This window comes from Streptomyces sp. NPDC043726, assembly GCF_056436565.1.
On the sequence record NZ_JBWKCI010000001.1, the window covers coordinates 961,274 to 1,011,192 of the forward strand.

At 71.0% G+C, this 49,919-nt stretch carries 47 protein-coding genes and 1 rRNA gene (1 of these 48 cut by a window edge); 15 read left to right on the forward strand and 33 right to left on the reverse strand.

Annotated elements, in window-relative coordinates; all coding sequences use genetic code 11:
- From AC068Z_RS04475 to AC068Z_RS04490, 4 genes are all read right to left on the reverse strand, one after another.
- Positions 1–805 carry the 5' portion of a flotillin family protein gene (locus tag AC068Z_RS04475; protein WP_478552145.1) on the reverse strand. It extends 719 nt beyond the left edge of the window, so only the first 805 of its 1,524 coding nucleotides appear in the window; it begins with the start codon at positions 803–805; the stop codon falls past the left edge of the window.
- 59 nt (positions 806–864) lie between these two features.
- Positions 865–1,350 carry a hypothetical protein gene (locus AC068Z_RS04480; RefSeq protein WP_478552146.1) on the reverse strand — a complete coding sequence of 162 codons (486 nt, stop codon included), beginning with the start codon at positions 1,348–1,350 and terminating at the stop codon, positions 865–867.
- A gap of 214 nt (positions 1,351–1,564) precedes the next feature.
- On the reverse strand, positions 1,565–2,185 hold the full coding sequence (locus AC068Z_RS04485; RefSeq protein WP_478552147.1) for a sigma-70 family RNA polymerase sigma factor: 621 nt from the start codon (positions 2,183–2,185) through the stop codon (positions 1,565–1,567).
- Between the two features lie 110 nt (positions 2,186–2,295).
- Complete coding sequence (locus tag AC068Z_RS04490; protein WP_478552149.1) at positions 2,296–2,955, reverse strand: hypothetical protein; 660 nt, start codon at positions 2,953–2,955, stop codon at positions 2,296–2,298.
- A 217-nt stretch (positions 2,956–3,172) separates the two neighbouring features.
- On the opposite strand from AC068Z_RS04490, the gene AC068Z_RS04495 reads away from it, so the two are divergent.
- Positions 3,173–4,744 carry a carbohydrate-binding protein gene (locus AC068Z_RS04495; protein ID WP_478552150.1) on the forward strand — a complete coding sequence of 524 codons (1,572 nt, stop codon included), beginning with the start codon at positions 3,173–3,175 and terminating at the stop codon, positions 4,742–4,744.
- 43 nt (positions 4,745–4,787) lie between these two features.
- Here AC068Z_RS04495 and AC068Z_RS04500 read toward each other — a convergent pair whose 3' ends face one another.
- The 6 genes from AC068Z_RS04500 to AC068Z_RS04525 all read right to left on the reverse strand — a co-directional run bounded on the left by AC068Z_RS04500 (position 4,788) and on the right by AC068Z_RS04525 (position 10,660).
- Positions 4,788–6,050: an ArgE/DapE family deacylase gene (locus AC068Z_RS04500; protein ID WP_478552152.1), complete on the reverse strand. Its 1,263-nt coding sequence runs from the start codon at positions 6,048–6,050 to the stop codon at positions 4,788–4,790.
- An 11-nt stretch (positions 6,051–6,061) separates the two neighbouring features.
- Positions 6,062–7,489 carry a HAMP domain-containing sensor histidine kinase gene (locus AC068Z_RS04505; RefSeq protein WP_478552154.1) on the reverse strand — a complete coding sequence of 476 codons (1,428 nt, stop codon included), beginning with the start codon at positions 7,487–7,489 and terminating at the stop codon, positions 6,062–6,064.
- Complete coding sequence (locus AC068Z_RS04510) at positions 7,490–8,218, reverse strand: response regulator transcription factor (RefSeq protein ID WP_478552156.1); 729 nt, start codon at positions 8,216–8,218, stop codon at positions 7,490–7,492.
- A 73-nt stretch (positions 8,219–8,291) separates the two neighbouring features.
- Positions 8,292–8,876 carry an FMN reductase gene (locus AC068Z_RS04515; RefSeq protein ID WP_478552158.1) on the reverse strand — a complete coding sequence of 195 codons (585 nt, stop codon included), beginning with the start codon at positions 8,874–8,876 and terminating at the stop codon, positions 8,292–8,294.
- Positions 8,876–9,994, reverse strand: a complete 1,119-nt coding sequence (locus AC068Z_RS04520) for an LLM class flavin-dependent oxidoreductase (protein WP_478552160.1) — start codon at positions 9,992–9,994, stop codon at positions 8,876–8,878. The genes AC068Z_RS04515 and AC068Z_RS04520 overlap by 1 nt, the downstream gene beginning before the upstream one ends.
- Positions 9,995–10,057: 63 nt before the next feature.
- Positions 10,058–10,660 (reverse strand): TIGR03086 family metal-binding protein, encoded by a 603-nt coding sequence (locus AC068Z_RS04525; protein ID WP_478552162.1) that lies wholly within the window; start codon positions 10,658–10,660, stop codon positions 10,058–10,060.
- Positions 10,661–10,722: 62 nt separating this feature from the next.
- Between AC068Z_RS04525 and AC068Z_RS04530 the strand changes: the two genes are divergently transcribed.
- Entirely contained in the window at positions 10,723–11,535 is an 813-nt protein-coding gene (locus AC068Z_RS04530) for a DUF6597 domain-containing transcriptional factor (RefSeq protein ID WP_478552164.1), read from the forward strand.
- Positions 11,536–11,898: 363 nt separating this feature from the next.
- Here AC068Z_RS04530 and AC068Z_RS04535 read toward each other — a convergent pair whose 3' ends face one another.
- Positions 11,899–12,786 carry an NADP-dependent oxidoreductase gene (locus tag AC068Z_RS04535; RefSeq protein ID WP_478552166.1) on the reverse strand — a complete coding sequence of 296 codons (888 nt, stop codon included), beginning with the start codon at positions 12,784–12,786 and terminating at the stop codon, positions 11,899–11,901.
- Positions 12,787–12,913: 127 nt separating this feature from the next.
- Between AC068Z_RS04535 and AC068Z_RS04540 the strand changes: the two genes are divergently transcribed.
- Positions 12,914–13,351, forward strand: a complete 438-nt coding sequence (locus AC068Z_RS04540; RefSeq protein ID WP_478552168.1) for a winged helix-turn-helix transcriptional regulator — start codon at positions 12,914–12,916, stop codon at positions 13,349–13,351.
- Here the strand turns inward: AC068Z_RS04540 and AC068Z_RS04545 are convergent.
- A complete protein-coding gene (locus AC068Z_RS04545; protein WP_478552170.1) occupies positions 13,342–13,812 on the reverse strand; it encodes a hypothetical protein in 471 nt (156 codons plus the stop codon). The two genes, AC068Z_RS04540 and AC068Z_RS04545, sit on opposite strands and share 10 nt — an antisense overlap.
- A 462-nt stretch (positions 13,813–14,274) precedes the next feature.
- On the opposite strand from AC068Z_RS04545, the gene AC068Z_RS04550 reads away from it, so the two are divergent.
- Positions 14,275–14,610: a YnfA family protein gene (locus AC068Z_RS04550; protein WP_478552172.1), complete on the forward strand. Its 336-nt coding sequence runs from the start codon at positions 14,275–14,277 to the stop codon at positions 14,608–14,610.
- A 26-nt stretch (positions 14,611–14,636) separates the two neighbouring features.
- Here the strand turns inward: AC068Z_RS04550 and AC068Z_RS04555 are convergent, their stop codons facing one another.
- A complete protein-coding gene (locus AC068Z_RS04555; RefSeq protein WP_478552174.1) occupies positions 14,637–15,065 on the reverse strand; it encodes an ester cyclase in 429 nt (142 codons plus the stop codon).
- A 240-nt stretch (positions 15,066–15,305) separates the two neighbouring features.
- Here AC068Z_RS04555 and AC068Z_RS04560 point away from each other — a divergent pair, with 240 nt between their 5' ends.
- Together AC068Z_RS04560 and AC068Z_RS04565 are read left to right on the forward strand one after the other, a co-directional pair.
- Positions 15,306–16,082, forward strand: a complete 777-nt coding sequence (locus AC068Z_RS04560; protein ID WP_478552176.1) for an SDR family NAD(P)-dependent oxidoreductase — start codon at positions 15,306–15,308, stop codon at positions 16,080–16,082.
- Between the two features lie 84 nt (positions 16,083–16,166).
- Positions 16,167–17,432 carry a GNAT family N-acetyltransferase gene (locus AC068Z_RS04565; RefSeq protein WP_478552178.1) on the forward strand — a complete coding sequence of 422 codons (1,266 nt, stop codon included), beginning with the start codon at positions 16,167–16,169 and terminating at the stop codon, positions 17,430–17,432.
- A 51-nt stretch (positions 17,433–17,483) separates the two neighbouring features.
- Here AC068Z_RS04565 and AC068Z_RS04570 read toward each other — a convergent pair whose 3' ends face one another.
- Positions 17,484–18,677, reverse strand: a complete 1,194-nt coding sequence (locus tag AC068Z_RS04570) for an RtcB family protein (protein WP_478552180.1) — start codon at positions 18,675–18,677, stop codon at positions 17,484–17,486.
- 170 nt (positions 18,678–18,847) lie between these two features.
- Between AC068Z_RS04570 and AC068Z_RS04575 the strand changes: the two genes are divergently transcribed.
- The 3 genes from AC068Z_RS04575 (at position 18,848) to AC068Z_RS04585 (ending at position 21,999) form a co-directional block, all read left to right on the forward strand.
- The gene (locus tag AC068Z_RS04575) at positions 18,848–19,717 is read left to right on the forward strand and encodes a DUF3558 domain-containing protein (RefSeq protein WP_478552296.1); all 870 of its coding nucleotides are present in this window, start codon (positions 18,848–18,850) and stop codon (positions 19,715–19,717) included.
- 109 nt (positions 19,718–19,826) lie between these two features.
- A complete protein-coding gene (locus AC068Z_RS04580; RefSeq protein ID WP_478552182.1) occupies positions 19,827–20,684 on the forward strand; it encodes a DUF3558 family protein in 858 nt (285 codons plus the stop codon).
- Between the two features lie 76 nt (positions 20,685–20,760).
- Positions 20,761–21,999, forward strand: a complete 1,239-nt coding sequence (locus AC068Z_RS04585) for a DUF2637 domain-containing protein (RefSeq protein WP_478552183.1) — start codon at positions 20,761–20,763, stop codon at positions 21,997–21,999.
- Positions 22,000–22,060: 61 nt separating this feature from the next.
- On the opposite strand, the gene lysS is transcribed toward AC068Z_RS04585, so the two are convergent.
- A complete protein-coding gene (lysS, locus tag AC068Z_RS04590) occupies positions 22,061–23,803 on the reverse strand; it encodes a lysine--tRNA ligase (RefSeq protein WP_478552185.1) in 1,743 nt (580 codons plus the stop codon).
- A 207-nt stretch (positions 23,804–24,010) separates the two neighbouring features.
- Here lysS and argS point away from each other — a divergent pair, with 207 nt between their 5' ends.
- A complete protein-coding gene (argS, locus tag AC068Z_RS04595; protein ID WP_478552187.1) occupies positions 24,011–25,768 on the forward strand; it encodes an arginine--tRNA ligase in 1,758 nt (585 codons plus the stop codon).
- Positions 25,769–25,839: 71 nt separating this feature from the next.
- Here the strand turns inward: argS and AC068Z_RS04600 are convergent, their stop codons facing one another.
- The 3 genes from AC068Z_RS04600 to AC068Z_RS04610 all read right to left on the reverse strand — a co-directional run bounded on the left by AC068Z_RS04600 (position 25,840) and on the right by AC068Z_RS04610 (position 29,392).
- The gene (locus tag AC068Z_RS04600) at positions 25,840–26,640 is read right to left on the reverse strand and encodes an arylamine N-acetyltransferase family protein (protein WP_478552189.1); all 801 of its coding nucleotides are present in this window, start codon (positions 26,638–26,640) and stop codon (positions 25,840–25,842) included.
- Between the two features lie 71 nt (positions 26,641–26,711).
- A complete protein-coding gene (locus AC068Z_RS04605) occupies positions 26,712–27,932 on the reverse strand; it encodes an aminotransferase-like domain-containing protein (RefSeq protein WP_478552191.1) in 1,221 nt (406 codons plus the stop codon).
- Between the two features lie 101 nt (positions 27,933–28,033).
- The gene (locus AC068Z_RS04610) at positions 28,034–29,392 is read right to left on the reverse strand and encodes a helix-turn-helix domain-containing protein (protein WP_478552193.1); all 1,359 of its coding nucleotides are present in this window, start codon (positions 29,390–29,392) and stop codon (positions 28,034–28,036) included.
- A 182-nt stretch (positions 29,393–29,574) separates the two neighbouring features.
- Between AC068Z_RS04610 and AC068Z_RS04615 the strand changes: the two genes are divergently transcribed.
- On the forward strand, positions 29,575–30,264 hold the full coding sequence (locus tag AC068Z_RS04615; protein WP_478552195.1) for a DUF4232 domain-containing protein: 690 nt from the start codon (positions 29,575–29,577) through the stop codon (positions 30,262–30,264).
- Between the two features lie 12 nt (positions 30,265–30,276).
- Here AC068Z_RS04615 and hemB read toward each other — a convergent pair whose 3' ends face one another.
- Positions 30,277–31,269, reverse strand: a complete 993-nt coding sequence (gene hemB / locus AC068Z_RS04620; protein WP_478552196.1) for a porphobilinogen synthase — start codon at positions 31,267–31,269, stop codon at positions 30,277–30,279.
- A gap of 328 nt (positions 31,270–31,597) precedes the next feature.
- Here hemB and AC068Z_RS04625 point away from each other — a divergent pair, with 328 nt between their 5' ends.
- The gene (locus AC068Z_RS04625) at positions 31,598–32,983 is read left to right on the forward strand and encodes an FAD-binding oxidoreductase (RefSeq protein ID WP_478552198.1); all 1,386 of its coding nucleotides are present in this window, start codon (positions 31,598–31,600) and stop codon (positions 32,981–32,983) included.
- A 51-nt stretch (positions 32,984–33,034) separates the two neighbouring features.
- Here AC068Z_RS04625 and AC068Z_RS04630 read toward each other — a convergent pair whose 3' ends face one another.
- The 5 genes from AC068Z_RS04630 to AC068Z_RS04650 form a co-directional block, all read right to left on the reverse strand.
- Complete coding sequence (locus AC068Z_RS04630) at positions 33,035–34,741, reverse strand: bifunctional uroporphyrinogen-III C-methyltransferase/uroporphyrinogen-III synthase (RefSeq protein ID WP_478552199.1); 1,707 nt, start codon at positions 34,739–34,741, stop codon at positions 33,035–33,037.
- A complete protein-coding gene (gene hemC / locus AC068Z_RS04635) occupies positions 34,738–35,697 on the reverse strand; it encodes a hydroxymethylbilane synthase (RefSeq protein WP_478552201.1) in 960 nt (319 codons plus the stop codon). The genes AC068Z_RS04630 and hemC overlap by 4 nt, the downstream gene beginning before the upstream one ends.
- On the reverse strand, positions 35,694–37,463 hold the full coding sequence (locus tag AC068Z_RS04640; RefSeq protein WP_478552203.1) for a glutamyl-tRNA reductase: 1,770 nt from the start codon (positions 37,461–37,463) through the stop codon (positions 35,694–35,696). Before AC068Z_RS04640 ends, hemC begins: the two co-directional genes overlap by 4 nt.
- A complete protein-coding gene (locus AC068Z_RS04645) occupies positions 37,460–38,224 on the reverse strand; it encodes a redox-sensing transcriptional repressor Rex (protein ID WP_478552205.1) in 765 nt (254 codons plus the stop codon). The genes AC068Z_RS04640 and AC068Z_RS04645 overlap by 4 nt, the downstream gene beginning before the upstream one ends.
- Positions 38,225–38,476: 252 nt before the next feature.
- Complete coding sequence (locus AC068Z_RS04650; RefSeq protein WP_478552206.1) at positions 38,477–38,770, reverse strand: glutaredoxin family protein; 294 nt, start codon at positions 38,768–38,770, stop codon at positions 38,477–38,479.
- Between the two features lie 106 nt (positions 38,771–38,876).
- Between AC068Z_RS04650 and AC068Z_RS04655 the strand changes: the two genes are divergently transcribed.
- The 3 genes from AC068Z_RS04655 to AC068Z_RS04665 all read left to right on the forward strand — a co-directional run bounded on the left by AC068Z_RS04655 (position 38,877) and on the right by AC068Z_RS04665 (position 42,481).
- Complete coding sequence (locus tag AC068Z_RS04655; protein WP_478552208.1) at positions 38,877–39,791, forward strand: HAD family hydrolase; 915 nt, start codon at positions 38,877–38,879, stop codon at positions 39,789–39,791.
- A 444-nt stretch (positions 39,792–40,235) separates the two neighbouring features.
- A complete protein-coding gene (locus tag AC068Z_RS04660; RefSeq protein WP_478552210.1) occupies positions 40,236–41,009 on the forward strand; it encodes an ECF subfamily RNA polymerase sigma factor, BldN family in 774 nt (257 codons plus the stop codon).
- 233 nt (positions 41,010–41,242) lie between these two features.
- Positions 41,243–42,481 (forward strand): DUF5667 domain-containing protein, encoded by a 1,239-nt coding sequence (locus tag AC068Z_RS04665; RefSeq protein WP_478552212.1) that lies wholly within the window; start codon positions 41,243–41,245, stop codon positions 42,479–42,481.
- A gap of 95 nt (positions 42,482–42,576) precedes the next feature.
- Here the strand turns inward: AC068Z_RS04665 and AC068Z_RS04670 are convergent, their stop codons facing one another.
- From AC068Z_RS04670 to rrf, 9 genes are all read right to left on the reverse strand, one after another.
- On the reverse strand, positions 42,577–43,620 hold the full coding sequence (locus tag AC068Z_RS04670) for a lysophospholipid acyltransferase family protein (protein WP_478552214.1): 1,044 nt from the start codon (positions 43,618–43,620) through the stop codon (positions 42,577–42,579).
- Positions 43,621–43,633: 13 nt separating this feature from the next.
- Entirely contained in the window at positions 43,634–44,695 is a 1,062-nt protein-coding gene (locus tag AC068Z_RS04675) for an NAD-dependent epimerase/dehydratase family protein (RefSeq protein WP_478552216.1), read from the reverse strand.
- Positions 44,696–44,989: 294 nt separating this feature from the next.
- Positions 44,990–45,088 (reverse strand): 30S ribosomal protein bS22, encoded by a 99-nt coding sequence (locus AC068Z_RS04680; RefSeq protein WP_003948845.1) that lies wholly within the window; start codon positions 45,086–45,088, stop codon positions 44,990–44,992.
- A 157-nt stretch (positions 45,089–45,245) separates the two neighbouring features.
- Positions 45,246–45,458 carry a helix-turn-helix domain-containing protein gene (locus AC068Z_RS04685; protein ID WP_004984898.1) on the reverse strand — a complete coding sequence of 71 codons (213 nt, stop codon included), beginning with the start codon at positions 45,456–45,458 and terminating at the stop codon, positions 45,246–45,248.
- 129 nt (positions 45,459–45,587) lie between these two features.
- Complete coding sequence (locus AC068Z_RS04690) at positions 45,588–46,403, reverse strand: phosphatase (protein WP_478552217.1); 816 nt, start codon at positions 46,401–46,403, stop codon at positions 45,588–45,590.
- Between the two features lie 294 nt (positions 46,404–46,697).
- Positions 46,698–47,873, reverse strand: a complete 1,176-nt coding sequence (locus AC068Z_RS04695) for an acetoin utilization protein AcuC (protein ID WP_478552219.1) — start codon at positions 47,871–47,873, stop codon at positions 46,698–46,700.
- Positions 47,824–49,047 (reverse strand): MFS transporter, encoded by a 1,224-nt coding sequence (locus AC068Z_RS04700; protein ID WP_478552221.1) that lies wholly within the window; start codon positions 49,045–49,047, stop codon positions 47,824–47,826. Before AC068Z_RS04700 ends, AC068Z_RS04695 begins: the two co-directional genes overlap by 50 nt.
- Before the next feature lie 70 nt (positions 49,048–49,117).
- A complete protein-coding gene (locus tag AC068Z_RS04705; RefSeq protein ID WP_478552223.1) occupies positions 49,118–49,762 on the reverse strand; it encodes an HAD family hydrolase in 645 nt (214 codons plus the stop codon).
- A gap of 62 nt (positions 49,763–49,824) precedes the next feature.
- Positions 49,825–49,919: ribosomal RNA gene (rrf, locus tag AC068Z_RS04710) — 5S ribosomal RNA — on the reverse strand; the annotation flags it as partial.

Sequence of the window (49,919 nt, forward strand, 5' to 3'; positions counted from 1 at the left end):
CCTCGGCGAGCGGTCCCGCGGCCGCCGCCCGGGCCGCCGCCTCGTCCGTCTCCGCCTTGATCTCGGCCTGCTTGAGCGCGAACGTGCGCTGCGCGACGGCGATCTCCTCCTCCGCCTTCAGCCGCGCCTGCTCGGCCGCCCGCCGGGCCACGGCCTCGGCGATGTCGGCCTCCTGCCTGGCGCGCGCGGCCTCCGGACGCCCCAGGTCCTCCAGGTAGGAGCCCTCGGTGGTGATGTCCTGGATCTGGAATGCGTCCAGCACCAGGCCCTGCCCGGACAGGCTCGCCTCAGCCTCCTCGGCGACCTGCCCGGCGAAGGCGGCGCGGTCGCGGATGACGTCCTCCACGGACATCCGGCCCACGATGGCGCGCAGCGCGCCCGACAGCACCTCCTGGGTGAAGCCGACGATGCCGTCCTGCTGCATCAGGAACCGCTGGGCGGCCGCCCGGATCGAGTCCTCCGTGCCGCCGACCTTGACGATCGCGACGCCGTCCAGGTTCGCCTTCACCCCGCGCAGGGTGACCGCGCCGCGCACCGCGACCGGGATGTGCCGGGAGGACAGGTCGAGCGTGAACTTCTGCTGCACGAAGGGCACGACGAACACTCCGCCGCCGACCACGACCTTCTGGCCGCTGTTGTCGGTGAAGACCCGCCCGGTCTCCGGATCGGTGGACTTCTTGCCCCTCCTGCCCGTGACGATGAACGCCTCGCTCGGCCCGGCCACCTTGTAGCGGGTGACGACGACGAGCGCCAGCAGCACGAGGAGTACGACGACTCCTATGACGGCGAAGACGACAGGACTCATGGCAGTGCCCCCGAATCACGTACGAAAGTGAAGAAAGAGAAGAGAGAAAGAGAGACGCGTCAGTGGTCCACCGGGCGGACCACGACCGACGTCGCGGACGGTGCCGCCTCGACCCACACCTCGGCGCCGCGGGCCACCGGCCGCGCGCTGCGGGCGGCGAACTTCACGCGCTGGCCCGCGAGACGCAACAGCACCTCGCCGTAGCCGTCCACGGGGATGGCCGTCACCACACTGCCGGACGTGCCCACCAGATCGTCCCCGTTCGGGGTGGCGGCCGTCTGATCACGCATCAGGACCCGGCTGAAGCGGTACGTCAGCCAGGCCGTCCCCGCTCCGCACACGGCACCCGCCGTGGTGGCGACCGCGGGACCGGCACCGGCGGCACCGGTGGCGATGGCCCCGCCGAAGCCGGTCATCGCCAGGAACCCGGCGACGACCGGCAACGACATCCATCCGTCCAGGGCACCCTCCAGTACCCCGTCGAAGACCAGCGACAGAGCGAGCAGCGCGACCCCCGTGATGCCCAGTCCGAGAAACCAGACCATCGCGCCGTCCCCCGCTCACCCGTCGCCGACCTCCGACGTGACGGGATCGTGACACGTGAGCGGGGATCCTTTCATTGCCGGAACCCGGCAATCTTTACGCGCTTTTAATGCCGGGCCGGGGGGCCATTCCCCGGTCGACGGGCCACCGCCGTCGGCCTGCTCGCCGCTTCCCGTCCGCCCGGACCCTTTCCCAACTGCCGCTGCCGCTGAGCGACTACGCGGCCTGCAGCGGGCGCTCCTCGGTCTCGTCCAGCAGATCCAGCAGCGTCGCCCGGGCTCGCGCCACGCGCGAACGCACGGTGCCGACCGGGCAGTCGCTCACCTGTGCCGCCTCGGCGTAGGGCAGTCCGAGCAACTGCGTGAGCACGAACGCCTCGCGGCGCTCGTCGGGCAGCGAGGCCAGCAGATCGAGCAGGACGACACCGTCGTCGAAGCCGGGCACGCCCCGCGGTTGCGCCTTCTCCGCGGCCAGTTGCCAGTCCGCCACGTCCGCCGGGCGCGGGCGCGCGGAGGCGCACCGGTAGCTGTCGACCACCGCGCGGCGGGCGATGGCCAGCAGCCAGGAGCGGGCCGAGGAGCGGCCCTCGAACCGGTGCAGACTGCCGAGCGCGCGCAGGAAGGTGTCCTGGGCGAGGTCGTCCACAGCCTGGGGATCGGCGCACAGATGCGCCACGTAGCGCAGCACGTCACGGTGCAGGGCGCGTACGAAGTGGTCCACGGCGGCGGGGTCTCCGGCCCGGGCGGCCAGCGCCCAGGCCGTGGCCGAGTCGTCGAGAGCGGCGGATGCGGCCGCTTTCGCCGACACCGCCCGTTTCCGCGTGACAGGAGCGATCACCTGATGTCCTTCGGGTCGTCCGGAATCCGGACCGCGGGCGTGCGGGCACGCTCCGCGCCCCGGTGAGTGAGGGGGAGTTACGGCCCTACGGCCGTCAGCGCCGGCTGTCGTCAGGCGACAGCGAGCCCCACTGGCGGACCCCGGGAGGTGATCGCGTGGACGAGGAGAAGGCTCGGTGCCCGGTCCGAGCGGCGGCCGCGCAGGCGGAGGCGGGGCCGGTCCGGCGGTACGGGGAGGGCGAGCAGGAGGCGGAGCGGTGCCGCAAGCCGGCCGGCCGCCGCCCGCAGAATCCGGAACGCGGCCTTCTCGCCGTACGCCAGCCACAGACCGCACAGCAGGGCGGCCAGCAGGTGCGCGGCGAACATGCCGGCGGAGGACGACGAGCCGGCCGTGGCGACGCCCATGTCCATGCCGCCCATGGCGTCCATGCCGCCCATGCCCCTCGTGTGAGGCATGTGATGCATCGCCATGGCGTCCATGCCGTGCATGTGCGCCGAGCCCACATCCGCCGTCGGCGCCGACTGCGCGCGCGAGAACGCCGAGTGCAGCCCCGTCTGGGCGGCCACCACGACCGTCACGATCAGCGGCAGCCCGCGTTCACGTCCCGCCAGGCACCAGCCGACGGCTCCGGTGGCGGCCACGCCCGCCGCCAGCGCCCACGCGGGGACGTGGCTGCCGGACATCAGGACGTGCCCCAGGGCGGCGAGCAGCACGCAGACGGCCGCGAACACCGCGGCCCGAATCGTGCGAGTACACCACCCTGCTGTCATGGCGCCTCATCCTCGCATCCGGGCATCGACCCTCAGGTACGGCTTCCACCTCTGATGAGTTCAATGTTCATGTCTGTGAATAAGAATCAAGTACGCGGATATTGACGCGCACACAACACCACTCCCAAGCTTCCGAGAGAAAGCGCTTACCACCAAGCCCCTGTATCTACCGAGCCCCATTCACTCCCGAGCCCCTTTCACTCCCGGAGGCACCCTGATGCACCTGAGACCCGCACTCGCCTGCGCCGGCCTCCTGGCCGGCGCGCTCGTCGCGCTGTCCGGCAACCCGGCGCAGGCCGCGACCACCCGCTACGAGGCCGAGACCTCGCCCGCGGTCTGCGCCGGCACCATCGACTCCGACTGGGCCGGGTTCTCCGGCACCGGATTCTGCAACGGCACCAACGCCACCAGCGGCTATGCCCAGTTCACGGTGACCGCGGCCACCGCGGGCACGGCCACCCTGAACCTCCGCTTCGCCAACGGCACCACCGCCGCCCGCCCCGCGAGCCTGATCGTCAACGGCACCACCGTGCAGACCCCGTCCTTCGAGGGCACCGGCGCCTGGTCGACCTGGGTCACCAAGACGCTCACGGTGACCCTGAACGCGGGCAGCAACACCATCCGGCTCACCCCGACCACCGCGAGCGGCCTGCCCAACCTCGACCACGCCGACGTCGTCACCGCCGACACACCCCCGCCGACCGGCACCGCGCTCTACGTCGCCCCGAACGGCACCGACGGCGCCGCCGGCACCCAGTCCGCGCCGACCACACTGACCTCGGCGATCAGCCGGATCTCCGCGGGCGGCACGATCTACCTGCGCGGAGGGACGTACCACCAGGCCGCCACGGTCACCGTCCCGGCGGGCAACAACGGCACCTCCGGCGCCCGCACCACGCTCGCCGCCTACCCCGGCGAGACCCCGGTGCTCAACTTCTCGGCACAGAGCGAGAGTTCGGCGAACCGCGGGCTTCAGCTCAACGGCTCGTACTGGCACGTCAAGGGGCTGATCGTCGAACGGGCCGGGGACAACGGCATCTTCGTCGGCGGCAGCAACAACGTCATCGAGCGCACGGTGACCCGCTTCAACCGCGACACGGGACTTCAGCTCGGCCGGATGTCGTCCACGACGCCGACCGCGCAGTGGCCCTCCAACAACCTGATCCTCAGCGCCGAGTCGCACGACAACGCCGACTCCGACGGCGAGGACGCCGACGGCTTCGCCGCGAAGCTCACCACGGGCACCGGCAACGTCTTCCGGTACGCCGTCGCGCACCACAACATCGACGACGGCTGGGACCTGTACACCTACGCCGACGAGGACCCCATCGGCCCGGTGACCATCGAGGACTCCCTCTCCTACGACAACGGCACCCTCAGCGACGGCTCCCAGGCCGGCAACGGCGACCGCAACGGCTACAAGCTGGGCGGCGAGGACGTGCCGATCAACCACGTCGTACGGCGCAGCTTCGCCGTCGGCAACGGCAAGCACGGGTTCACGTACAACAGCAACCCGGGCTCGATGACGATCTCGGACAACGTCAGCGTCGACAACACCGAGCGCAACTTCAACTTCGACGCGGGCACCTCGGTGTTCCGGAACAACACCTCCTGCCGCAGCGGCAGCGGCACGAACGACCGGATCATCGGGAACTCCGACAGCTCCAACCAGTTCTGGTCCGGCACGAACGGCTCCCGCTGCTCCTCCTACGACGGCGCCCTCGGCTGGTCCTTCGCCTCGGACGGCCGCCTGGTGGTGACGTTCGGCGGCTCGGTGGTCACGCCGTAGCCCGGGTTTCGGGGCCCTTGGAACGCCCAAGGGCGCCGAAACCTCACCGGGTCCCCACGCTCCGCAGGATCACCGGCACCAACGTCCTTGCCGCGTCGACGACTTCGCGCACCGAGACCCGCTCCCGGGCGCTGTGGGCGAAGAGGATGTCGCCGGGCCCGTACTGCAGCGTGGGTATCCCGGCACCGGCGTAGAGCCGCAGGTCACTGCCGTACGTCGCCCCGCGCACCCCCGGCTTCCCGTCGCCGACGGCGTCGGCCCGCGCCTCCCGCACCACGTCCACCAGCGGATGCCCCTCGGGCAGCGCCCCGCTCGCGAACTGCCCGCCCGGCCAGGTCACCGTCGCCGGATGCTCCCGCAGCCACGGGTCCCCGGCGCAGGCCTCGGCCACGCAGGTCTCGAACTCGGCGCGCGCGTCGGCCGGTTCCTCCCCCAGCCGTACGCCCAGGCGTCCCTCGGCCACCAGCAGGTCGGGCACGCTGCTCGCCCAGTCGCCGGCGCGCAGGGTGCCGACGGAGAGGCCGTACGGGATCGGGTGCTCGGCCATCAGCGGCACCGGGTTCCTGTTGCGCTCGGCCTCCAGGCGGGCCAGCGCCCGGTGCAGCGGCAGATAGGCGTCGATCGCGCTCACGCCCTGCTCGCGCGAGCTGCCGTGCGCCGACTTGCCCGGCACCGTGATCCGGAAGGTCAGCGCGCCGGCGTTGGCGGTGATGACACGTCCGCCGGTCGGTTCGGCGATGACACAGGCGTCCCCGCGGTAGCCGCGCCGCAGGGTGCCGAAGGCGCCCAGCCCGCCGTCCTCCTCCCCGACGACGAAGTGCACGGCGACCCGCCCGCGCAGCCGGACCCCGGCCGTGCGTATCGCGGCGAGGGCGGCGAGGTGCGCGACGAGTCCGGCCTTCATGTCGCAGGCGCCGCGCCCGTGCACGACGTCGCCGGTGACACGGGGGACGAAGGGGTCGCCGTCCCAGGCGGCGAGGTCTCCGGGGGGTACGACGTCGACGTGGCCCTGGAGGACGAGCGTCGGGCCGTCCTCGCCTCCCGTCGTGCCGACCAGGCCCCAGGCCTCGTCGCGGGGGGCTTCGGAGCCGGGGAAGGCGGGGTCGGCGCGCAGGGCGTCGAGGTCCATGGACCACAGGTCGACGTCCAGGCCGAGGAGTTCCAGACGCCGGGCGAGGCGGTGCTGGAGCTCGGACTCGGCGGGACTGCCGGTCACGGAGGGGATGGCGATGAGTTCGAGGAGCGTGCGGGCGGCATCAGCTTCGTCGATGGAGGCAACGGAAGCGGCCTCTTGTGGACTCAACATATCGCCGGAGCCTACTGGCGGGCCTCGGACCCCACCCCCACCGTGAACCCGATCACCGCCCCACCGCCCGGCCGCCGCGCGGCGAACGTCGCACCCCCGTGAGCCAGCGCGACCTCCCGCACGATCGACAACCCGAGCCCGGACCCGGGCAACGACCTCGCATCCGCAGCCCGATAGAAGCGATCGAACACATGCATGAGATCGTCGTCAGTGATCCCAGGCCCACGGTCCAGCACCTCCACCCGGACCGTCCCGTGCACAGCCGGCCCCGCCACCTTGATCTCGATGGGAGCCGTTCCGCCCCGGTCGAACTTCGCCGCGTTCTCCACCAGGTTGGACACGGCCCGCTGCAGCATCCCCGGCCGCCCGTCGGTCGTCGTGTCCCCACTGGCCCGTACGACGATCCGCCGCCCGGTGCGCCGCTGGGCGAGGCCCGCCACGTCCTCCGCGATCTCCGCGAGATCCACCCGCTGCGGTGGCTCGCTGTCGGACTGCCCCGCCGCCAGATCCACCAGCTCGTTGACCAGATCGGTCAGTTCAAGGGCCTCTTGCGCGAGATCGGCGACCAGTTCGTCCCGGGTCTGCTGAGGGAACTCGTCGATGCGGCGCAGCAGCGAGATGTTCGTCCGCAGGGACGTCAGCGGCGTCCGCAGCTCGTGCCCCGCGTCCTGCACGAGCCGCCGCTGGTCCTCCTCGGACTGGGCGAGCCTGCCCAGCATGCGGTCGAAGGCCCGGCCGAGGCGGCCCACCTCGTCGTAGCCGGTGACGGGCACCTGCACCCCGAGCCGCCGCGTCCGCGCGACGTCCTCGGCGGCCGAGGTGAGGACGATCAGCCGCCGGGTGATCCGCCGGGCCAGCCACCAGCCGAAGAGGCCGGCGCCCACCACGACCGCGGCCATCAGGACCAACGTCCGCTGCTGAAGTGCCCGCAGCAGATCCTCGGTGTCGCTGAACTCCTGCGCGATCTGCACCGCGCCCCGCCCTCCGCCGAGCGAGACCGTGGCGATCCGGTACACGTCGTTGCCGACGTCGACGTCCGCGTGCACGACCGTGCGCCCGGAGAGCCGCTGGACGGCGATCCGCCGGTCGGAGTCGGTGACGGGCAGGCCGGGCCGGCCGGGGTCGTAGACGGACCCGTCCGGTCCCAGCACCTGCACGTCCGTCCGCGCGGGGCGCACCAGATCGTGCCCGGGGGCGGTGGAGGAGAAGTCCTCGGGGTCCATCGTCCGGGCGCCGACCTCGTCCCGTACGTCCTGCACGACCTCGTCGAACACGGTCTGCTGGTCCACCCGCACCAGCCGGGCGGCGGCGCTGTAGGACAGGATGCCGACGAGGACGGTGACCGCGGCGGTGACGGCGGCGAAGGACACCGCGAAGGTGGTCCGCAGGGAGACCAGACGCGGACGCCGGTCGCGCAGCAGCCGCCCGACGCGGCCCACTCAGTCCTCCCGGAGCACGTAACCCACGCCGCGCACCGTGTGGATCAGCGGCGGGGCCCCGGGCTCGTCGAGCTTGCGGCGCAGATAGCCGACGTAGACGGCGAGGTTCTTGGAGCCGGGGCCGAAGTCGTAGCCCCAGATGCGGTCGTAGATCGTGGCGTGGTCGAGCACGATCCCGGCGTTGCGCACCAGCAGTTCCAGCAGCTCGAACTCGGTCCGGGTCAGCTCCAGCTCCCGCGCCCCGCGCCAGGCCCGGCGCGCCTGCGGGTCCATCCGCAGCCCGGCCGCCTCCAGGGCCCGCTCGGGCGCCGGCTCGGGAGCCTGCTTCGGTACGCCGACGGCGGCGCCGCCGATCTCGCCCTGGCCGGTGCGGCGGAGCAGGGCGCGCAGCCGGGCGAAGACCTCCTCGACGTCGAAGGGCTTCACGACATAGTCGTCGGCGCCCGCGTCCAGGCCCGCGATGCGGTCCTGGGTCTCCACGAGCGCCGTCAGCATCAGGATGGGCGTCCGGTCGCCCTCGGCGCGCAGCACCCGGCAGACCTGGAGGCCGTCGATGCCCGGCATCATCACGTCGAGGACGAGCACGTCCGGCGGCGAGGTGTGGGCCTGCGCCAGCGCCTCCACACCGTCGGCGACCGCGGTGACCCGATAGCCCTCCAGGGTCAGGGCACGCTCCAGGGCATGCCGGATGGCGCGGTCGTCTTCGGCGAGGAGAACGGTCTGGGGCACGTCGCCAGTGTCTCAAGGGAGCCACTCGTCCGCCGTGACGAGCGGCTCACCCAGGGTCGTTCTTACTGGCCTCTCACCCTGTGGGCCGCAGCGCCGCCAACTGGTCCTCGAAGGGCACGAAGCGCGCCTCCTCGGCCTTCTTCGGCGCGAGGCCCGTCATCAGCCCCGCCAGTTCCCCGGCCGCCCGCTCGACGCGCGCGTCCAGGCCCTCGGCGCCCCAGTCCTCCGAGGCGGCGTACACCCCGGTGGGGACGACCACGGCGTGCAGGTAGGCGAAGAGGGGGCGCAGGGCGTGCTCCAGGACCAGCGAGTGCCGGGCGGTGCCGCCGGTCGCGGCGATCAGGACCGGCTTGCCCGCCAGCGCGTCCTGCTCCAGCACGTCGAAGAACGACTTGAACAGTCCGCTGTACGACGCCGAGAACACCGGCGTGACCACGATCAGCCCGTCCGCCTCCGTGACCGCCTGCTGCGCGGCGGCCAGCTTCCGGCCGGGGAAGCCGTTGGTGAAGTTGTGGGCGATCTCCACGGCGAGGTCGCGCAGCTCCACGACCTCGACCTCGGCCGGGGTCCGACCGGTCACCGCGGCGGCCAGCCGGTCGCCGAGCAGCCGGGTGGAGGACGGGACGCTGAGCCCCGCCGAGACGACGACGAGCTTCATCAGACGGTCACCTCCTGGGCGGTGCTGTTGTCCTGAGCGGAGTTGTTGTCGTGGGCGGTCTTGAGGGAGGCGTGGGTGGGGGCGTCGGGGACGTCCGCCGGACGGTTCTTCGCGAACTCCTCGCGCAGGACCGGTACGACCTCCTCGCCGAGCAGGTCGAGCTGCTCCAGCACGGTCTTCAGGGGCAGCCCGGCGTGGTCCATCAGGAACAGCTGGCGCTGGTAGTCACCGGCGTACTCGCGGAAGGACAGGGTCTTCTCGATCACCTGCTGCGGCGAGCCGACGGTCAGCGGGGTCTGCTCGGTGAAGTCCTCGAGGGACGGGCCGTGGCCGTAGACCGGGGCGTTGTCGAAGTACGGGCGGAACTCGCGCACCGCGTCCTGCGAGTTGCGGCGCATGAACACCTGCCCGCCCAGACCCACGATCGCCTGCTCCGCGGTCCCGTGTCCGTAGTGGGCGTACCGCTCCCGGTACAGCTCGACCATCCGCTTGGTGTGGTCGGCCGGCCAGAAGATGTTGTTGTGGAAGAACCCGTCGCCGTAGTACGCGGCCTGTTCGGCGATCTCCGGCGAGCGGATGGAGCCGTGCCAGACGAACGGCGGCACGTTGTCCAGCGGGCGGGGCGTGGACGTGAAGCCCTGGAGCGGGGTGCGGAACTTGCCCTCCCAGTTCACGACGTCCTCGCGCCACAGACGGTGCAGCAGGGCGTAGTTCTCGACGGCGAGGTTGATGCCCCGTCGGATGTCCTGACCGAACCAGGGGTAGACCGGGCCGGTGTTGCCGCGGCCCATCATCAGGTCCACCCGGCCGTCGGCCAGGTGCTGGAGCATCGCGAAGTCCTCGGCGATCTTCACCGGGTCGTTGGTGGTGATCAGCGTGGTCGAGGTGGAGAGGACCAGCCGCTCCGTGCGCGCCGCGATCCAGCCGAGCATGGTGGTCGGCGAGGACGGCACGAACGGCGGGTTGTGGTGCTCACCGGTCGCGAAGACGTCCAGGCCGACCTCCTCGGCCTTCAGCGCGATGGCGACCATGGCCTTGATGCGCTCCCGCTCGGTCGGCGTCCGGCCCGTGGTGGGGTCCGGCGTGACGTCGCCGACGCTGAAGATCCCGAACTGCATGGTCGCTCACCCTCCAGGTTGTTGACTGTTCAACTATACCCGGAAACGGCGACCTGTCGCTCCCTATTCCCGCGCCCAGTGCGGATCGCGTCCGGTCTGCGCGAGCAGCCGCTCGAAGGGCGGGGCGTCCTCGGCCACGGGCACGGGGTCCCCGAAGACGCCGGTGGCCTTGGCGGTGGGTGCCAGCTCGGCGACGGTGGCGGTGAGCTGTCGTACGACCGCCGCCATCTCCTCGGAGTCGCCGAAGGGGTACTCCTGGCCCGTGGCCCGCGCGAGATCCCACGGGTGCACGGTCAGATCCAGCAGCGCCATGCACCCGACGAGCCGGGCGGGCATCTGCCAGGCCCCCGCGGTGCCCTCCTCGGCACCGGGCGCGGACCAGGCCGTCACCAGCCGGTCCGCCTCGCCGCGGAACCGCTCCCGCCAGTCGGGGTCGGTGCCGACGCGGTCGGGGGTGGCGGAAAAGTCGCTCTGCCCCTTGGCGGCGAGCTTCTGGAACTCCACGACGACCTGGAAGAGATGGTTGGCCAGGGCTTTCACGTCGTACTCGGCGCAGGGGGTGGGGGCGTCGAGCGCGTCGTCAGGGATGCCCCGCACGACAGCGATGGCCCGCTCACGGGCGAGGGCGAGGAGATCGCCGACCGGCTCGGTGGTTTCGGTGTCCATACGCCGACGTTAGGGATGTCCGGGGCCGCACTTCTTGAAGAAACGCGACGTACGATCCGGGCATGGAGGCTTCCCGCCAGGACACGCGGGGGATCGTGGACCCGTCGGGCCTGCTGACCCGCGTCCGTTTCCGCCGCCATCTGCCGGCCGAGCCGCTGCGCCGGTACGTCGAGTGGTACTGGCTGATCGACTGGGACCTGAGCGAACCGTACGTCTCCCATGTGGTCCCGCACCCCGCGGTCAACCTGACCTTCCAGTGGGACGAGGACGAGGGGCCGCCGTACGGCGAGCTGACGGGGGTGCCGAGGGGCCTGTACACCCGGAAACTGAGCGGGCGGGGCCGGGTGTGCGGGGCGAAGTTCCGCCCCGGCTGCTTCAGACCGTACGTCCCCGCATTCCCCGCATCTCACTGGACGGGCCGCGCGCTGAGGGCGGAGGAGGTGTTTCCGGAAGCGGCGGGGGACACGGCGAGCTCGATCACGACGCCCGACTCCGACGAGGCCCGCGTCCAGGCGCTGGACGCCTTCCTCGCCTCCCTCCCCCACACCCCCGACCCCCAGGCCGACCTGGCGGCGCGCCTCGTGAACCGCATCCGCACGGACCGCACGGTGAGCCGGGTTTCCGCCCTGGCGAGCGAGGAGTCCCTGTCGACCCGCTCGCTGCAACGCCTGTTCGCGACGTACGTGGGCGTGACCCCGAAGTGGACGATCCTCCGCTACCGCCTCCACGAGGCCCTGGCCCAGGCGGACACCACCCCCGACTGGTCCACGCTGGCCACCACCCTCGGCTACGCCGACCAGTCCCACCTGGTAAGAGCCTTCACCCAAACCCTGGGAATGTCCCCGACGACATACGCCCAGGCGGTGGGCACCTAGCCCCACCTGGCTTGGGGCGGTCGTACCGCACGCTGGGCGGCCCCGCTGTACCCGCGAAGCCACCGCGGCCCCCAACCAGCGGCACCACTGAACCCGCGAAGCTGCAGGCAGTCGTACCACTGGGGCGGCCCCCACCCAACCACCGGCACCACTGAACCCGCGTAGCTGCAGGCAGTCGTACCACTGGGGCGGCCCCCACCCAACCACCGGCACCACTGAACCCGCGTAGCTGCGGGAAGTCGTGCCGCTGGGGCGGCACGGGTGGGCGCAGCGGCACCCCGCCAGCGCGGGCGAGCAAAACCCACCCCCACCCCAGCCACGACGCACCCGCACCCGAAGCCGCACCCCCGCCCGCCCCACAGCTCACGGCACCAGCACCACCCGCCCCCGCAGGCCCCCCTCCCCCAGCCGCACATGGGCCTTCACCGCGTCGTCCAAGGCGTACGTCGAGTCCACGCGAAGTGTCAGGACCCCGTCCTCCACCAGCCGGACCAGCTCCCCCAGCCGCGCCCCGTCCGCGTTCACCTCGACCGCCCCGACCCGGACCCCCCGCACAGCCTCGGGTTCGGCCCGCGGAATCACCCCGGCGTACACACCCCCGTCCCGCACCCACTCCAGCGCCGCCGCCCCCAACACCGCGGCGTCCAACACGGCATCGAAACCGCGCGCCCGCCCCTCACTCACGAACTCGGAAGCCCCCAGCGACCGTACGAGCTCCTCGTCCCGCTCCCGAGCCATCCCGGTCACCGATATCCCACGATGCGCGGCGAGTTGGACGGCGTACCCGCCCACCGCCCCCGCGGCCCCCGTCACCAGCAGCGAATCCCCCGCCGCCACCCCCAGCTGATCCAGCGCCTGCGAGGCGGTCAACGCGTTCAGCGGCAGCGTCGCCGCCGCGACGGCGTCCACCCCCGCCGGCGCCAACGCCACCGCGTCCGCCGACACCACGACGTACTCCGCATGCGTCCCCAGCGGATTCGCCATGCCGTAGTCGAGCGCCACCACCTGGTCCCCCGCGCTCCACGAGCTCGCCACGCCCACCGCGTCCACGGTCCCGGCCACGTCCCACCCGAGCCCGATCGTCTTCCCGGCGCCCCCGAAGACACCCGACCGCACCCCGGCGTCCACCGGGTTCAGCCCCGCCGCCGCCACCTTGATCCGCACCTGACCAGCACCCGGCTCGGGCACCGCGCGCTCCACCACCCGCACGACCTCGGGCCCACCGAACTCCGTCACCACAGCAGCACGCACGACCGACCACTCCCTGTGTCACAGTCCCGCCGCGGAACCTCTCCGCGGCTGACCGCAACCCTAGGAAGAGTTACTATCCAGGAGGAAGTAGTTACCCGAAGGTGCGTACATACCCCGGAGGTGAGCCATGGCGACCATGACGGCGGCACAGCGGCGCGAGCAGGCCCGCGTGGAGTACGACGCGTTCATCAAGGGCTGCCCCACCAACCAGCTCCTGGACCGCCTCAGCGACAAATGGGTCAGCCTGATCGTCGCCGCCCTCTCCGGGGGCCCGATGCGCTACAGCGACCTCGGCCGCAAGATCGCCGGCGTGAGCCCCAAGATGCTCACCCAGACCCTGCGCACCCTGGAACGCGACGGCATCCTCACCCGCAGCGTCACCCCGTCCGTCCCGGTCCGCGTCGACTACGAGCTCACCCCGCTCGGCAGCAGCCTGGCCGTGCTGCTGACCGCGGTGATGGACTGGGCGGAGGCGAACATCGACCAGGTCCACACGGCCCGCGAGCGCTACGACAGCGAGAACCAGGAGACCGCCTCCATGCAGAGGCAGGCCGCTCAGAAGTAGTACGCGTCCCCCGTGTCCAGGATCAGCACCCGCCGCCGGTCGTTGCCCGGATTACGGTCCACCGCCCCACCGCTCCACACCGTGTCGATCTCCAGCCGCACCTCCGTCGGCACCCCCCGCAGCCCCACCCGCAACGCGATCCGCTCCCCGACCTCGTCCGCCGACAGCGCCCCCACCCGGCACAGCACCGCCCGCTCCCCGGCTCGCGCGCAGCCGTCGGGGAGTCGCTGCCGGTTGGCGAGCGGCTGCGACCAGCGCAGCCGTACCGTCGCGTCCGGGACCGCCGAAGGCCCGTGGTTGCGCGGGGTGAAGCGCAGCTCGACCTGCCCCGAGTACAGCGCCGCGACCCCGTGATAGGCGAGGTCGGCCTCCGGCCCCTGCCCGGCGACGGCACCCGACCCGCCCACCGTCACCGCCAGCACCGCCGCGATCCCCGCGCCGAGCATCCGCCCACGCCGCATACCGCCCACTCCCACCACTCCCGTGATCCGTCCCCGATGTCGTGACGTCGTACGGATGTATCCCACGGGAAGCGAAAGCCAGGCGCCGTCCATCAGGTGACGCCCTCGGCACGGAGACGCCCTGGGCGCGGGTGCCGCCCCGGCGCGGGTGCCGCCCCCGGCGCGGGTGCCGCCCCCGGTGCCAGTTCGCCCCGGCGCAGGTACTGCCCCCGGTGCCAATTCGCCCCGGCACAGGTGCCGCCCCGCGCGGGGAACAGCCCTACGCGCGGATGCACCCCCCGGCGCAGGTGCCACCCCCGGTGCCAGTTCGCCTCCGGCACAGGTGCCGCCCCGCGCAGGGAACAGCCCTAAGCGCAGGTGACGCCCCCCGTGCCGGTTCGCCCCCGGCGCAGGTGGCAGCCCCCGGCGCAGATGACGCCCTCGGCCGACGGTCCGCGGACAGTCGTATGCCAAGCTTCCGGCATGCTCGTCTTGCGCTCCGCCGCCCTGTTCGCCGTCGCCGCGCTGTTCGAGATCGGCGGCGCCTGGCTGGTCTGGCAGGGCGTACGGGAACACCGCGGCTGGATCTGGATCGGCGGCGGCGTCCTCGCCCTCGGCGCCTACGGTTTCGTCGCCACCCTCCAGCCGGACGCCAACTTCGGCCGCATCCTCGCCGCGTACGGCGGGGTCTTCGTCGCCGGCTCCCTGGCCTGGGGCATGGTCGCGGACGGCTTCCGGCCCGACCGCTGGGACGTCACGGGCGCGCTGATCTGCCTCGCGGGAATGGCCGTGATCATGTACGCGCCGCGAGGCAGCTGACCTCAGCCGTCACCGAGTCAGGGAGTTCAGCCCTCCGGCATCAGCCCCAGCTGCTCCATGAACTCCATCTCGTCGAAGTACAGCCGGTAGTCGACGATGTGTCCGCTGCCGTCGACGGTCGCGAAGTCCACCCCGCGGATCCTGATCTCCTTCTGCGTGGCGGGCAGCGTCTCCCCGTTGGGCAACTGGATCGGCCCCGTGTTGCGCCCGGTGAAGTACCCCTCGTCGATGGCCGTGTCACCGACCTCGTACGCGTGCACCGACTCATAACTGCCGTCCGGGATCGCCTCCGTCATCTGCCGCCAGTACGCGACGATGTCGTCCCGCCCGTGGAGCTCACCGCCGTCGGGGGTGACGGCAACCGCGTCCTGCGCGTACAGCTCGGTGAGGGTCTTGGAGTCCGCCGTGGTGATCGCTTCGGTCAGCCGGTCCATGACCTCGCGCGCCTGTCCCATGGTCCACCTCCGGTACGGGAGAATCACCCCCCTCATTTTCCCACCGAAGCCCCGGCCCCACCGCTCACGGACCGAGACCGCGCACCGTTCGCCGGGACCACCGACCCGCACCCCGCCCCACCCGCCTATCCTGGCCGGACAGCCTTCCGGCCGACCCTGCCGACCGACCCTTCCGACCGAGCCTTCCGACCGACCCTGCCGACCGAGCCTTCCGGCCAAGCCGTCCCAAGGAGCAGCCCCATGGCACCCGCCGCCCCCTCCGCCGCCTCCCGCATCGCCGTAGTCACCGGTGCGAGCAGCGGAATCGGCGCCGCCACCGCACGGCAGCTCGCCGCGGCCGGCTACCGGGTCGTCCTGACCGCCCGCCGCAAGGACCGCATCGAGGCGCTGGCCGAGGAGATCGGCGCGGCCGGGCACTCGGCCACGGCGTACCAGCTGGACGTGACCGACCGCGCGGCCGTCGACGAGTTCGCCACGGCCTTCCAGGCGATCGGCGTCCTGGTCAACAACGCGGGCGGCGCCCTCGGTGCCGACCCGGTGGCCACCGGCGACCCGGCCGACTGGCGCACGATGTACGAGACCAACGTCATCGGCACCCTCAACCTCACCCAGGCCCTGCTGCCGAAGCTGGAGGCGAGCGGCGACGGCACGGTGGTCGTCGTCTCCTCCACCGCCGGGCACGGTACGTACGAGGGCGGCGGGGGCTACGTCGCCGCCAAGCACGGCGCCCACGTCCTCGCGGAGACCCTCCGGCTGGAGATCGTCGGCCGCCCGGTCCGCGTCATCGAGGTCGCGCCCGGCATGGTGAAGACCGACGAGTTCGCGCTCACCCGCTTCGGCGGCGACAAGGACCGGGCCGAGAAGGTCTACGCGGGCGTGGCCGAGCCCCTCTCCGCCGACGACGTCGCCGACACCATCACCTGGGCCGTGACCCGCCCGAGCCACGTCAACATCGACCTGCTGGTCGTCCGCCCGCGCGCCCAGGCCTCCAACACGAAGGTCCACCGGGACCTGTGAGCCCCGAGCGGCGCGTCGTGGCGTTCGTCATGATCCACGCGGTATCGCGGGCGCCGCGGCGGAACCCGACGTAGAACGACGGTTGTGGACAGACACCTTCGCTTCGACGCCCTGCACAACTTCCGCGACCTGGGCGGCTACCGGACGACGGACGGCCGCCGCGTCCGCCCCGGCCGCCTCTACCGCGCCGACTCCCTCGGCAAGCTGGCCGAGGGCACCGAGGACTGGTCCCGCTTCCTCGCCCTGGGCATCCGCACGGTGATCGACCTGCGCTACCCCTGGGAGATCGAGTCCCGAGGACGGGTCCCGGACCACGCGTCGCTCACGTACCGCAACCTCAGCATCGAGCACCGCCCCTACAACCAGGCGGCGTTGACGCCGGACATCGAGGCGGGCCCCTATCTGGCGGAGCGCTTCATGGAGGTGGCGGAGGACGGCACCGAGGAGATCCGGCAGGCCCTCGAACTGATCGCGAAATCGGCGGAGTCGGACGAGCCCCTGGTCTTCCACTGCGCCTCGGGCAAGGACCGTACGGGCGAACTGGCGGCCCTGGTCCTGTCGTTGCTCGGCGTCGACGAGCGGACGATCATCGAGGACTTCAGCCTGACGGAGCTGGCGACACAGGCGCTGCTGGCGGACTGGCGAGCCCGCAACGACGGCCGCGACCCCCTCTGGCCTGACTTCGCCCGGGCCCCGGAATCGGTGATGCGCCTGTTCCTGGGGGCCCTGAAGGAGCGCTACGGCTCGGTAGAGGGCTATGTGACCCATGCCCTGTCCATGGACGCGGAGGCCGTGGCCCACAGCCTGCGCAGCACCCTCCTGGAGCAACCGCCGACCATATGGCCGGAGTTGACCTACCGCAGGGCGACGGAGGCGGACGCCCCCGACCTGGTCCGCCTCCGTGACTCGGCGGCGCTGTGGCAACTGGCCCGGGGAATCGACCAGTGGAAGCCGGGCGAGAAGGACGAGACCCACTTCCGGACCCGCGTCCGGGAGGGCGAGGTCTGGCTGGCGTACGCGGGCGACCACCTGACCGGCGCCTGCGAACTGTGGTGGACCGACCCGGCGGCTTGGGGCCCCCGCCCACCGGACGCGGGCTACATCCACCGCCTGATGACCACGCCCCACACAGCCCCGCCCGGCACCGGCCGCGCACTCCTGACCCAGGTGGAATCCCGCATCACCGCGAAGGACCGCCCCTACGCCCGCCTGGACTGCCTCTCCTCCAACCCCCGCCTGCGCGCGTACTACGAGTCCGCGGGCTACGAGGTGGTCGGCGAACAAAGCGCGAAGACCGACGGCCCGGGAAGCCCGTACGCGGTGACCCTGCTGGAGAAGAAGCTGACGTGACAGCGAAAGGGCCCCGGCCTTCGCCGGGGTCCTTCACACACCGCACAGGCGTCAGCCCTTCACGCACACGACCTGCTTCAGCTTCGCCACCACCTCGACCAGGTCCCGCTGCTGATCGATGACCTGCTCGATCGGCTTGTAGGCGCCCGGGATCTCGTCCACGACACCGGAGTCCTTACGGCACTCCACGCCCCGCGTCTGCTCCTCCAGGTCCTTGGTCGAGAAGCGGCGCTTCGCGGCGTTGCGGCTCATGCGCCGACCCGCGCCGTGCGAGGCCGAGTTGAAGGACAGCGGGTTCCCGAGGCCCTTCACGATGTACGAACCCGTGCCCATAGAGCCCGGGATGATGCCGTACTCGCCGGAGCCGGCCCGGATCGCGCCCTTACGGGTCACGAGCAGGTCCATGCCCTCGTAGCGCTCCTCGGCCACGTAGTTGTGGTGCGCGCTGATCTCCGGCTCGAAGGTCGGCTTCGCCTTCTTGAACTCCTTGCGGACCACGTCCTTCAGGAGCGCCATCATGATCGAGCGGTTGTACTTCGCGTACGCCTGAGCCCAGAACAGGTCGTTGCGGTACGCCGCCATCTGCGGGGTGTCCGCGACGAAGACGGCGAGGTCCCGGTCGACCAGGCCCTGGTTGTGCGGCAGCTTCTGGGCCACACCGATGTGGAACTCGGCGAGCTCCTTGCCGATGTTCCGGGAACCGGAGTGCAGCATCAGCCAGACGGCGCCCTCGGTGTCGGTGCACACCTCGACGAAGTGGTTGCCCCCGCCGAGCGTTCCCATCTGCTTGGTGGCCCGCTCCTCGCGGAACTTCACCGCGTCCGCGACCCCGTCGAACCGCCCCCAGAAGTCGTCCCACCCCGCAGTACCGAAGCCGTGCAGCCGCCCCGGGTCGACCGGGTCGTCGTGCATCCCCCGCCCCACCGGAATCGCCTGCTCGATCTTCGACCGGAGCCGGGACAGATCCCCCGGCAGGTCGTTCGCCGTGAGGGACGTCTTCACCGCCGACATTCCGCAGCCGATGTCGACGCCGACCGCCGCCGGGCACACCGCGCCCCGCATCGCGATCACCGAGCCGACCGTCGCGCCCTTGCCGTAGTGGACGTCCGGCATGACCGCCAGGCCCTTGATCCACGGCAGGGTCGCCACGTTCCGCAGCTGCTGGAGCGCCACGTCCTCCACCGTCGCGGGGTCGGTCCACATCCGGATCGGCACCTTCGCGCCCGGCATTTCCACGTACGACATATCTTCCTCATTCCCCCGGAAAGCCACACAAGTCGCAAATCGCAAAACCGGCGCCAAGGTCAACGAATGGGACATCGGACCGGCGTTCACGGCAGTGCGTGCGATAGACATTGTCTCCAGGGGCCGCCCCCACCCCGCAAACGATGAAGCCGCAGCGAGAGGAGCCGACCGTGCAGCGGAAGGCGTACGTATCCGGCGCCGCCGCGCTCCTCGCGGCGCTGCTGGCCGGCTGCACCGGCAGCTCCACGGACGGCGGGCCGACGGACGACTCCAACCCCGGCGACTCCGGTACGGCGACGGCGGCGGCCGAGCCCGGCCGCTACCGCACCCTCCCGGAACCCTGCGGCGCGGTCGACCCCGACACCCTCGACACCCTTCTCCCCGGCATCCCGGAGATCGCCGACGAGGAGCAGCGCGAGAAGGCCTACGAGGGCACCGCGACCCTCACCTACGACACCGACCGCAAGGTCGGCTGCCGCTGGAAGGTGGAGTCGGCCGACGCGACCGACCATCTCTTCATCGACTTCGAGCGCGTGGTGTCGTACGACAACGCCGTCAGCGACGACAGCCAGGCCGAGCAGGTCTTCGCGACCCAGGTGGCGGCGGCCGACCTGCCCGAGCCGACCGTCACGCAGACCGAGTCCCCGGCCACCGAGTCCCCCGAGACCGGCTCCGGCAGCCCCAGCACCACCCCCGGCGACTCCGCGTCCGCCTCCGCGAGCCCCTCGGGCTCCGCCTCGGGTTCCGCCTCGGAGACCTCCTCGTCCCCCTCCTCCACCCCCAGCGACACCCCCACCGACCTCCAGCCGCGTGTCCTCGAGGACTTGGGCGACGAGGCCTTCCTGGACGACGTGTTGAGCAGCGCCGGTTCAACGGCCCAGCAGCGCACGGTGACTGTGGCGTTCCGCACGTCCAACGTCATCGTGACCATCCAGTACGAGGAGCAGCCGGCCACCGTCGGCACCACCCCGGACAGCCAGGAAATGCAGGACAGGGCCCGGAATCTGGCGGCCGAGCTGGCGGAGTCGCTGGGCGGCTGAGGCCCGTCGGGGGCCGTTTGTGAAGACGGCGAAACAGAAACACACGGCTTGCTCACCGCGTACCGTGGCCCCTCGGACCCGATCCGACCGCAGGAGCACGAGCAGCGCGATGAGTGAAGGAACCATGCAGCGACCAGCACAGCGAGAGCAGTTCGACCAGCGAGCGAAGCGCCTGAGCCGCGTCTTTCTCGGCGCGGCCGCCGTCCCCGTGATGCTGATCGCCGCAGGCTGCTCCTCCGACTCCGGCTCCGACGACACCGCCAAGGGCTCGAGCGCCGGCGCCTCGGCCTCCGCGAGCCCGTCGCCGACCGTGCAGGCGGCCGCGTACGACAGCCTCCCCGAGGCCTGTGACGTGCTGGCGAAGGACACATTGGGTGATCTGGTGCCGAAGGCGGGCAAGTCCGGCAAGGAGGGCACCTCCAACGACACCTCCACGCGCGCCAGCTGCTCCTGGAGCAGCCTGGACAACAACGGCGTGGACGGCTCCCAGTTCCGCTGGCTGAACGTCTCCCTGCTGCGCTTCGAGTCCGACGTCACGCGCGGCGCGGGCGACGAGCTGGCGCAGGAGTACTACGCCAAGCAGGTCGAGGACGTCCAGGCGGTGGACGGCGCGAAGAACGTGAAGTCGGAGCCGGTCTCCGGGACGGGCGACGAGGCGACGGCCGTGCGCTACGACCTGAAGAAGAAGGAAGGCTCCTTCAAGCAGCAGACGATCGTGGCCCGGGTCGAGAACGTCGTCGTCACCGTCGACTACAACGGCGCGGGTCTCGCCGGTGAGAAGACGCCGAGCGCGGACACCCTCACCAAGCTGGCACAGAAGGCCGCAAAGGAGGCGGTGGCGGCCGTGACAAAGGCGAACGGAAAGGGCGAAGGCGCCGCGAGCGCCAACCCGTCCGAGCCGTCCTCCGAGTCGTCCTCGAAGTCCTCGTCGAAGCCGTCGTCCAAGGCCTCGTCGAAGACGACCTGACCTACCGGCGACACGTTCGCCGCACTGATGTGCCACCCTGTTGCGCGCAACAACACGCAAGGGGAGGGGAGTACGAGTGGCCGGGCCACCGCAACTGACCCGGACACACCGCGTTCTCATCGGCGTGGTGGTGTTCGGCGCAGTGATCATCGCCGGTATCGGCTTCGCCGGTTCGTACGCGGCAGTCCGTGAGCTGGCCATCCAAAAGGGCTTCGGGGACTTCAGTTACGTCTTCCCGATCGGCATCGACGCGGGGATCTGCGTCCTGCTCGCCCTGGACCTGCTCCTGACCTGGATCAGAATCCCCTTCCCCCTGCTGCGCCAGACGGCATGGCTGCTCACCGCGGCGACGATCGCCTTCAACGGCGCGGCGGCCTGGCCGGACCCGCTGGGCGTCGGCATGCACGCGGTGATCCCGGTCCTGTTCGTGGTGGCGGTGGAAGCCGCCCGGCACGCGATCGGCCGGATCGCGGACATCACGGCGGACAAGCACATGGAGGGCGTCCGCCTCACCCGCTGGCTGCTGAGCCCGGTGCCGACGTTCCTCCTGTGGCGCCGAATGAAGCTGTGGGAGCTGCGCTCCTACGAGCAGGTCATCAAGCTGGAGCAGGAACGTCTCGTCTACCAGGCTCGCCTGCGCTCCCGTTACGGCCGGTCCTGGCGCCGCAAGGCCCCGGTGGAGTCCCTGATGCCGCTGCGCCTGGCCAAGTACGGCGTCCCCCTGGCGGAAACAGCCCCGGCGGGCCTGGCGGCGGCGGGCATAGAACCGGTGCTGATACCCGCCGCGGACGTAGCCGCGGGCAGTCGTGCCGCTGGGGCGGCGCCCGTCCCCGTGATGAGCGCACCTCCCAGCGATCAGCGCCCCCAACTGGTCAGCAACCAGTACCCCGAGCAACTCGACTACGAGCCCGAGCCGGAGGAAAGCCCCTGGCTCCACGCCAGGCACCCCGAGCAGATCGAGTACCACGGCGGCTACGACCCCGACTTCGAGTGGCACCACGAAGAGCCCCCGGCGCCCGAACCCGAGCCCTCCCCGGAGGAGACCGGCAGCTTCCCCATCCCGGTGGCCCCCGGCCGTACCCGAGAACTGGGCGAGGGCGGCGGCACACTTCCGGCCGAACCGGACGAGGACGCCTTCTACCAGGTCTTCCGTGAGTCGATAAAGAGCGGAAACGGCGCCCCCACCCCCCGCGGCTTCATGGCCGATGTGGAGGCGACCTACGGCATCACCCTCCCCGAGGCGGAGGCCAAGCGCATGGTGAACCGCTTCTCCAACCGCCTCAACGCGGAACTGGCGGACGAACACATCGCGTAACCGCGTGACCCATGGAAAAGGGGCCCTCCGCAGCCAGAGGGCCCCTTTTCCGTACGTACAGCTACTCCCCGAGCAGGGCCCGCACCCGCTCCTGGCCCACGGCCAGCAGCAGCGTGGGCAGCCGGGGACCGGTGTCCCGCCCGACCAGCAGGTGGTACAGCAGCGCGAAGAACGTCCGCTGGGCCGTCTTGATCTCCGGCGGCAGCTCCTTGGGCGTGGCGTCCGCCGAGAACCCGGCCTGCACCTTGGGCACGCCGTAGACGAGATGCGTCAGCCCGTCGAGGGACCAGTGCGACTCGAGGCCGTCGAGGAGCAGCCGCAGCGACTGCCGGGACGCCTCGTCGAGGGACTTCAGCAGTTCCGCGTCGGGCTCGGAGCGCACGATCGTCCGCTGGTCGGCGGGGACGTGCGTGTTGATCCAGGCCTCGGCCTTGTCGTACCGCGGACGGGCCTCGTCCAGTGAGCCGAGCGGGTCGGAGGGGTCCAGCTCGGACAGGATCCGCAGCGCCTGGTCCTCGTGCCCGGCGGTGATGTCGGCGACGGACGCGAGGGTCCGGTACGGCATCGGCCGCGCCGTACGGGGCAGCTCGCCGCCCGCCGTGCGCACCGCGCGGGAGTGCGCGGCGGCGTCCGCCGGGAGCACCGATCCGTCGGCCACCTTGGCGTCCAGCTTGTCCCACTCGTCGTAGAGCCGCTGGATCTCCTGGTCGAAGGCGATCTTGAAGGACTGGTTGGGCCGGCGGCGGGCGTACAGCCAGCGCAGCAGCTGCGGCTCCATGATCTGGAGCGCGTCCGCCGGGGTGGGCACCCCGCCCCGGGAGGACGACATCTTCGCCATGCCGGAGATGCCGACGAAGGCGTACATCGGGCCGATCGGCTGCTTGCCGCCGAAGATCCCGACGATCTGCCCGCCGACCTGGAACGACGAGCCGGGCGAGGAGTGGTCGACGCCGGACGGCTCGAAGACGACGCCCTCGTAGGCCCAGCGCATGGGCCAGTCGACCTTCCAGACCAGCTTGCCGCGGTTGAACTCGTTCAGCCGGACGGTCTCGGCGAAGCCGCACACCGTGCAGGTGTACGACAGCTCGGTGGTCTCGTCCTCGTAGGAGGTGACCGTGGTCAGGTCCTTCTCGCAGTTGCCGCAGTACGGCTTGTACGGGAAGTACCCGGCCGAGCCGGAGCTGCCGTCGTCCTCGGCGGCGGCCCCCGACCCCTCGGCGGCCTCCAGCTCGGCCTCGTCGACGGGCTTCTGCGACTTCTTGCCCGGTGCCTTCTTGGTCCGGTACTGGTCGAGGATCGCGTCGATGTCGGCGCGGTGCTTCATGGCGTGCAGGATCTGCTCGCGGTAGACACCGGAGGTGTACTGCGCGGTCTGGCTGATCCCGTCGAACTCCACGCCCAGCTCGGCCAGCGACTCGACCATCGCGGCCTTGAAGTGCTCGGCCCAGTTCGGGTACGCCGAGCCCTTCGGCGCGGGCACCGAGGTGAGCGGCTTGCCGATGTGCTCCTCCCAGGCCTTCTCGTCCACCCCGGCGATGCCCTTGGGCACCTTGCGGTAGCGGTCGTAGTCGTCCCAGGAGATCAGGTGCCGGACCTGGTGCCCGCGCCGCCGGATCTCGTCGGCGACGAGGTGGGGCGTCATGACCTCGCGGAGGTTGCCCAGGTGAATGGGCCCGGAGGGGGAGAGTCCGGAGGCGACGACGACCGGTTTGCCCGGGGCCCGACGCTCCGACTCCTCGATGACCTCATCCGCGAAACGGGAGACCCAGTCGGTGGTCTCGGTGCTCTGAGCCACGATCGGCACGTCCTTCTTTCTCCAGGGCAGCCAGTACGGTCAAAAGGGCTGCGCCCCAAGTCTAGGCGGCGTCCAGGCGGCGCAGCCGCCTGGTTTTGAGGGGCGCGGGGAACTGCGCGACCAGCCTCCACGGCGCCGCACGCGCAAAATCCCCTTTGACCCCCATGAAATACTGACGTCGTCTATCCATCCCACGAGGAGAACGGCTCCCACCAAATGGCCTCGGTCACGTCGCTCACCGATCTCGTCAACCAGCGCCTCGCGTCCGCCCTGTCTGCCGCCCTGCCGGAGACCGACGCGGACCCTCTGCTGCGACGTAGCGACCGGGCCGACTTCCAGGCCAACGGCATCCTCGCGCTCGCCAAGAAGGCGAAGGCGAACCCGCGGGAGCTGGCGACGCAGGTCGTGGGCAACATCGTCACCGGTGATGTGATCAAGGACGTCGAGGTCTCCGGGCCCGGCTTCCTGAACATCACCGTCAGCGACACGGCTCTCACCGAGACCCTGGCCGCCCGCGCCGCCGACGACCGGCTCGGCGTGCCGCTGAAGGAGACCCCGGGCGTCACGGTCATCGACTACGCCCAGCCGAACGTGGCGAAGGAGATGCACGTCGGCCACCTCCGCTCAGCGGTGATCGGCGACGCCCTGCGCGGCATGCTCGACTTCACCGGCGAGAAGACGATCGGCCGGCACCACATCGGCGACTGGGGCACCCAGTTCGGCATGCTCATCCAGTACCTGATGGAGCACCCGGGCGAGCTGGCCCCGCCGTCGGAGGTCGACGGCGCCGAGGCGATGAGCAACCTGAACCGCGTCTACAAGGCCTCGCGTGCGGTCTTCGACTCGGACGACGAGTTCAAGGAGCGGGCCAGGAAGCGGGTCGTCGCCCTCCAGTCCGGTGACAAGGAGACGCTCGAACTGTGGCAGCAGTTCGTGGACGAGTCGAAGGTGTACTTCTACTCGGTCTTCGAGAAGCTGGACATGGAGATCCGGGACGACGAGATCGTCGGTGAGTCGGCGTACAACGACGGCATGCCGGAGACCGCCCGCCTCCTGGAGGAGATGGGCGTCGCGGTCCGCTCCGAGGGCGCGCTCGTGGTGTTCTTCGACGAGATCCGCGGCAAGGACGACCAGCCGGTCCCGCTGATCGTGCAGAAGGCGGACGGCGGCTTCGGCTACGCGGCCTCCGACCTCACCGCGATCCGCAACCGCGTGGTCGACCTGGACGCCACGACCCTGCTCTACGTCGTGGACGTACGGCAGTCCCTGCACTTCAGGATGGTCTTCGAGACCGCCCGCCGGGCCGGCTGGCTGAGCGACGAGGTCACCGCGCACAACATGGGCTACGGCACCGTGCTGGGCGCGGACGGCAAGCCGTTCAAGACGCGTGCGGGCGAGACCGTACGGCTGGAGGACCTGCTCGACGAGGCCGTCGAGCGGGCCACCGCGGTCGTCCGGGAGAAGGCCGAGAAGGTGGGCCTGTCCGAGGAGGAGATCGTCGAGAACGGCCGCTACGTCGGCATCGGCGCCGTGAAGTACGCGGACCTGTCGACCTCGGCGAGCCGGGACTACAAGTTCGACCTGGACCAGATGGTCTCGCTCAACGGCGACACCAGCGTGTACCTCCAGTACGCGTACGCCCGGATCAAGTCGATCCTGCGCAAGGCCGACAGCACCGAGCCGAAGGCCCACCCGGAGCTGGAACTGGCCCCCGCCGAGCGGGCGCTGGGTCTGCACCTGGACTCGTTCGGCGCGACGGTCTTCGAGGCCTCGGCGGAGTACGCGCCGCACAAGGTGGCCGCGTACCTGTACCAGCTGGCCTCGCTGTTCACGACGTTCTACGACCAGTGCCCGGTCCTGAAGGCCGACACCGCCGAGCAGACGGAGAACCGGCTGTTCCTGTGCGACCTGACGGCCCGGACCCTCCACCAGGGCATGGCCCTGCTGGGCATCCGGACCCCCGAGCGGCTCTAGCGGCGCACAACCGACGGCCCGTCCTCTCCCCCGCGGGAGGACGGGCCGCGGCGTTTCCGGGCCCGCGCGGATCAGGGCGCGAGGATCCCGAACTCCTCCTCCAACAGCCGCTCGACGTCCTCCTCGGCGACTTTGCGCTCGGTGACCGTGCCGTCGGCGTGGGTCTCGGTGAGCAGGTCGCCGTGGAGGAGGACGTAGCGGTCGGCGGTCACGCGCTGGACGTAGCGGCTCTGGGTGAACGGGGAGCGCGGGTTCGTCCCGACGTGCCAGTTGAACACCTCGTAGTCCGGCGCCTCGCAGGGGTCCAGGGTGAAGGCGTACTGCCGCACCCAGTCCCGCCCGTCGTGCGCCTCCAGCACCCACAGCTCCAGCGGCCCGTCGTACGGGGCGTGGACCAGGCGGTGCCGACGGCCCGCGCCGGCGAACTCGACGCCGGTGGCCAGCGGCACCGGTTCCAGCAGGGCGCCGATCGCCCCGAAGCCCACGTCGGCGAGGTAGGGCTGCGGGTCGCCGGGAGCGTGCACGACCAGGGTCATGTGGGTGCGCGGGCGGCTCTCCGGCCGGTCCGCGCCGAGGACGACGCGCGCGGCGAGGCCGGTCACCCGGAAGCCGAGGGCCTCCAGGGCGTGCCGGAAGAGGGTGTTGTGCTCGTAGCAGTAGCCGCCGCGGCGGCCGTGGACCAGCTTGGTCATCAGATCGCCGAGGGCCAGCGACGGCGCCCGGCCGCCGACCGGGTCCAGGTTCTCGAAGGGAATGGCCCGGGAGTGCGCCAGGTGGACACCGGCCAGGGTGGCCGGATCGGCCCTGCGCTCCCCTTCCCAACCGATGCGGCCGAGATACGCGTCGAGGTCGAACTCCACTGTGTCGGACATGCCGTAACCCTAGGCAGCCCACCCTTTCCGCGTCCGCCGTCCACAGCACCAACCGTCCCGGGACTTACGGCCTAGGCCTCCTGGCCGCGCAGCCCCCGTCCCAGCCTCCGCAGTCCCTCCGCGATCCGCTCCGGCGTCTCCGTGACGAAGCACAGGCGCAGGGTCGAGCGGTCGGGCTCGCCGGCGTGGAAGGGCGCGCCGGGGACGTAGGCGACGTCCTCGCGGACGACCTCCGGCAACAGCGCGCCCGTGTCGTACGACTCCGGCAGCCGGGCCCAGAGGAACATGCCGCCCTCGGGGCGGTTCCAGGCCGATCCGGGCGGGAGGGCTTCGGCGAGGCCGGCGAGCATGGCGTCGCGGCGTTCGCCGTAGACGCGGGCCACGCGGGAGACGTGCGCGTCCAGGTCCCGGTCGGCCAGGTAGCGGGCGGCGGCGAGCTGGTTGACGGTCGGGGTGTGCAGATCGGCGGCCTGCTTGGCGACGGCGCAGGCGCGGCGCAGCGCGGCCGGGGCGCGCAGCCAGCCGAGCCGCAGGCCCGGCGCCATGACCTTGGAGAAGGAGCCGAGCAGCACGGTCCGGTCCTCGCCGCCCGGGCAGGCGGCGATCCACGGCACCCGCTCGCCCTCGAAGCGCAGCTCGCCGTACGGGTCGTCCTCGACGATCCACAGCCCGTGCCGGGCGGCGACGGCGGCCACGGCGGTGCGGCGGGCGGTGGGCATGGTGCGGCCGGTGGGGTTCTGGAAGGTGGGGACGGTGTAGAGGAGCTTGGGCCGCTCGCGCAGCACCAGCTCCTCCAGCGCGGCGGGGTCGACGCCGTCCCCGTCGCCCGGCACGGCCACGACCCGGGCGCCGGTGAACCCGAAGGCCTGGAGCGCCGCGAGGTAGCAGGGGTTCTCGACCAGCACGGTGTCCCCGGGCTCCAGCAGCGCGGTGGCGAGCAGGGAGAGCGCCTGCTGGGAGCCGGTGGTGACGAGGACGTCGTCGGCGTCGGTGGGCAGCCCCCGTTCCGACATCCGCGCGGCGAGCGCGGCCCGCAGCACCGGCTCGCCCTCGGTCGTGGAGTACTGGAGCGCCCGCGCGGGCGCCTCCGTGAGCACCGCCCGGAAGGCGTCGGCGATGCCCTCGGTGTCGAACAGCTCAGGCGCCGGGAGACCGCCCGCGAAGTTGATCACCTCGGGCCGCGCGGTGACCGCCAGGATGTCCCGTACCGGCGACCCGCCGATGGACCGGGCCCGCGAGGCGAGCGGGGGAACGGGCGCGGGGCGGGACGGCGCGGGCTCGACGACGGTCACGTGGCGGCTCCTCGGTGGCGTTACGGCTCCTGCCCGCACCCTAGGGAACTAAGTGGCGCCTACAAGCAGCTTTCCGCGATTCGGACGGCCCCCTCCCGTGTCTAGCCACCCTCCCCACCGGAGGCGAGCCACTTCTCGCCGCCGAGCGGGAACTCGTAGGCGGGACGGCCGTTGTTGCCGCTCGTACGGAACGGCTCCCCGCCGTCGTCGACGACGAGCTTGCCGCTGCGGTCCCCGCTGGACCAGGCCAGCTCCAGGTACCAGCGCACGTCGTAGGCCGAGGCGTCGGCCGTGATCTTCAGGACCTCCGGGTCGGACTCGCTCACCTTGAGCGGGAAGTCCCGCTGCCCGGCGGCGGCCGCCACGATCGGCCGGGCCCCGTCGAGGGCCACGGTGAAGGGCCGGGTCGGCACGCCTCCGCCGCAGCCCACGCCCATCACGTAGTCGTTCCAGGCCAGGGGCCGGTCCTTGCTGACCACGTGCACGGTCAGGCTGTCGAGCACCACGGTCTCCTCGCCGGTGCCCTGCACGGTCAGCGTCACGAGCTGCTCCCCCGCCGACACGGCCCCCACCGCGTCGACCCAGGCGGGCGCGTCCTGCTGGAAGGGCGGCGGCGGGACCTTCGCCGCCTGCTCGTCGATCAGATAGTGCTGGGAGCAGGGGTGTTCCCAGGCGTACGGCCGGGTCGTGACGGTCAGCGGCGGCGCCGCGTCGGCCTCCGGGGCGACGGCACCGCTCTTCGTACGGCTCGCGGAGGGTGAGGCGGGCGGGGTGGTCTTCGCCTCCGGAGTGGGGGACTTGGAGGGCGGGGCCGTGGTCCGCGGGGCGTCGCTGGACGCGGCGGCGGCCCCGACGGGACGGCGACGGCCGTCCTCGCCCTGCCGCTCGTCCCCGGACAGGGGGTTCGAGGCGAGGGCGACCGAGGCGAGGACGGCGGCGACGGCGACCGCGGCTCCGGCGAGGACGACGGTACGGCGACGGAGACGGCGGCGCGGGGACGGCTCGGCGGGCCGGGCGGGCACGGGGGTGCCGTCGGGGTGGTGCGGGAGTTCGGCGACCGGGGCCGGGGCTTCTTCGGCCGGAACCTTCTCAGCCGACGATTCTTCGGCCGGCGTTTCCCCCTCAGACGCCGGCGCTTCCTCCCCCGCGACCGGCGCTTCTTCCCCCGCCACCCGCGCCGAAGTGCCCTCGGCAGCCGCCCCCTTGCGCTTCCTCATCGCATCGGCCAGCACCCACCGCCGGTGCAGCTCCACCAGTTCCTCCGGGGAGGCCTTGCAGAGGCGGGCGAGCCGCTCGACGGGCGCGTAGTCGGTGGGTACGGCGTCCCCGTTGCAGTACCGGTGCAGGGTCGACGTACTCATGTGCAGCCGTTTGGCGAGCACCCCGTAGCTGTGTCCGGAGCGGTCCTTCAACTCCCGCAGTAACGCGGCGAACCCATCTCCGGCAATGCCGTGCGACACCGTTCCTCCATCCCCCGTCATCCCGTTCCCCCGTTCCAGGGGAGGGGCGTTCTCGCACGTCAGACGTGCTGCTGGCATTCCACTGTCCCGTATCCCCCGCCGACTGCTGCGGCCGGGACAAACGATCGCACAAGCTCCCCTCATCCACAGCGAACCCCTCTCCACGGACAAGGACTTCAGCCATGCGCACCTTCCGTCACGCCCGTCTCGCCGCCGCCGCGGGCGCCGCCCTCGCCACCCTCGCCCTGACCGCCTGCGACGACGGCACGGGCACAGTGGACGAGGGCGCGTCGAAGCCGACGGCCTCGGCGTCGGCATCGGCTCCCACGACTGACCCCGCGAAGACGGAGCGCCCGGCCGAGCCGGAGGGGACGACCGCCCCCGGCCAGCCGACCTCCACCCAGCAGCCCGACGCGTCCGTCCCGTCGGACGACTCCGCCTCCGCTCAGCCGGTGACCTGCAACGGCGCGAACACGAAGGTCACCGCCCAGCCGGTGTCCCGCCCCCTGAACCACATGCTGCTGACGGTGACCAACACCGGCTCGAAGCCCTGCGCGCTGTACTACTACCCGGTGCTCCGTTTCGACGAGATGCAGTGGGTGCCGCAGGCGATGCCGGAGAGCAAGCCGCAGGCGGTGCCGACCCTGGACCCGGGTGACTCCGGCTACGCGGGCGTCCTGCTCAGCGCGGCGGACGGCAGCGGGGAGGGCGGGATGACCGGCGAGAAGCTGACGGTCGCGTTCCAGGGCCGGACCCCGAACAGTTCGGGCGGCGCGTCCGCGACCCCGGCGCTTCCGGCGAAGGGCCTGTACTACGACAGCGCGCTGTCGGTGACGTACTGGCAGCAGGAGGCGCAGGACGCGTTGAACTGAGACCGGGGCGAACTACCGCAGCTTCTGGGCCACTTCGGTGGCCCAGTAGGTGAGGATGTTCCGGGCGCCGGCCCGCTTGATCCCGGTGAGGCTCTCCAGAATGGCCCGGTCCCGGTCGATCCAGCCCTTCTCGGCGGCGGCCTCGATCATCGCGTACTCGCCGGAGATCTGGTAGGCGGCGACGGGAACGTCGACGGCGTCCGCGACCCGCGCGAGGATGTCGAGATAGGGCCCGGCCGGCTTCACCATCACCATGTCGGCCCCCTCCTCCAGGTCGAGGGCCAACTCCCGCAGGGACTCCCGCGCGTTGGCGGGGTCCTGCTGGTAGGTCTTGCGGTCCCCCTGGAGGGAGGAACCGACGGCCTCGCGGAAGGGCCCGTAGAAGGCGGAGGCGTACTTGGCGGTGTACGCGAGGATCGCGACGTCCTCGCGACCGATCTGGTCGAGGGCGTCCCGGACGACCCCGATCTGCCCGTCCATCATCCCGCTGGGCCCGACGACATGGGCACCGGCGTCGGCCTGGACCTGAGCCATCTCGGCGTACCGCTCGAGGGTGGCGTCATTGTCGACGCGCCCCTGGTCGTCGAGCACGCCGCAGTGCCCGTGATCGGTGGTCTCGTCGAGACAGAGATCAGACATGACGAGCAGCTCATCGCCGACCTCGGCGCGAACGTCCCGGAGTGCGACCTGCAGAATCCCGTCGGGATCCGTCCCCGGGGTCCCCAGGCCGTCCTTCTTGGACTCCTCGGGCACGCCGAACAGCATGATCCCGGACACCCCGGCGGCAACGGCCTCGGCGGCGGCCTTCTTCAGACTGTCCCGGGTGTGCTGCACCACGCCGGGCATGGAGCCGATGGGCACGGGCTCGGCAACCCCCTCCCGCACAAAGGCGGGAAGAATCAGATCGGCCGGATGCAACCGAGTCTCAGCCACCATCCGCCGCATGACAGCGGACCCCCGCAACCGCCGAGGCCGGGCTCCAGGAAAAGATCCATACGTCGTCATACCACTACGCTACGCCCGCCCCACACCCCCCGATGCCGACGCAATGTCGGCCACACACGGCCGCGTCGCTCGTAGCTGCGGGCAGTCGTGCCGCTGGGGCGGCACGGGTGGGCGCGGCGGCACCCCGCAAGCGCGGGCGAGCGAAACCCACCCCACCCCCGCCAACCTGCACACCCCGTCCCACCCCCGCCAACCTGCACACCCCACCCCCACAAGCCATCCTGGAAGAACAGAGGAACCCACAAAATTAGGGCCCGACGGCCAGGCACTCCGCAGAACGACACCCGACCGCCGCCGTCCCTCCGCACCGCCGCCGCCGGAGGACCCCATGACCGCCCCCCACCCCACCCCCGACCTCTTCGCCCTCTCCGAGATCCAGGGCCCGGTCCTACGCCCAGGAGACCCCGGCTACGCCGAAGAAGTCACCGGCTTCAACCTCGCCGCCCTCCACACCCCGGACGTGGTCATCGGCGCCACCGGCCCCCACGACATCGTCACCGCCCTCCGCTGGGCCTCGGCCACCCACACCCCCGTCGCGGTACAAGCCACCGGCCACGGCGCCAACTTCCCGATCGACCACGGCCTCCTCATCAGCACCACCCGCATGACGGACGTGACGATCGACCCGGAATCCCGCACCGCCACCGTCGCCGCCGGCGCGAAATGGCGCCACGTCCTGGAAGCCGCAGCCCCCCACGGGCTCGGCGCCCTCACCGGCTCCGCCACGGACGCCGGCGTCATCGGCTACACCCTCGGCGGCGGCCTCCCCGTCCTCGGCCGCACCTACGGCTACGCGGCCGACCTGGTCCGTTCCTTCCAGGTGGTCCTCCCGGACGGCACCCTGCACGAAGCCGACGCCACCCAGGAACCGGACCTGTTCTGGGCCCTGCGCGGCGGCAAGGGAAACGTCGGCGTCGTCACCTCCCTCACCTGCGAACTCCTCCCGCTCCCCACCCTCCTCGGCGGCGGCCTCTACTGCCGGGGCGAGGACGCGGAACCCCTGCTCACGGCCTGGGCGGAGTGGACCCGGCAGGTACCGGAGGAGATGTGCACGGCCTTCACGCTCCTCCGCCTCCCCCCGATCCCCCAGATCCCCGAACCCCTGCGGGGCGGCTTCTGGGCCCGGATCGCCGTGGCCTGGACAGGAGCCCCGGAGGCGGGCGAGGAGCTCCTCGCGCCGCTGCGCGCCGCCGCACCCGTGGTCGTCGACATGGTCGAGGTCATGCCGTACGCGGCGATGGACCGCATCTACCTGGAACCCCAGGACCCGCTCCCCGCCCGCGAGTCCTGCAGCCTGCTCCGCGAGCTGTCCCCGGAGGCGGTCCGCACGTTCCTCGCCGAGGCGGGCCCCGAGGCACCGGACTTCCCGCTCCTCGCGACCGGCCTGCGCCACATGGGCGGCGCCCTGTCCCGCCCGGCGCGCACGGAGGACGCGATCTGCGCGAGGGACGCCGAATTCCTCCTGGAAGCGGTGGGAGTGCTGGCGGCCCCACCCGAGGCAGAGGCGATAGAGCGGGCGACCGCGTCCCTGCACGCGGCGATGGCCCCCTACGGCACCGGCTACACGATGGTCAACATCCACGGCACCCCGGGCAGCCCCGACGACCGGGCCCGGGCCTGGACCCCGGAGACGTACACCCGCCTGCGCCGCACCAAGAAGACGTACGACCCGGACAACCTGCTCCGCTACGGCCACACCGTCACGCCCGCGTAGACGACGAAGGGCCGGCCGAGATCCCTCGGCCGGCCCCTGCGAACCGTCACATCACGTCGTCGATCGGCGTCTGCGCGCCCCCGGCCGCCGCTCGCTCGGCCGGGTCACCGGGTCCCCCGCCTCCACGGCGGCGGCCCGCCGCTTCGCGCCGAAGTCCGCCAGCGCCTCCGCCAGCTTGTGCACGGACGGCTCGGGAGCCATCACGTCCACCCGCAGCCCGTGCTCCTCGGCGGTCTTCGCCGTGGCCGGACCGATGCAGGCGATCACCGTCACGTTGTGCGGCTTGCCGGCGATGCCCACCAGGTTCCGCACGGTCGAGGACGAGGTGAAGAGCACGGCGTCGAAGCCACCGCCCTTGATCGCCTCCCGGGTCTCCGCCGGCGGCGGCGACGCCCGCACGGTCCGGTACGCCGTGACGTCGTCGACCTCCCAGCCCAGCTCGATGAGCCCGGCCACGAGCGTCTCCGTGGCGATGTCCGCCCGGGGCAGGAACACCCGGTCGATCGGGTCGAAGACCGGGTCGTACGGCGGCCAGTCCTCCAGCAGACCCGCGGCCGACTGCTCGCCCGAAGGCACCAGGTCCGGCTTTACACCGAACGCGATCAGCGCCTTCGCCGTCTGCTCGCCCACCGCCGCGACCTTGATCCCGGCGAAGGCACGGGCGTCGAGCCCGTACTCCTCGAACTTCTCCCGCACGGCCTTGACGGCATTGACCGAAGTGAAGGCGATCCACTCGTAGCGGCCCGTCACCAGGCCCTTGACCGCACGCTCCATCTGCTGAGGCGTCCGCGGCGGCTCGACGGCGATCGTCGGCACCTCGTGCGGCACGGCTCCGTACGACCGCAGCTGGTCGGAGAGCGAGGCCGCCTGCTCCTTCGTACGCGGTACGAGGACCCGCCACCCGAAGAGCGGCTTGGACTCGAACCACGACAGCTGGTCGCGCTGGGCGGCGGCGGAACGCTCACCGACCACGGCTATCACCGGCCGCCCGCCGTCGGGCGAGGGCAGCACCTTCGCCTGCTTCAGCGTCTGCGCGATCGTGCCCAGCGTCGCGGTCCAGGTCCGCTGCCGGGTCGTCGTACCGGCGACCGTGACGGTCAGCGGGGTGTCCGGCTTGCGGCCGGCGGCCACCAGCTCGCCCGCCGCCGCGGCGACGGAGTCGAGGCTCGTCGACACCACCACCGTCCCGTCGGAGGCACCCACCTCCGTCCAGCACCGGTCCGACGCCGTGCGCGCGTCCACGAACCGCACGTCCGCGCCCTGCGCGTCGCGCAGCGGCACACCGGCGTACGCGGGCACGCCGACCGCGGCCGCGACACCGGGCACCACCTCGAAGGGCACCCCGGCGGCGGCGCACGCCAGCATCTCCTCGGCGGCGTACGCGTCGAGCCCGGGGTCCCCGGACACCGCACGCACGACCCGCCTGCCGCCCCGCGCGGCCTCCATGACAAGATGTGCCGCATCCCGCACAGCGGGTGCCCCAGCGGTTGTTGACGTGCCGTCAACAACCGCTAGCTGAGGCGTGCCTGTGCCCGGAACCGGGTCCGACGAGGGATCCGGATCCGTGTTCACGACGGACACGCCCGACCTGGCGTGCACGCGGACGACGTCGAGCACCTCGTGCTCGGCGACGAGTACATCCGCGTTCGCCAGCGCCTCCACGGCGCGCAGAGTCAGCAGTCTCGGATCCCCGGGTCCGGCACCCAGGAAGGTGACGTGCCCGTGTTCGAGGCCGGCGGTAAGGGCGGTGGGGCTCACTGTGCTCGCTCCCCCATCAGACCGGCCGCGCCCTGGGCAAGCATCTCGGCGGCGAGTTCGCGACCGAGCGCCAGCGCCTGGTCGTGCGTCTCGGGCACGGGACCGGTGGTGGACAGCTGCACCGTGCGCGTGCCGTCGGTCGTGCCGACGACGCCACGCAGGCGCATTTCCTTGACAATCTGCCCGTCGGCCAGCAGGTCGGCCAGCGCGCCCACAGGGGCGGAGCAGCCGGCCTCCAGGGCGGCGAGCAGTGACCGCTCGGCGGTGACGGCGACCCGCGTGAACGGGTCGTCGAGCTCGCCGAGCGCGGCGATCAGGTCCGCGTTGTCCGCGGTGCACTCGATCGCCAGGGCCCCCTGGCCGGGGGCGGGCAAAACGGTGTCGACCGAGAGGAAGTCGGTCACTTCGCCGATCCGGCCGATGCGGTTCAGGCCAGCGGCGGCCAGCACGACGGCATCGAGCTCACCGTCCCGGACGTATCCGATCCGCGTGTCGACGTTCCCTCGGATGGGCACGGTCTCGATGTCCAGCCCATGGCCGCGGGCGTACGCGTTGAGCTGCGCCATCCTGCGCGGCGAACCGGTGCCGATGCGCGCCCCGCGCGGCAGGTCGGTGAACTTCAGCGCGTCCCGCGCGACGATCACGTCCCGCGGGTCCTCGCGGACGGGGATGGCGGCCAGCGCCAGCTCGTCGGGCTGCCCGGTCGGCAGGTCCTTCAGCGAGTGCACGGCGAAGTCGACCTCGCCCTTGAGCAGCGCCTCGCGCAGCGCGGTGACGAAGACGCCGGTGCCGCCGATCTGGGCGAGCGCCTCCCGGGAGACATCGCCGTACGTGGTGATCTCGACGAGCTCGACGGGCCGTCCGGTCACCTGGCTCACGGCGTCCGCCACCTGCCCGGACTGGGCCATGGCGAGCTTGCTCCGCCGGGTCCCGAGCCTCAGTGCCTTGTCTTTCATGCCGGCCCTCGGTCTTTCTCGGTGCTGTCCTCGGCCCGGGAGACGGCGGCCACCGTCTCGGGGTCGAGGTCGAACAGGGTCCGCAGCGCGTCCGCGTACCCGGCGCCGCCGGGTTCGGCTGCGAGCTGCTTGACCCGTACGGTCGGCGCGTGCAGGAGCTTGTCCACGACGCGCTTCACGGTCTGGGTGATCTCACTGCGGTGCTTGTCGTCGAGCCCCGGCAGCCGCCCCTCGAGCCGGGCGATCTCCCCGGCGACGACATCGGCGGCCATGGTCCGCAGGGCGACCACGGTCGGCGTGATGTGCGCGGCCCGCAGCGCGGCCCCGAAGGCGGCGACCTCGTCGGAGACGATACGACGCACCAGATCGACGTCGGCCGCCATCGGAGCGTCCGCCGAAGCCTCGGCCAGCGACTCGATGTCCACCAGCCGCACCCCGGCCAGCCGGTGCACGGCGGCATCGATGTCCCGGGGCATGGCGAGATCGAGGAAGTACAGAACGGGCTCGGGCCGCGACACCTCGACGACCGCCTCGGGCTTGCGCCGCTCGGGGATCCGGCCGACGGTGGCGGCAGCGGCGGCGAGTGCGCCGATCAGTTCGGCCTCGGCCTCGGCCGTACGACGACCCGCCTCGCGGCGCTCGACGGCTCCACCGGCGACCCAGGCGGCATGCTGCTCCAGCGTCGCCGCATCCATACCGGCCACAGCGGCCTCCCCCATGACGGAGAAGCCAGGCTGCACGGCAGCCAGATCGAGCGGACAGTTCTCGTCGTCCGCACCACCCGCGTAGCCCGCGGCGCTCTGCCGGGTCACTTCACCCGCGTAGCCTGCGGGCAGTCGTGCCGCCGGGGCGGCCCCCGCAGCCACAGAGGGCGGCACCTCGTCAGCGCCGGGCTGCGCGTCCGACCCCTGGTCGGCCCCAGCCTCCGGCACCCTGCCCTCAACAGCCGCCGCGACAGCCTCGGCAGTCAGCACAAGCCCGGTCGCCCCGGTACAGGACACCGCGACGTCGGCACGTGTCAGTTCGCCCGCCACCGAATCCATCGGCACCGCACGAGCCAGCCCCGCCGACCCCTCGTTCAGAATCTCCGCCAGCCGCTCGGCCCGCTCGGCCGTACGGTTCGCGATCACGACCTCGGCCACCCCGGCCCGCGCCAGCGTTGCCGCGGCCAGCGAGGACATCGACCCGGCCCCGATGACCAGCGCCCGCTTCCCACGCGCCCAGTCCTGCACGGCCGTACCACCGGAGAGCTGCTCGAGCCCGAAGGTGACCAGCGACTGCCCGGCCCGGTCGATACCGGTCTCGGAGTGCGCCCGCTTGCCGACCCGCAGCGCCTGCTGGAACAGATCGTTCAGCAGCCGCCCGGCCGTGTGCAGATCCTGCGCCCGTGCCAGCGAGTCCTTGATCTGGCCGAGGATCTGCCCCTCGCCCACGACCATCGAGTCGAGCCCGCAGGCCACCGAGAAGAGGTGGTGGACGGCCCGGTCCTCGTAGTGCACGTACAGATAAGGGGTGAGCTCGTCCAGCCCGAGACCACTGTGCTGAGCGAGCAGCGTCGACAGCTCGGCGACACCGGCGTGGAACTTGTCCACGTCGGCGTACAGCTCGATCCGGTTGCAGGTCGCGAGCACCGCGGCCTCGGTCGCCGGCTCCGCCGCGACCGTGTCCTGCAACAGCTTCACCTGCGCGTCAGCACTCAGCGCCGCCCGCTCCAGCACGCTGACCGGGGCGCTGCGGTGGCTCAGCCCTACGACGAGAAGACTCATGCCGGCATCACGGCGGGTACGTCCCCGTCGGGCCCTTTGTCGCCGGACTCGCCGCGCACGGCGGCGACCGGAGCGGCGCCGTCGTTGGCCGCGGCCTCCTCGCCGGCCTTGCGCTGCTCGTGGAAAGCGAGGATCTGCAGCTCGATGGAGAGGTCGACCTTGCGCACGTCGACACCGTCGGGGACGGTCAGCACGGTCGGCGCGAAGTTCAGGATGGAGGTGACCCCGGCGGCCACGAGCCGGTCGCAGACCGGCTGGGCGGCACCGGCGGGAGTGGCGATGACACCGATCGACACGCCGTTGTCCTGGATGATCTTCTCCAGGTCGTCGGAGTGCTGCACGGGAATCCCGGCGACGGGCTTGCCGGCCATGGCCGGGTCGGCGTCGATCAGCGCCGCGACCCGGAAGCCGCGCGAGGCGAACCCGCCGTAGTTGGCCAGCGCGGCGCCGAGGTTACCGATACCGACGATCACAACCGGCCAGTCCTGGGTCAGCCCCAGCTCGCGGGAGATCTGGTAGACGAGATACTCGACGTCGTAGCCCACCCCGCGCGTGCCGTAGGAGCCCAGGTAGGAGAAGTCCTTGCGCAGCTTGGCGGAGTTGACGCCCGCCGCGGCCGCGAGCTCCTCGGAGGAGACCGTGGGTACCGAGCGCTCCGACAGTGCGGTCAGCGCGCGGAGGTACAGCGGAAGCCTGGCGACGGTGGCCTCGGGAATCCCTCGGCTACGGGTCGCCGGTCGGTGAGTTCGGCCAGTTGCCACGGTGCTCCTGCGGGTAGAGCGGGGCTGCAGGCGGTCACACGTCCCCAGACCGCCCCGTCGAATGCAGGCTATGTCTTTGTGAACGCGTGCACAAAGATGGTGTCCGATTTGCCCGGCCAACGTGACCGGGGTCACGCGCCGCTGCCTCATGGCCCACACGGGGGTCAAAACCGAACACTCTCCTCAACGATCCCCACCCCCGAGACCAGGTCGCCGACGATCCTAAGTCAGTTTCCGAGCAAGTTGGACTGGTCAGTCAGTGCCCGAGAGGGCGGCGCGGAGGCGGTCTTCGTTCACTCGCCAGAAGGTGTGCTGTTCACCGTCGACGAGTACGACGGGGATCTGTTCCCAGTACTGGTCGTGGAGTTGGGGATCCTGGGTGATGTCCTTCTGCTCCCAGGGGACCCCGAGATCACCGCAGACCTTCTCGATGATGATCTGTGCGTCATCACACAGATGGCAGCCGGGCTTGCGGATGAGGGTGACGAGCCGGTCCTCGGGCACCTTGGCCGGCTTGCGGCGAAAGATGGGACTCATGTCAGCCATTCTCGCGCGTGTACGCGCGCGTGTTTAACGGCGCGGTCGCGCAGAGTTCACAGGCTCCCAACCTCTCGACTCCGGAAGCTCCGAACGGAATGGCTATGCTCACGCCATGGCCGCTCTCGGATGGCTCACTCCCCGTAGGCGCTCCGCCACGGCGCGAAGCGTGTTGGCAGGCGAGGCCTCGGCGGAGGCAGCGCGCAAGTCGGTGCCGGAGTCCCTGCCGGCGGAGGAACCGGAGTTCCCGGTCCTCGGCGACGACAGGGCAGCCGCGTTCTTCGACCTCGACAACACCGTGATGCAGGGCGCCGCGCTCTTCCACTTCGGCCGGGGCCTGTACAAGCGGAAGTTCTTCGAGACCCGCGATCTGGCGCGTTTCGCCTGGCAGCAGGCGTGGTTCCGGCTGGCCGGAGTCGAGGATCCGGAGCACATGCAGGACGCCCGGGACTCGGCGCTGTCGATCGTGAAGGGCCACCGGGTCTCCGAGCTGATGTCGATCGGCGAGGAGATCTACGACGAGTACATGGCGGAGCGGATCTGGCCGGGGACGCGGGCGCTGGCGCAGGCGCATCTGGACGCGGGCCAGAGGGTGTGGCTGGTGACGGCGGCGCCGGTGGAGATCGCGCAGGTGATCGCGCGACGGCTGGGCCTTACGGGTGCACTGGGCACCGTGGCGGAATCCGTGGACGGCGTCTACACCGGCAAGCTGGTGGGCGAACCGCTGCACGGCCCGGCGAAGGCGGAGGCGGTGCGCGCGCTGGCCACGGCGGAGGGCCTGGACCTCTCCCGCTGCGCCGCGTACAGCGACAGCCACAACGACATCCCGATGCTGTCCCTGGTGGGCCACCCCTACGCGATCAACCCGGACACCAAGCTCCGCAAGCACGCCCGCGAACTGGACTGGCGCCTGCGCGACTACCGCACCGGCCGCAAGGCCGCCAAGGTCGGCATCCCCGCGGCAGCGGGCGTCGGCGCGGTGGCCGGCGGCACAGCGGCGGCCATCGCCATCTCCCGCCGCCGCCGCTGACCCGCGCGACACGCGCACGACGTGGGGCAGGCCCCGCCGGCGCGGGCGAGCGTGGACCCACCCCCACTCGAACCCCGCACGACCGCGGCTGACGCAACACAGCCCACCTCTGATCACCCACAGGCCGCACCACCCGAACCCGGCCAATCCCCACGCCGTACCCCAACAACCCCCTGTCCAGTCACCTTGGCTGCACACGGCCACAACACACCCCGGACCCGGCCGAAAGCCGATCCCTTTTGATCAACAAACGATCACTGTAGGGCACTTGATCGACCGTCATTCGGTTACAGAAGCGACGTAATCGATGATTTGAGCAACTGGGTGTAGCAGCGCCTGTACGAAGCGTTATTCTCCTCAGACGCAATCCGGTACCCCTCCGTCGCTACGACGGGTGAACGGTCCCGTACTGCACGTGATGGAAGCTCTGCCTCTGGGAGTCCCGTGTACCCACACGTCGGGGTTGACGCCTCGGGCCTGGCTACGCTGCGCGCAACGGTCCAAGACCTGTTGCGCGGCTTCGTCCCCACCGCGTACGCCGTCCCCACCCTCGCCGTAGCCGCCGCCCCCGTCGGCCCGTGCTACGCACTCGCCGACGGCAGCGCCGCCGTCGGCAGACGGGGGCGCTCGGCCGGCGCCACGACCGCCCGGCGCCCGGCCGCGGACAGCGACAGCGCCCGCATGATGGATCTCGTCGAGCGCGCACAGGCCGGCGAGGCCGACGCCTTCGGGCGGCTCTACGACCAGTACAGCGACACCGTGTACCGGTACATCTACTACCGGGTGGGAGGGAAGGCCACCGCCGAGGACCTCACCAGTGAGACCTTTCTGCGGGCCCTGCGGCGCATCGGGACCTTCACCTGGCAAGGACGCGACTTCGGCGCCTGGCTGGTCACCATCGCCCGCAACCTCGTCGCGGACCACTTCAAGTCCAGCCGGTTCCGCCTGGAGGTCACGACCGGCGAGATGCTCGACGCCAACGAGGTCGAGCGCTCGCCCGAGGACTCGGTGCTGGAGTCGCTCTCCAACGCGGCCCTGCTGGACGCCGTACGACGGCTCAATCCGCAGCAGCAGGAGTGCGTCACGCTCCGGTTCCTGCAAGGGCTGTCCGTCGCCGAGACGGCGCGCATCATGGGGAAGAACGAGGGTGCGATCAAAACCCTCCAGTACCGGGCCGTACGCACGCTCGCCCGGCTCCTCCCGGACGACGCCCGTTGATCACACACGCTCAGTAGTACTCAACTAGCTGTCGGTGAAAGTCCGTTGACTCCCCGATCCGATCATCCGCCGTCCGTAACCCAAGTGCCGCGACGCTCGTTGTGCGGGATGCAGGCTCCCTGTGGTCACTACCCGGCCGCCTCCGATCACCCGATCGTGTGGATGCGGTCCGGGGGTGCAACCCTCAGGACCCCCTGGGGAGTCGACCGTCATGACGAGAGGAGGTGCCGCCAGTGATCGCGAACGTATCGGCGCACCGGCGGGCGAACGCCTTCGCCCTGGCCCTGGAGGAGCAGTCCGACCGGGGCCCGGCGGCCGAGCAGTCCGAAGGACCGGCACCGGCCCCGGCGCTCGCGGAACAGACCGAGCAGGGCCGCCTGTTGGCCCTAGCGTCCGGTCTCGGCGAGCTGCCCAAGCCGACGCTGGATCCCGAGGTCAAGGTCGTCCAGCGGGCCCAGCTCGTGGCCGCGATGGAGGCCATGCTGCTGGAGGGCGCAGGAGGCGGGGCGGACACTCCGGTACCGGAGCAGCGCTCCCACCGGGCCCGGGGCGCACACCGGGCGAGCCCGCTCGGCAAACTGCGGCCGCGCTCCCGGCTCACCAAGGGCCTGGCCGCGGGCGGCCTCAGCGTCGGCGTGGCCGCCGGCGCCTTCGGCGGCGTCGCCGCCGCCAGCGGTGACGCCCTGCCCGGTGACTCGCTCTACGGCCTCAAGCGCGGTATCGAGGACTTCAAGCGCGGGCTGGCCGACGACGACATCGAGCGCGGCCAGGTCTTCCTCGACCAGGCCTCCACGCGGTTGAGCGAAGCCCGTCGGCTGATGGAGCGCGACCGCGCCGGCCACCTCGACCACGAGTCCCTGGGCGAGATCCGCCGCGCCCTGTCCGGCATGCACCACGACGCCTCCGAGGGCCACCGGCTGCTCTCCGCGGCGTACGAGGCCGACCCGGACTCGCTCGGCCCCATCCAGGCGCTGTCTTCCTTCTCGCGCTCGCACCGCGACGCCTGGGGCGCCCTGCGCGACCGCCTCCCCGTCCAGCTGGGCGACGTCGGTGAGCAGGTGTCGTCGGTCTTCGACGCCATAGACGAAGACGTCGCCCCGCTGCAGTCCCTGCTGCCCGAGCCCCCGGCTGCGGGCGGCGGCGGTGACGGCAGGCGGCAGGGCGGTTCGGGTACGGCGTCCACCGGCTCGTCGCCCGGTACGGACCGCTCGACCCCGAGCAGTGGCAACAGCGCCCCCGGCGGCCGCCATTCGAGCAGCGGCAGCCCCAGCAAGTCCGCGGGCGGTTCCACCGGCGAGGACGACGGCCTGCTCGGCGGCTCCACCGGCGGTCTGCTCGACCCGCCGCAGAACACCGGCAGCACCACTCCGCCGACCAGCAACACACCGGTCCCGGAGCCGGATGTGACGCTCCCGCCGCTCCTCCCGGGCCTGCTCCCCGGGCTCGGCATCGACGGCGAGGACGTGGACTAGGCGGTACGGCGACGGGGGCGCCCTTCCTGATGATCAGGAAGGGCGCCCCCGTTGCCGTATAAACGTTTCTTCTGCCCGCTGAGGCCGCGAGCGTCCTAGAAGAAGACCGACCTGCGCTGCACCAGCAGCTTGTAGAGGGTGTGCTGGATCTGTTCCCTGACCTGGTCGGTCAGGTTGAACATCAGCATCGGGTCCTCGGCCGCCTCCGGCGGATAGCCGTCCGTGGGGATCGGCTCGCCGAACTGGATCGTCCACTTCGTCGGCAGCGGGATCGCGCCCAGCGGGCCGAGCCACGGGAAGGTCGGGGTGAGCGGGAAGTACGGGAAGCCGAGGACCCGGGCGAGCGTCTTGGCGTTGCCGATCATCGGGTAGATCTCCTCCGCGCCCACGATCGAGCACGGGATGATCGGCGCGCGCTGCCGCAGCGCGGTCGACACGAAGCCGCCACGGCCGAAGCGCTGGAGCTTGTAGCGCTCACTGAAGGGCTTGCCGATGCCCTTGAAGCCCTCCGGCATCACCCCGACCAGCTCGCCCTGGCCGAGCAGCCGCTCGGCGTCCTCCGCGCACGCCAGCGTGTGACCGAGCTTGCGGGCCAGCTCGTTGACCACCGGCAGCATGAAGACCAGGTCCGCCGCCAGCAGCCGCAGATGACGGTCGGCGGGGTGGTTGTCGTGCACGGCGACCTGCATCATCAGGCCGTCCAGCGGCAGCGTGCCGGAGTGGTTGGCGACGATCAGCGCCCCGCCCTCGGACGGGATGTTCTCGACGCCCTTCACCTCGACGCGGAAGTACTTCTCGTACACCGGCCGCAGCAGCGACATCAGGACCTGGTCGGTCAGCTCCTCGTCGTAGCCGAAATCGTCGACCTCGTAGTCCCCGGTGAGGCGGCGGCGCAGGAAGGACAGCCCGCCGGCGATACGCCGTTCCAGTCCGCCGCCGTCCCGCGGCTCCGGCTTCTCGTCAGTCACCGGTACATCATCCTGCGAGATCGCCGCTCCGGGCAGGGGCTTGACCTCGTGCACCAGCGCGGGCTCCATGCCCTTGCGCCGGCTCCCCGCGCTCCGGCGCCGCGGCGGCCGGGGTACGGCGCCCCCGCGGGACCGGTCGTCGTCGAACGGAATGACCTTGGCATCCGCCATCGTGATGCGCTCCTCAGTTGGCGCTCTGCGTCGGGGGTTGGCCGCTGCCCGGGAGGGACAGCGCGGCGATCCGGTCGACGGCCCCCTCGAGGGCCTCCGGCGGGAGCAGCCCGGGTCCGCGGCTGTGTGCGAAGTCCGCGAAGGTCTCCGCGGTCGTGTATTTCGGCTGGAATCCGAGCGTCTCACGCATCTGGTCCGTCGCCACGACCCGGCCGTGGGTCAGCAGCCGGATCTGCTCGGGCGAGAAGTCCGTCATACCCAGCGTGCGCACCAGCGATCCCGCCCAGGTGACGGCGGGCAGCAGCAGGGGCACGGTGGGCCGGCCGAGCCGTCGCGAACACTGCGACAGCAGCAGGACCCCGTCGCCGGCGATATTGAAGGTGCCGCTGTTGAGGGTGCCCCGCTCGGGCTCGTGCGAGGCGATCCGCAGCACCTCGATCACATCGTCCTCGTGCACGAACTGCAGCCGCGGGTCGTAGCCGAAGACGGTCGGCAGCACGGGCAGCGAGAAGTACGCGGCCAGCGGAGTGTCCGCGGTCGGCCCGAGGATGTTGGCGAACCGCAGCACGCACACGGCCACGTCCGGCCGCCGCCGGGCGAAGCCGCGCACATAGCCCTCGACCTCGACGGTGTCCTTGGCGAAGCCACCGCTGGGCAGGGACTTCGGCGGAGTGGTCTCGGTGAAGACGGCGGGATCCCGCGGCGCCGACCCGTAGACGTTCGTGCTGGACTTGACCACCAGCCGCTTCACGGTCGGGGACTTCTGACAGGCCCCGAGCAGCTGCATGGTGCCGATGACGTTGGTCTCCTTGACCGTCGTCCGGCTGCCACTGCCCAGCGCCGTGCCCGTCACGTCCATGTGCACGACGGTGTCCGCGGCCGTCTCGGCCAGGACCCGAGCTATGGTCGGCTGCCGGATGTCGGCCTGGATGAAGTCCGCGCCGCCCAGATGATGCTCGGGGGGTACCGCGTCCACGGCGACCACTCGGTCCACCTGTGGGTCACGCTGAATCCGTCGTACGAACCGGCCCCCAAGTTGACGGGCCACTCCGGTCACGAGCACGACCTTGCCCAAGATCAGCGCCTTCCTTCCAGGAATCGTCCAGACCTGATGTTCCGCTGCTCGTTACCCTGCCGGGTTCCCCGTGTGCGGCCAACTTAGCGGGTCGATGTTGCGCTGTGATGACCACCCAATGCATGAAGTGACGACATCCCCGAACGTACGAACAGACCAAGCCATCCGGGTGTCCAGGCATACGCACGGAATCCGGCCCGCCGCACGAACGGCCGCGAAAACGCGCGTGGCCCCCCACCTGAACCGGTGGGGGGCCACACACACGCTCTCGCGGCTCGCGTCGCGCGAAGTGTCTTACTTCTTGTTGCGACGCTGAACGCGCGTGCGCTTGAGCAGCTTGCGGTGCTTCTTCTTGGCCATCCGCTTGCGCCGCTTCTTGATAACAGAGCCCACGACTACCCTCGCTCACTTCTCATCACTCGGTGTTTGGGCGCCATGGGCCCACACGACCTACGAGGGGCTAGCCTACCCGCCCGAGCGCTGAGGTCGTAATCGAGGTGAACGAGAGGGGTCCGCCGATGCTCTGAGGACCCCCTCGCCCGTGTCGCCATCAGGCGGTTTCCACCCCCACATAGCTCTCGCGGAGGTACTCGTGTACCGCTTGCTCGGGGACGCGGAAGGACCGCCCCACCCGGATCGCGGGCAGATGACCGCTGTGCACCAGCCGGTACACGGTCATCTTCGACACTCGCATCACCGAGGCGACTTCCGCCACGGTAAGGAACTGAACCTCGTTCAGAGGCCTCTCGCCAGCTGCAGCCATGACACACCTGAACCTTCCGCACTCGACGGCCACCGGCTTCCCCTTCCGGTGACTCTTCGTCGCTGCGTGCTCACTCCCCAATGTAGGGGCGGGTGATGCGAGTGGGGAAGAGGTGCAGCCATCGGCGACCTACTGTGACAGACACGCTCGATTGAGTACGTAGCGGGTCAGCGGCCTGTAGTAATCAGACCGCACAGCGTCATCAAGTGGAACGACGACGGACACGACCCCCTCGGCCTCCCCCACAAAGAGCGCGGGGTCATCCGTATCCGCGAGCCCAATGGCCTCAAACCCCAGCTGACCTGCCCCGCAGACCCACCCGTGATCCCCGATCACCAGCTCCGGCAAGGGCCCGCCGGCCTCGGCGGCCGCGGCGAGCGCGGTACGAACCGGGAGGGGTGAATGGGAGTGTGCGCCGGGCTCACAACCGGAGCTCACCCGGTCCGGATCTCGCACCAGCGCGACTCCTCGTACGTAGTCAAGGTTGTAGGTGCGTAGACCGAACTGGGTCGTTATGTCGACACAGCGACCCTGCGCCGGTGTGAGTACGGCACATCCCGCCGCCGAGAGAGCGTCCGCGAGGGCGGCGTAGAAACCGAGCAGCCGGTGCGGATGCCCGGTGCCGAGCAGCACGGGACCGCTACGCCGGGCGACGGCTCGGATCCGCGCGGAGAAAGCATCAAGACCGGCGACGGTCCGCTCAGGATCGATCACATCATGCCCGTCGACGCGCGACGGATCATTGGAAACCCCGCATTTGTCGGCCATGAGCGCCACCAACTCGGCCTGCCCCCAGCCCGCTTGCGGATCGATCCCGATCAACACCCGCGGATCCCGGGCGGCGAACAGCCGATAACTCCGCAGACTCGCCTCCCGCGAGGTAGCCACAACGCCGGCAAGCCGAGCGGCAACGAGATGAGCCCGCAGAGCCCCAATGGACAACACGAGTCCGATGCTGACGCACGATCCCAAAGGGGGCTGACAGAACAGAGGAACTCCGCACGGTTGGCGTAACGCAACCACTGAGGGCGGTGCAGGGGCGCCGGTCCGGCAATTTAAGCCCGTCCGGCGTTTGAGGACGAGGCCCCTTCAGGGCCGACGGGGGTCCAGGGGGCGGAGCCCCCTGGGTGCGGGGTCGAAGGGGCGGCAGCCCCTGGAGGATGGGACGGGTAGGGGCGGCGGGGGCGAAAGAAACAACGCCGACCACGGGCACCGCACCCGACGACCCCCACCCCCCACCTACGCCAACAACCCCCGCAACGGAAACACCGCCCGCCGAGCCGCCAGCACAGCCTGATCCAACCGATCCGCAGGGTCGTACCCCGCCTCCCAGGCCCCCCACCCCACAGGCCACCGCCCATCAGTCATCCGCACAGGCGCCAACTGCCGCGTACGAGCGAACACTTCCTGCCGCCACCCCTCAGGAATCACGGCCTCAGGAGCAATCTCCCGCCCCGCGGCAATCCCCACCAGATGCGTCCAGGACCGCGGCACCACATCCACCACGGCGTACCCCCCACCCCCGAGCGCCACCCACCGCCCGTCGGCGTACTCATGCGCCAACTCATGACAAGCCACCTGCACAGCCCGCTGCGCATCCAACGACACGGCCAAGTGCGCCAGGGGATCCTCGAAATGCGTATCGGCCCCATGCTGCGTCACCAACACCTGCGGCCGAAACTCAGCCATCAACTCCGGCACCACAGCATGGAACGCCCGCAACCACCCCGCGTCCCCGGTCCCCGCCGGCAACGCCACATTCACCGCCGACCCCTCCGCGTCCCCAGCCGCCCCGGTCTCCTCCGGCCACCCGGTCTGCGGAAACAACGTCCGAGGATGCTCATGCAGGGAGATCGTCAGAACCCGCGGATCCTCCCAGAACGCGGCCTGCACCCCATCCCCGTGATGCACATCCACATCCACGTACGCGACCCGCTCCGCCCCGAGCTCCAGCAACCGCGCAATCGCGAGCGACGCGTCGTTGTAGATGCAGAACCCCGAAGCACCCCCGGGCATCGCATGATGCAACCCACCCGCGAAGTTCACCGCATGCAGCGCCTCCCCCCGCCACACGGCCTCCGCGGCCCCCACGGACTGCCCCGCGATCAGCGAGGACACCTCATGCATCCCGGCGAAGGCGGGATCATCAAGCGTGCCCAGCCCGTACGACCCATCCGCGCCCCCAGGATCGGCCGACGCCGCCTTCACGGCCGAGATGTAGTCCTCCCGGTGCACGAGCCGCAACGTCGACTCCCCCGCGGCCTTCGCCGCGACGACCTCCACGTCCCGGTCCAGCCCGAAGGCCTCCACCAGTCGACGCGTCAGGGCCAGCCGGACCGGATCCATCGGATGGTCCGGACCGAAGTCATAGCCCGTTACTGCCTCGTCCCACATCAGCTGTGCGCGGCCGCTCATGCCCGCCACCGTATCGGTCCGGTTGAGCGTCGAACGAGCGGGCGTACACAAGCGTCACCAGCACCAACACCATCGGCACAAGCATCGCCCCGCGATAGCTCCAGGCGTCTCCCAGCGCCCCCACCAGGGCCGAACCGATCAAAAAGCCCACATAGTTGAACACATTCAGCCGGGCAACAGCGGCATCCGAAGCCCCCGGGAACAACCGCCCGGCCGCCGCGAAGGTCTGCGGCACCAGCACACACAACCCCAGCCCGAGCAAGGTGAACCCCAGCATCCCCACCCAGGCCCCGGGCGCCCCCGCCACGACCGCGAACCCACCGGCGGCCACCACAGCCCCACACCGCACCACGGCCACAGCCCCGAACCGCCGTACCCCGTAGTCCCCGATGGCCCGCCCCAACAGGGTCGTCACCATGTAGACGTTGTACGGCACAGTCGCCAGCGCCTCACTGCTCCCCAGCACGTCCTCGAGGTACTTCGCACTCCAGTTGGAGACGGTGGAGTCCCCGATATAGGCGAAGGTCATCACCAGGCACAGCGGCAACAGCAGCTTGAACCCCACGCCCCCGGCAGAGCCCCCACCCGCCACATCCCGCACCGGCTCCGGCTCCGGCTCCCCGTCGACGTACCACCGACTCCCCACGAACACGGCCGGCAGCAGCACGACGACAACAGGCAGATACGACACGAACAGCGCGAAGTCCCACCGCGCCCCCACCCAGGCCAGCGAGGCCCCGAGAATCCCGCCCAGGCTGTACGCGGCGTGAAAACTGAGCATGATGCTGCGCCCGTACGACCGCTGCAGGCTCACCCCGAGCATGTTCATCGAGGCGTCCAACGCCCCCACGGCCAGTCCAAACACCCCGAGCGCGACGGCCAGCCCGACCATCCGGTCCCCCGCCGCCACCCCGAGCAGCGCCAGGAGCACGACCGGCTGGGACCACCGCAGCACCCGGCTCGGCGGCACCCGCTTCACCAGCCGCTCGGTCGCCACACTCCCGACACCGGCCAGAATCGGCACGGCCGCGAGGAAGGCGGGCAGCAGCGCGTCGGAGACCCCGTACCGGTCCTGGATGGCCGGTATTCGCGTCACCAGCAGCGCGAACGCGACGCCCTGAGCGAAGAAGCCGAACGCCAACGAGGCCCTGCCACGCCGCAGCACATCAGTCATGGCGGCGAGCGTAGGGCCCCGGCGTACTCGTGGGTAGATCCAGCCAAAGATGAATTTCCTTCAGCTTTGCTCAGACCAGCAGATCGAGCAACTCACCCATGTCGGAGAAGAGTTGGTTGGCCCCGCCGAGCTTGGCGGCCGGCGTCATGGCGGTGAACCCCAGCACATCCATCCCAGCGGCCTGAGCCGCCTGCACCCCCAGCGGGCTGTCCTCGACGACCACGCACCGCGCGGGCTCGACCCCCATCCGCTCGGCCGCGTACAGGAACAGATCCGGCGCCGGCTTCCCCCGCCCCACATCCTGCGAACTGAAGATCCGCGCGTCCGCGAACCACCGGTCCAGCCCGGTCTTCCGATGCCCCACCCGAATCCGCTCATGGCTCCCGGAGGAGGCCACACAGTACGGCACCCCGTCCGCGGCCAGCTTCTCCAGCACCTCACCGGCCCCCGACACGGCCTCCAGCTCCTGCTCGAAGGCCGCGAACACCCGCCCGTGGAAGACGTCGTCGAACTCCTCGGGCAGCCGCTGCCCCGTGCGCTCCAGAACAAGCTCATGGATCCGGTGCATGGCGGACCCCATGTAGTCCCGGATGGACTCCTCGTACGACGTCGGATGCCCGAGCTCGGTGAGATAGCCGGCCAGCAGCCGGTTGGAAATGGGCTCACTGTCGACGAGCACGCCGTCGTTGTCGAAGATGATGAGTTCATAGCGCATGACAATGAGCCTAAACGCAGAAAACCCCCGTGCCGATGGCACGGGGGTTTTCCCTAAAATTTGTTCGGCGGCGTCCTACTCTCCCACAGGGTCCCCCCTGCAGTACCATCGGCGCTGTAAGGCTTAGCTTCCGGGTTCGGAATGTAACCGGGCGTTT

Excerpts from the sequence above, each read along its gene's own strand:
- AC068Z_RS04480 (WP_478552146.1), bottom strand. The coding sequence starts at position 1,350 with ATGGTCTGGTTTCTCGGACTGGGCATCACGGGGGTCGCGCTGCTCGCT.
- AC068Z_RS04490 (WP_478552149.1), bottom strand. The coding sequence starts at position 2,955 with ATGACAGCAGGGTGGTGTACTCGCACGATTCGGGCCGCGGTGTTCGCG.
- AC068Z_RS04495 (WP_478552150.1), top strand. The coding sequence starts at position 3,173 with ATGCACCTGAGACCCGCACTCGCCTGCGCCGGCCTCCTGGCCGGCGCG.
- AC068Z_RS04500 (WP_478552152.1), bottom strand. The coding sequence starts at position 6,050 with ATGTTGAGTCCACAAGAGGCCGCTTCCGTTGCCTCCATCGACGAAGCT.
- AC068Z_RS04515 (WP_478552158.1), bottom strand. The coding sequence starts at position 8,876 with ATGAAGCTCGTCGTCGTCTCGGCGGGGCTCAGCGTCCCGTCCTCCACC.
- AC068Z_RS04520 (WP_478552160.1), bottom strand. The coding sequence starts at position 9,994 with ATGCAGTTCGGGATCTTCAGCGTCGGCGACGTCACGCCGGACCCCACC.
- AC068Z_RS04525 (WP_478552162.1), bottom strand. The coding sequence starts at position 10,660 with ATGGACACCGAAACCACCGAGCCGGTCGGCGATCTCCTCGCCCTCGCC.
- AC068Z_RS04530 (WP_478552164.1), top strand. The coding sequence starts at position 10,723 with ATGGAGGCTTCCCGCCAGGACACGCGGGGGATCGTGGACCCGTCGGGC.
- AC068Z_RS04540 (WP_478552168.1), top strand. The coding sequence starts at position 12,914 with ATGGCGACCATGACGGCGGCACAGCGGCGCGAGCAGGCCCGCGTGGAG.
- AC068Z_RS04545 (WP_478552170.1), bottom strand. The coding sequence starts at position 13,812 with ATGCGGCGTGGGCGGATGCTCGGCGCGGGGATCGCGGCGGTGCTGGCG.
- AC068Z_RS04550 (WP_478552172.1), top strand. The coding sequence starts at position 14,275 with ATGCTCGTCTTGCGCTCCGCCGCCCTGTTCGCCGTCGCCGCGCTGTTC.
- AC068Z_RS04555 (WP_478552174.1), bottom strand. The coding sequence starts at position 15,065 with ATGGGACAGGCGCGCGAGGTCATGGACCGGCTGACCGAAGCGATCACC.
- AC068Z_RS04560 (WP_478552176.1), top strand. The coding sequence starts at position 15,306 with ATGGCACCCGCCGCCCCCTCCGCCGCCTCCCGCATCGCCGTAGTCACC.
- AC068Z_RS04570 (WP_478552180.1), bottom strand. The coding sequence starts at position 18,677 with ATGTCGTACGTGGAAATGCCGGGCGCGAAGGTGCCGATCCGGATGTGG.
- AC068Z_RS04580 (WP_478552182.1), top strand. The coding sequence starts at position 19,827 with ATGAGTGAAGGAACCATGCAGCGACCAGCACAGCGAGAGCAGTTCGAC.
- argS (WP_478552187.1), top strand. The coding sequence starts at position 24,011 with ATGGCCTCGGTCACGTCGCTCACCGATCTCGTCAACCAGCGCCTCGCG.
- AC068Z_RS04600 (WP_478552189.1), bottom strand. The coding sequence starts at position 26,640 with ATGTCCGACACAGTGGAGTTCGACCTCGACGCGTATCTCGGCCGCATC.
- AC068Z_RS04615 (WP_478552195.1), top strand. The coding sequence starts at position 29,575 with ATGCGCACCTTCCGTCACGCCCGTCTCGCCGCCGCCGCGGGCGCCGCC.
- hemB (WP_478552196.1), bottom strand. The coding sequence starts at position 31,269 with ATGACGACGTATGGATCTTTTCCTGGAGCCCGGCCTCGGCGGTTGCGG.
- AC068Z_RS04625 (WP_478552198.1), top strand. The coding sequence starts at position 31,598 with ATGACCGCCCCCCACCCCACCCCCGACCTCTTCGCCCTCTCCGAGATC.
- hemC (WP_478552201.1), bottom strand. The coding sequence starts at position 35,697 with ATGAAAGACAAGGCACTGAGGCTCGGGACCCGGCGGAGCAAGCTCGCC.
- AC068Z_RS04640 (WP_478552203.1), bottom strand. The coding sequence starts at position 37,463 with ATGAGTCTTCTCGTCGTAGGGCTGAGCCACCGCAGCGCCCCGGTCAGC.
- AC068Z_RS04650 (WP_478552206.1), bottom strand. The coding sequence starts at position 38,770 with ATGGCTGACATGAGTCCCATCTTTCGCCGCAAGCCGGCCAAGGTGCCC.
- AC068Z_RS04655 (WP_478552208.1), top strand. The coding sequence starts at position 38,877 with ATGGCCGCTCTCGGATGGCTCACTCCCCGTAGGCGCTCCGCCACGGCG.
- AC068Z_RS04670 (WP_478552214.1), bottom strand. The coding sequence starts at position 43,620 with ATGGCGGATGCCAAGGTCATTCCGTTCGACGACGACCGGTCCCGCGGG.
- AC068Z_RS04685 (WP_004984898.1), bottom strand. The coding sequence starts at position 45,458 with ATGGCTGCAGCTGGCGAGAGGCCTCTGAACGAGGTTCAGTTCCTTACC.
- AC068Z_RS04695 (WP_478552219.1), bottom strand. The coding sequence starts at position 47,873 with ATGAGCGGCCGCGCACAGCTGATGTGGGACGAGGCAGTAACGGGCTAT.
- AC068Z_RS04700 (WP_478552221.1), bottom strand. The coding sequence starts at position 49,047 with ATGACTGATGTGCTGCGGCGTGGCAGGGCCTCGTTGGCGTTCGGCTTC.
- AC068Z_RS04705 (WP_478552223.1), bottom strand. The coding sequence starts at position 49,762 with ATGCGCTATGAACTCATCATCTTCGACAACGACGGCGTGCTCGTCGAC.